The organism is Aeromonas sp. 604282 (assembly GCF_049170575.1).
Classification (GTDB): Bacteria; Pseudomonadota; Gammaproteobacteria; order Enterobacterales; family Aeromonadaceae; genus Aeromonas; species Aeromonas veronii_A.
Map to the genome: position 1 here is coordinate 1 of NZ_JAAKMV010000013.1, position 57,671 is coordinate 57,671.

A 57,671-nucleotide genomic window follows, 5' to 3' on the forward strand; every position below is an offset into this window, starting at 1 on the left:
GACTGTAAATCTGACGGCTCTGCCTTCGAAGGTTCGAATCCTTCTCCCTCCACCATCATTCAGAAAACCCGGCCTAGTGCCGGGTTTTCGCATTTTTGGCCCATCGCAATTCATTCTCCCTCTGCACTGCCAACCTTTATCACGGCTTGCCCGCGGCCGATCGAGCAATACAAAACGGGAGGCCTGCGCCTCCCGTTTAGATTCATATCAGCCCTGTTACGGGATGAAGCGTTACAGAGTAAAGCGATAGAAGATATCGACCGCCTGAGCCACCCCGCTCATCGCCTGCAGATAGAGCCGTGGCAATACCTCGTAGCGCAGCTTGAACTCGGCGATGGGGCTGAAGACCCCGACCCCGTACTGGAACTGCAGGCCCGGCAGCAGATATGCAGACAGAGTCACCTGGGTGTTGTCACCACTGCCCGCCGTATCGAGGGAGACATCGCTCATCCCCAGCGACTCGCCGATGCTCGACACCACGCCGTTGGCCTGACTCACCGCGCCGGCTACCAGCAGGCCGTTGAAACCGCCATCCTCACCGCCGGTCTGCAACCCTTTGCCGCGCAGCAGATAGGAGAGCTGTTCCGACTGCGCCATCTGCGGTTCGGAGTAGACAGTGATCTCCGGCTTGCTGGCAGGGCCAGTCACCCGCACCCCGACCGTCACCTGACCCTCGATGGTATCGGGATCCCGGTTGGCCTCGATGTTGAGGAACGGCCGATCCAGCGGACCGGAGAAGAGGATCCGCCCCTCCTTGATGATGAGGTTCTGACCATAGGCCTTGAAGCGGCCGTTGGTCAGCACCAGCTGGCCGTTGCCTGCCAGCGGCTTCTCGGGATCCTGACGGATATTGAGACCGCCGGAGACATCGGTCTTCAGCCCCATGGCATCGAGCTTCACATCGTTGCCAAGGCGGATCGCCACTTTCATCGCCAGCGGCAGACTTGCCTGCTTGGGAGCCGGGGGCAGATCGTCATAGACCACGGTCACATCATCAGAGACCGCCACCGCCGAATCCGGCAGGCTCTTGACCAGAATACGTGCCCAGGGAATATCCACCTGACCGGTAATCCGGGTCTCCTCACCCAGCGACACCGCGATATCGGGCGAGACTCTGACCCGGCCCATGCCCGGATATTGCGCCTCCAGATCCTTGCCCTGAATGGTGAGGCTGCCGCTGACCGGCATCTTGGCCCAGCTGAGCCAGCCGCCCAACGCCAGCGGTCCCTTACCCACCAGCATGGAGCCATCGAGCTCGGCGCGATTTCCCTCGATCTTGAGGCGGGTCACCAGCTTGGTCAGGGTCACCATGTCAGAGTGGGTCTGCACTTCACCGTCACGCAGGTTGAGCTGGCCAAACAACAGGGGCGCCGCCAGGGTGCCGTCGAAGCGGGCATCGGCGGAGATGATCCCTTGCAGGGAGCGCACCTCAGGGATCAGTGGCGCAAAGGTATTGAGCTTGAGATCGTCAAACTTGAGCTGACCACCGAGCAGACCGCGACCGGCGGGATCCCTGATCAGCAGATCGGTATCGATATTGCCGATCTGTTTGGAGGCAAAATCGAGGCGAATGGCCGCCTGCTGCCGCTCGAAATCCAGGGCCAGGGCCAGCTGCTGATAGTCGGTCTTGAGACCATCAGCCACAAAAGTGCCCGGCGTGGTGCGCACCACCGCATGCAGGGTCGGCTGATTGCCACGCCAGCTGGCGCGGCCATCGGCGGAGAGCATCGCCTGCCAGCGGAAGTTGTCCGGCAACCAGGGGCGCAGCCGCTTGAGATCAAACTCGCTCAGGGCAAACTCCAGAGTCCCCTGGGCAGCGGAAACCTGACTCCCCTTGACGCAGAGGCTGGCACCCTGGGAGCCGAGGCAGAGATCCCCCATCGCCAGCCGCTGACGCGGCAGATCGAGATCCAGTGCCCACGGGGAACTCAAGTCCCAACGGCGCAGCGGGGTTTTCAACTGCAACTCGGAGAGCGCCCCGCGCCAGTGATCCCCGCGCACGCCGCCACCCAGTTTGAGGTTGGCCGCAACAGGGTCACCCTTCATGGTCAGGGTCAACAGATGCTGACTGATATCGCCGCTGAGGTTCAGGGCCAGCTGGCTGAGCTTGGTTTCGCCCTGTTTCAGCTGCGCCACCAACAACGCGAGCTCACCGGCCGGTTTGGCACCGATCGCCGCATTGCCCTTGAGGCTAATGCCCTTCAGGTCGGTGCCGGCATAGTAGAGCCGGTCGGAGACGAGATCCGCATCAATTTTTGGCGTCTGCTGATTGCCACTGACCTTCACCTGTCCCTTGATATCCCCTTTCAGGCCGGGATAGATCCCCCCCAGCTGGGGAGCCTGCAGGTTGGCATCGAGCTTCCATTGGGCAGTGCTGATGCTGCCCTTGGCCTGCAACTGGTTGGGGCCACTTTGCAGCGAGAGCGCCGGGATCTGCCACTCCATCTTGTCGTTGCCGCTAAGCTCCCCCTTGAGGGCCAGCGGGTACTGGTTGAGCTTGCCATCCACCTTGAGCTTGGGCAGTTTCAGCTCCCAGTGGCCCGCTTCGTTCATCACGAAACGGCTCTCCAGCTCACCGGCCAGCGTCCCTTTCAGCTCAGGCAACAGCTCGGCCGGATTGATCCCCTTGAACAGAGTGGTCCCCTGCCACTCGATCCCCTTGTTCCATGCCAGCTTGCCATCGAGCTTGAGCTCCCCCTTGAGGGCATTGAGCTGCAAGGCGATCTTGCTGAGCCGCTCCAGATCCCCCTTCCCGTCCAGCGCAAGCTTGAAGGGGGGGACATCGGTCCCCTTGCCGGAGGTATTGAGGGCAAACTGGTAGCCGGAGAGCTTGCCCTTGGCAGTCAGGCTCCCTTTGTCCAGCCGATAGCTCGGCTCATCTTTGGCTGGCTTGTGAAGAGGCCAGCCGAGGCTCTTCCAGTCGAGGGCCAGATCAAAAGGGAGATCCGGGTCGAGGGCGGCCAGCGAGCCCTTGAGACTGGCGGCGACCGGCCCCTTGGCCGACAACGCCAACCCCAGCTTGCCGACCGAACCGTTCAGCGCCAGCGTGGCCTGCTCACCCTGCAGCTCGCCATCCAGCAGCCCTTTGCGAGCCTTGGCATCCAGGGTCACCGCCAGCGGATAGTCATCACTGAGCTGGATGTGTCCCTTGAGCGCCAGATCGGCCATGGTGTGGCGCAGCGAAAGCTCGCGCACTTCGATACGATCGTCGGCGGCAGTGGCCGACAGCAGCAGCTTGTCGAGCCCTTCGATCAGCTCGCCCTGCTTATATTTCACGCGAGTCGCGCTGACCCCTTCCAGCTGGATGGGGAAAGGAAGATGAATGGCGGGCAGGACAATGGGGGCTGCCTTTGCCGTGTTCGCAGCTGGCGTCCCTTTGCCCTGTTTGACGGTCTTGGCGCTGGCCTTGTCGGTACGAGCAACCGCAGTCACGGCTTGCTTCTCGTTAGCGGCCGGCTGCTTGGCAGATTTGGCTGCGCTGGCGGGTGCCGCGTCATCCAGCGTCACCGTCAGGTTATCAAGCACCGGGCCGCGTACAATCAGCCCCTTGCGGTTGAGGGTGGCGCCGATATCGAGGGACCCCAGGGTCACGGCAACACCGGGCACCGCCAGATCGAGATCGGCCACCTTGAGGCTATCGACCTGGATCTTGAGTGGCAGCGGGTGCCAGACAAAGGGTTCGGAAGGCTCTTCCGGCGCAGGTTCGGAGTCGGCTACCTTGACCACCGGATGGGTCACCGCCAGGGATTTTATCCAGAGCTTGCCCTGCAGCAACTTGCCCAGATCCCAGTCGAGCACGGCGCGATCCACCGTTACATCCACCAGCTCATCCTGCCAGCCGGCCCCTTCCAGGGTCCAGCCATAGCCAAGCTGACCGGCAACCAGCTCCCCCTTGAGGGAAGGCAGCGCCCCCTTGGCCTGTTGCCACAACCACTTGTTGCCCTGATGGGTAAAGCCCAGCAGGCTGACGCCGATGAGCAGCAGGAACACCAGCCCCATCAGCCAGAGAAAGATGCGTTTTAGCCAGATCACAATGCAGACCCCCGCGCAAGATACAGCCGCAGCGGCCAAAGAAAAAAGCGTTTAGACAACATCATAATTCAGGCCCCAATGCGAAATGCAGCCGCAAGGGCTTCTCCTCCTCCGATACCCCGACCGCCAGATCCAGCCTGACCTGACCGATGGGGGTGACCCAGCGCACACCGACGCCGGTACCTATTTTCCAGGGCTCGCTGTAATCGGTGGTGGAGGTACCGCCATCCACAAACATGGCCCCCAGCCACTTCTCGCTGAAGCGGTAGTTGTATTCCAGACTGGCCACGCTGGTGTAGCGGCCACCGGTCAGCTTGCCATCCGGCCCGGTGGGGGAGATGCTCTCGTAACCAAAGCCGCGCACTGTCTGATCGCCACCGGTAAAGAAGCGCAAAGACGGCGGCACCAGCGAGAAGCTGTCACCTATAATGGCCCCCTGCTCTGCCCGCATCAGGAATCTGTGGTTATCGCCGAGGGTACGCAGCCACTTGCTGCGCCCCCACACCCGCATAAAGCTGATGTCGGAACCCCATCTGGGATCGGAGAACTCCAGCGTCAGCTGCTGGCGATCCCCCCAATCGGGCACCAGGGTGCCGCGCACCCGCAGTCGGGACCAGGAGACCCCGGGGATCAGCAGCAAGCTGTTCCCCTCGTCGGCGCCCTGGGTATAGATCTCGTTCTCCAGGCGGATAAAGACGTCCCGATCCCAGCTCTCCGGCCGCCGCGTCCAGCGGTGCACACCGATGGTAGTGAGATCGGAGCGGGTATCGTTGTTGTCCTTGTACTGGTAGCCGGTCTGGATGGAGTAGTAGTCCCGCAGCGGGTTGCCCACCGGGATCTGATAGTCGAAGCTGAGCTCGGCCTCCGGCGCCGACACCTTGGCGGTGGCAAACAGGCGGTGGCCGTAGCGGTTGACCCAGGGCTTCTCCCAGGTGGCACTCATCCGCGGCCCTACGTCGGTGGCATAACCGATACCGGTCTCGATTTCGTGATCGACCCGGTTATCCAGCGTCACCGCGATGGGCACCCGATAGTTGCTCGCCTCGCTCAATACCGGCTTGATATCGACCTGACGGAACAGCTTGGTGGAGGAGACATCCTGCGACATCTCGGCCAGACGGATGGCAAGATAGGGATCGCCGCTCTTGATGTTGATAAGCGGGCGAATAAGGTGAAGCGCTTCGGGGGTGGCATCGTAGCGGATCTCGCCAAAACGGTAGCGATGGCCCGATTCGAACAGAATAAAGATCTCCGCCGTCCCCTTGTCCGGGAACACCTTGACCTGACTCTTGCTCAGCTTGGCATCAAAGTAACCGCGGGCCAGCCCGAGGCTGCCCAGATCGGCCTTGATGGATTCATATTTGGCGTGGTTGAGGGGCTCGCCCTCTTTGAGGGGCAACTTGTCCAGCAGGGCGCTGTAGAGCTCGTCACTGCCCGCATCCCCCTCCAGCAGAATATCGAGGCGGGAGACGATGACCGGCTCCCCCTTGTCCACCTCAATCACCACTTTGGACGGGGTTTTCTTGTCGCGACTCAGGGTGATTTTCGGCTGGTAGTAGCCATAAACCTGCAGCGCCTTTTGCACGCTCTCGGTAATTTTGGCTCGGGCGGGACGATACTGGCGCTCCTGATAGACCGGCAGGGCATTGAGGTAGGCTTCAGCGTTGTCCTTGTTCTCCCCTTTCAACCCCTTGACCTGATAGGTGAGCTTGGCGGCAAACGCGGGTGAGGCCAGCAGCGACAACAACAGCCCAAGCAGTAACAAGCCACGGCGAAATGGAGGTCCGGACAGTGAACGCCCTGCCAGCAGGGATGAAATGCATCCTGTCAAAGGTCAATATTCCTGAATCTGTGGTGAAGGAAACCAGCGCCCTTTCGGGTCAACCCCGAATGCGGCGCAGCACGCCATACAGTGCATGGCCGTGACACAACAATGCGCGCCAGAAAAATGGCGAACCTTATCCTAACATAGGCGTTGGCCAGCGACAGCGCAGCGCCATTGGCAAATTCGCCATATCTTTTAAGAGGTTGACCACAAATCACACATTTTGGTGACAATAACGACGCCCGCTTTCCCGATGGAAGCGAATTGACCTGCCCTGAATAAGGCTCACCCCACCATCAGGCACCATTTGTCACCTCTCCTCCTCTCTTTGCAACCAGAAACCCACCACGACAGAGTTTGTCGGCATCACCCCACCCTCACCGTTTAACAGGCCCGGCACACCCTAAAGCCCGCCACAGAGAGTGATTAAGAATTGCTCGTTCAGCGCAATCGAATTATCCCGCTGCCTTTGCAGACGTCCCTCCCTCACACTTGAACCATCAACTGAAGGAGACACATCATGCATGCACGTAGCGAACAGATGGCTGACTATATTGCCGATCGTCTCGAGTTCATCACCTTTCTCGCCTGCTGCAGCGCCCTGCTGGCCCTGCTGACCGGCATGAGTGGCCAACAGGCGCTGGCTTTTACCGCCCTGAACCTGCCGTTTGGCCTCGGTATTCTGTTGGGGATGGCGATGCTGGCCCCCCTGCCCGTCCACTGGCGGCTGCCGGGGATCACCTTGCTGCTGGCAGGTTGCGCCCTGATGACCCTGCAACTGGGGGGGGAGTGGCTCAATCCGCTGGCTATATGGAGCCTCTACGCCCTGCTCGGGCTGGAGATCATCTGGCAAGCGCGTCCCCGCGCAGTGCTGGCAACCCGCGCTCGCCAATAGGAGCGACGATCGCCGGTAAATGGCGGGCTGTGAGGGCTGACGCAGGTGGCAAATTGGGGTACTCTTGCGCCCCCATTTGTCAATACGATGTGCCGCCATCCTGGCGTAAACAATCGTCACCATCACTTCCAGGAGCGCCCCGATGAAAAAAGCCTGTGCCCAGCACATTCTGGTTAAGACCGAAAAACAGTGTCTGGAGATCAAGGAGAAGATCGAGAAGGGAGCCGACTTCGGCCAGATGGCCAAGCGCTTCTCTACCTGTCCCTCAGGCAAGCGTTTTGGCGATTTGGGAGAATTTTCCAAGGGAGATATGGTGAAAGCATTTGACGATGCCGTATTCAAGGGTGAACTGCTCAAGGTGCTGGGACCTGTGCGCACCAAGTTCGGCTTCCATCTGATCAAAGTGCTCTATCGCAACTTAACATTATCTCGGTGAAGCTCCCGTCAGGCGGGCTTCACCGACCTCTGTATCCCCCTCGCAAAACTGACCAAAACCACGCCAAACTCTCATCAATTTACTAACGTTATCAGGCAATTAAGTTTATCCTTCTCGGCATTGTCCACATTCGACGATGGATCCCGTGCTATGCCCCGCTCTTGCTTGTGGCCCCTGCTGGCCTGGTTACTCCCGCTCGCTGGCGCCCTCGGCAGCCGCTTTCATCTCTGGCCCTGGTGGATCGGTTTTGCGATCTGTCTCATCGGAGCCCTTGTCTCCCTGATCTTGCTGGTACGCCTGCCCTGGAGCCGCAACCGCTACGCCAGCATCCTTGGCGCCTTGCCGCTACTGCTGCCCCTGACATTTGTGGCACAGGCGCTGCGGATGCCGCTGATCAATGATGTGAGCACAGATCCCTACAATCCCCCCCCACTGCGCTGGGCGGCGGAGCTCAGAACGGCGCAGGATCTGCCAATTAATAGCGCTCCGCTGAAAGCAGTTGAGGCAAAACCCGGTCCTCTCTTTACCAGGGCCTCTCCTGCCGAAGTGGTGATTGAAGCCTGCGAACTGATGCAGGAGCTGGGCTGGCAGGTACGACCCAGCCCCGATGGTCTGGATGCGGTGGTCACCACCGGCTGGTTCGGCTTTCAGGATGATGTGGCGCTGCGGGTCTTTGCTGGCCCCAGAGAGACCCGCATCGATATGCGATCAGCCTCCCGTCAGGGGCAAAGCGATCTGGGCGCCAACCGGGCGCGGCTCGAGGATTTCCTGATCCGCCTGAACGAGCGCCTTGGTCAGGCCTACAAACCCAATTTGAAACCGTAAGTGTGAAACAACAAGAAGGTAACTGATGCGCGTTGAGGTCAAACCCGACCGGGAATATGCCTGGTTTATCCGCCCCTTTTTCTGGCTGCAGAAGCGCAACTATGGTCAGGTACTTATTCCGGGCAAGTGCTGGGGCCGCTCGCCGCGCCTCTTTGCCGCCGTCGCCACCCTCTATGGCGTCATCAACCGCAAGCGCTCTCCCATCGATCCCGTGCTGCGCTCGCTGGTGACGGTGCGGGTCTCCCAGCTCAACTGGTGCCGCTTCTGTGTCGACATCAACGCCATGACCCTGGTAAAGCGAGCGGGCTCCAGCGAGAAGGTGGAGGCGCTGGCCAACTGGCGCGAAAGCCCCTTGTTTGACGAGCGGGAGAAAGCTGTGCTCGACTACACCGAGGCGATGACGGGCCTCGATGGAGTCAGCGATGAACAGGCTGCCCGCCTCAAACCCTGGTTCGATGACGATGCCATGGTGGAACTGACCGGCCTTATCGCCTTCCAGAACATGTCGGCCAAGTTCAACGCCGCCCTCGATATCGCGCCGCAGGGCTTCTGCCAGCTGCCGGTGCAACCGGAACGCCCCGCCAAGCCCGACAGCAAGGACGCCTGATGAACCGGACCCGCCTGCTGCTTGTGCTGGTGATGGGGGGCCTTATCGGCGCCTTTTTTGCCCTCGATCTCGGTCGTTACCTCACTCTGGACGCCTTGCAGGCCCAGCAGGCGGCAGTGGCGCAATGGGTCGACAGCCACTTTGTCTCGGCCAGCCTGCTGTTCGTGCTTATCTATGTGCTGAGCACCGCCCTCTCCCTGCCCGGCGCCAGCCTGCTCACCCTGGGTGGCAGCGCAGTGTTCGGCATCGCCTGGGGGCTGCTGCTGGTCTCTTTTGCCAGCACCATAGGCGCGACCTTGGCTTTTCTCAGCGCCCGTTTTCTGCTGCGCGACTGGGTCACCACCCGCTTTGGCGACAAGCTGGCCACCTTTCAGTCCGGCATGGCGAAGGAGGGGGCCTTCTATCTGCTTAGCCTGCGCCTCATCCCCATCTTCCCCTTCTTTCTGGTCAATCTGCTGATGGGGCTCACCCCCATCAGAGTCAGCACCTACTACTGGGTCAGCCAGCTTGGCATGCTGCCCGGCACCTTCGTCTATGTACTGGCGGGCAGCGAGCTTGGCCAGTTAACCAGCACCGGCAATATCCTCTCCCCCGGCCTGATGGTCGCGTTGACCCTGCTCGGCCTGATGCCCTGGCTGGTCAAGAAATTGACCACTCACCTCGCCCAGCGGCGCCTGCTCGCCCCTTACCGTAAACCCGCTCGCTATGACTACAACCTGCTGGTGATCGGTGCAGGTGCAGGTGGGTTGGTCACCAGCTATATCGCGGCAGCGGTGAAGGCCAAGGTGGCGCTCATCGAGAAACACAAGATGGGGGGCGATTGCCTCAACAGCGGTTGCGTCCCCTCCAAGGCATTAATCCGAAGCGCCCGCTTTGCCGCAGAGCAGCGTAAAGCCGACGAGCTAGGCTTTAGCCCAAGCCACTCCCGCGCCGATTTTGCCACCGTGATGGAGCGGGTGGCTGAGGTTATCAAGGAGGTCGAGCCACACGACTCCATCGAACGCTATCAGGGGCTTGGAGTGGAGTGCATCGAAGGGGAGGCGCGGCTTGTCTCCCCTTGGGAGGTGGAGGTTAACGGCCAGCGCCTCGCCAGCCGCCATATCGTCATCGCCACCGGCGCCCGACCGTTGGTGCCCAAGCTGCCGGGGCTGGATAAGGTGCCTTACCTCACCTCGGATAGCCTCTGGCAGCTGCGCACCCCGCCGCGCCGCCTGCTGGTGCTGGGCGGTGGCCCTATCGGCTGCGAGCTGGCCCAGAGCTTCGCCCTGCTCGGCATTCCCGTGACCTTGGTGGAACTCTCGGAGCAACTGCTGCCCCGCGAAGATCGAGCGGTCGCCGATGCGCTGGCCGGGCAGATGAGCCGCGATGGCGTGCAGCTACTCACCGGCTGGCGCGCCGAACGAGCCGACTATCTGCCCGCAGCCAAGGGGGATCTTCCCATCCGGCTGCAACTGCGCCGGGGCGATGAGACACAGGTGGTGGAAGGGGATCAACTGCTGCTGGCACTGGGTCGGGTCGCCAACGCCAGCGGCTTCGGGCTCGAAGCGTTGGGGGTCGAGCTGGCCCCCCGCGGCACCATAGCGGTCGATGGTTTTCTTGCCACCAACTTCCCCAGCATACTGGCAGTGGGAGACGTAGCGGGCCCTTACCAGTTCACCCACTTTGCCGCCCATCAGGCCTGGTATGCGGCAGTAAATGCCCTGTTTGGCCAGTTCAAGCGCTTTCGGGCCGACTATCGGGTCATTCCGGCGGCCACCTACACCACGCCAGAGATTGCCCGAGTCGGCTTCAATCGCAAGGAGGCCGAGGCGCAGGGAATTCCCTTCGAGGCGACCCGCTTCGAGCTGGCCGAGCTGGACAGAGCCATCACCGATGGGGAGCGCCACGGTTTTGTCGAGGTGCTGACCGTGCCGGGCAAGGATACTATCCTTGGCGCCACCATAGTGGGCACTCACGCCGGTGAACGGATCGCCGAGTTCGTGCTCGCCATGCGTCACCGCCTCGGCCTTGGCAAGATCCTCGGCACCATTCACGCCTATCCCACCCTGATGGAGGGGAACAAATATGTGGCGGGTGAATGGAAACGGGCCCACCAGCCCACCCGGGTGCTGGCTCTGCTGGCCCGTTATCACCGATGGCGCCGTGGCGCCTGACAACCAGAGAAACGTTTATGCTCAAGCCATTCTCACAACTCAACTCACAGCTCAAACGGCGGCTAAACGCCCTGCTGTGCGCCCTGCCACTGCTGGCCAGCGGCCCGCTGTTAGCCAGCCCTGATGACAACTGGCAACGGACCCTTGAGGAGGCGAAGGGACAGACCGTCTACTTCAACGCCTGGGGCGGCAGCCCGGAGATCAACGCCTATCTGGTGTGGGCCGGACAGGAGCTGGCGCGCGACTATCAGGTCAAGCTGGTACAGGTAAAGGTGGATGACATCGCCCAGAGCGTCAGCCAGCTGCTGGCCAACAAGCTGGCAGGCAAGCAAACTGGCGGCCCCATCGACCTGCTCTGGGTCAACGGCGAGAACTTCAAGGCGCTCAAGGAGCAGGGGCTGCTCGGCGCTCCCTTTACCGCCGAGCTACCCAACATGGCGCTGGTAGACAGCACCCTGCCGGTGAGTGAGGACTTCACCCTGCCGGTGGAAGGGCTGGAAGCCCCCTGGGGCATCGGCCAGCTCAATCTGATGGTCGACACCGAAGAGGTCGCCAGAGCGCCCACCTCGGCAGCAGCCCTGCTGGCGTGGGCCGAGGCCCATCCCGGTCGCTTCACCTATCCCAAGCCACCCCAGTTCCATGGCTCCAGTTTTCTCAAGCAGATCCTGCTGGAATTGACGCCAGACCCGGCCCCCCTCTATCGGGAAGCGACCGAGAGCGAGTTTACCCAACTCACCGCCCCGCTCTGGGCCTGGCTCGATGAGCTGCATCCGGCACTCTGGCGCAAGGGCAAACTGTTCCCCAGCAGCGCCGCCGAAACCCGCCAGCTGCTCGATGATGGCGAGCTGGCCATGGCCATCAGCTTCAATCCGCAGGAGGCACAAAGTGCGGTGCAAAACGGCGCCCTGCCCCCCGGCGTCGTCGCAGTCGCCATGGAGAGAGGTGCACTCACCAACAGCCACTTCCTCGCTATTCCCTTCAATGCCAGCGCCCGTGCGGGAGCTAAAGTGGTGGCCAACTTTTTGCTGAGCCCGGCGGCGCAGGCACGTAAAGCCAATCCGGCATTCTGGGGTGATCCCAGCGTGCTGCGGGCCGATGCGCTGCCTGATCCCGCCAAAGGGCAACCGGCACTTCGCTTCAAATCGGTGGCCGAGCCTCACCCCAGCTGGCAGCTCAAACTGGAAGCGGTCTGGGCCGAGCGTTACGGCCACTGATGAACGTCGCTGGTCACCCGCTTTCCCGCTCCCGGCCGTGGCGCCGGTTGACACGCCCCCCCCGTATGAGTGCGGGGATGGCGGTCATTTATCTGGCGCTCTTCGTCATCCCATTGCTGGCGGGGCTGTGGCAACTGCTGGCGGAAGGGATGACCGCCTCTCATCTTGCCTTGCTGCTGGCCCAACCCGGTCTTTGGCACTCAGCAGCACTGAGCCTGTGGATTGGCGCTGCCTCCACCCTCGGCAGCCTGCTGATGACCGCCCTGCTGCTGGCCCACAGCGACAGCCGAGCTTTCGAGCTGCTCCGTCGCCTGCTCTCGCCCATGCTGGCCATGCCCCACGTCGCCTTTGCCATCGGCTTTGCCTTTCTGCTCGCCCCCTCCGGTTGGCTACTGCGGCTCGTCTCGCCAGCTCTGACCGGGTTTGATCTTCCCCCCGATTGGCAGACCATTCGGGATCCTTGGGGGCTCGGGCTGATTGCACTGCTCGTTTTCAAGGAAACCCCCTTTCTGCTGCTGATGGCGATGGCCGCGCAGCAACCCATCCTGCTGGCACGCCAGCAGTGGCTGGGGGCGAGCCTCGGTTTCAGCGCCCCCCAGATCTGGTGGCGCCTGCTGCTGCCAGCGCTGTGGCCTACCCTGCGCCTGCCCATCTATGCGGTGGCGGCCTACGGAGTGGCGGTGGTGGATCTCGCCCAGCTGCTCGGGCCCGATGCCCCCGCCCCGCTGGCGGTGCGGTTGTGGCTCTGGTATCAGGACCCGAATCTGCTCTGGCGCGGAGCCACCGCCAGCGGCGCCCTGCTTTTGCTCGCCATCACGGCGTTGCTCATCGCTCTGCTCAGATTACTGGAGTGGCTTCATAAAGAGATGGGCAAAGGCTGCTGGCTCGATGGCAAACGGGCGGCGCCCCACTTCTTTGCCAACCGGCTCGCAGCGGGCTTTGCCTTCACCCTGATCACCCTCAATCTGGCGGTGCTAGCGGCGCTGCTGCTCTGGTCACTGGCGCGCCGCTGGCCCTTTCCCGCCCTCTGGCCCAGCCAGTGGAGCAGTCACTACTGGCTGGATCTGCTGCCAACCCTGCTGCCGCTGCTGACAACCAGCACACTGCTGGCGCTGGTGAGCGGCTTGCTGGCACTGGGAATGGCGGTGTGCAGTCTGGAGGCACAAGCCGGCCGCCGCCCCTGGCCTCTCTGGCTTATCTACCTGCCGTTGTTGCTGCCGCAAGCGAGCCTGCTGTTTGGTATCCGGCTCGGGCTGGACTGGCTTGCACATGACTCGATAAGCAGCGGCATTGGCTGGGGCTGGGTGCTCTGGAGTCAGCTGCTGTTTGTCTTTCCCTATGTCTATTTGTGTCTGCACGGCCCCTATCACCAGTTCGATCCGCGGATCACCCAGAGCGCCCTGCTGCTGGGGGCAACGCCATGGCGAGCCTGGTGGCAAGTGAAAGCGCCGCTGCTGGCGCGCCCGCTGCTGTTTGCCTTCGGCGTCGGGGCGGCGGTGAGTTTGGCCCAATACCTGCCGACCCTGCTGTTTGGCGCAGGCAGAGTGGTCACCATCACCACCGAAGCGGTGGCCATCGGCAGCGGCCTCAACCGGCGGCTGGCGGGGCTCTACGGCCTGCTGCAACTGCTGTTGCCACTCGTTATCTATTTGCTGGCGCTCTGGCTGCCAGCGCGGATCAATCCGGCGCTCAAAAGGGCACACTGACGATGAATTCTGACCATGGCAACGGCACCATGCTAAGCACCACGCCTCTTCGCCTCTATCTGGAGGAAAACCTGCTGTTTTCACTGCCCGCCCTGCAGGTGGCGCCGGGCGAGGTGCTGACCCTGATGGGGCCCAGCGGCTGTGGCAAGAGCTCGCTGCTGGCGGCGCTGGCGGGGGTACTGCCCGGCGCGCAGACAGATAGCGGCCCGATCCGGCTGGAGGGGGAGATAAGACTCGGCGAGCGGCTACTCAACGCCCTACCGCCGCAAGCGCGGCGCATCGGCATGCTGTTTCAGGATGATCTGCTGTTTGACCATCTGACGGTGGCGGAGAACTTGATGTTCGGCATGCCAGCGACCATCAAGGGAAAACGCACACGGCGGGAAAAGGCACTGGCCGCACTGGCACAGGTCGCGCTGGCGGACCAGGCTGACAAGCTGCCGCAGCTGCTGTCAGGGGGGCAGCGGTCGCGGGTCAGTCTGCTGCGAGCGCTGTTGGCCGAACCCGATGCCCTGCTGCTGGACGAGCCCTTCTCCCGCCTCGACAAGCCGCTGCGGGCCGCCTTTCGCGAGCTGGTGTTCGCGCAGATCAAGGCGCTGGCCATCCCCGCCATCCTGGTGACCCACGATGCGGAAGACGCGCCGGGCACCATACTCCACCTCACCGAATCCTGTTTTTAACCGAGGAATTCAACTTGTTTGATCGCCATCTGATCCCCGTGATCCGCAGCCCCCTCACCCAACTTGCCAAACCGCTCTGCCGTGCCGGGATCAGTGCCAATCAGGTGAGCCTCACCGGCTTTGCCATCGGCATGCTGGCTCTGCCGCTGCTGGCCTTTGGCTGCTATCAGTGGGCGCTGGCGGCCATCCTGCTCAACCGGCTGCTGGACGGGCTCGATGGCGCCGTGGCGCGGGAAACCGGCATCACCGACTGCGGCGGCTTTCTCGACATCACGCTGGATTTCATCTTCTATGCCGCCGTGGTGCTGGGCTTTGCCCTCGCTGCCCCCGCCAATGCGCTGCCTGCCGCCACCCTGCTGTTTGCCTTTATGGGCACCGGCTCGAGCTTTCTGGCGTTTGCCATCATGGCGGGCAAACGGGGCATCGACAATCCGGTCTACCACCACAAATCCCTCTACTATCTGGGTGGCCTCACCGAGGGGAGCGAGACCATCGCCCTCTTTGTGCTGATGTGCCTGTGGCCAGCCGCCTTCGCCCCGCTCGCCTACGGCTTTGCCCTGCTCTGCGCCATCACCACCCTGACCCGGCTCTGGAGCGGTTACCACACCCTGCGTCCCCCCCTGCCATAAACAGCACAGCCCTCACAGAAGGGCTAATCCATCGCACGATGAATTGGCGGCAAACAAGGCACACGGAACACTTGCACGGGGATGACAATGTTTTACCATGACGGCACTTTTATCAGTCTCTTTGAGAACCCTATGCGTCGCCTTGCCTCTCTTCTCACTCTGTCATTATTCCCCCTGCTCGGTGGCTGCAGCAGCGCCCCAGCGCCAAAACCCGTGGTCGTCCCCCAACCCAAGAGCGCCTTCATCAACCAGACGCCGTCGCGAGGCCCCGTTTACAGCCAGGGGGTGAGCAAAGGGGACTTCGCCAATCGCACCAATGTGGACAGATTCGTCCAGAAGATGGTCGAGAAGCACGGTTTTGACAGCGCCCAGCTGCATCAGGTGCTGGCGCAGGCAGAGCGCTACGACTGGATCATCCGTCTGATGGATGCCCAGGCGCCGACCACCAGCAAACCGACTGGCCCGACCGGCGCCTGGAACCGCTACCGCGCCAAGTTCATCACCCCGGACAACGTACAGAGCGGCGTCAACTTCTGGCGCGAATACGCAAGCGAGCTGAACCGGGCGGAGCAGATCTACGGGGTACCGCAGGAGATCATCGTCGGTATTATCGGGGTCGAGACCCGCTGGGGCCGGGTGATGGGCAAGACCCGCATTCTGGATGCGCTGGCCACCCTGGCGTTTGATTACCCGCGCCGTGCCGAGTTCTTCACGAGCGAATTGGAAGCCTTCCTGGTGATGACCCGCGACGAGGGGATGGATCCCACCGAACCCAAGGGCTCCTATGCGGGCGCCATGGGCTACGGCCAGTTTATGCCCTCCAGCTTCCAGCGCTATGCGGTGGACTTTGACGGCAACGGCCACACCAACCTGTGGGATCCGGTGGATGCTATCGGCAGCGTCGCCAACTACTTCAAGGCCCACGGCTGGGAGAAAGGTCAACCGGTCGCGGTGCGCGGTCAGGGCCAACTGCCCGGCTATGAGCATGGCTTCCAGACCCGCTACCCCATCGCCACCCTGCGCCGCGCAGGGCTGACGCCAACCAGCAGCCTGGGCAACCACAGCGAAGCGAGCCTGCTACGCCTCGATGTCGGCACCGGCTACCAATACTGGTACGGCCTGCCCAACTTCTACACAATCACCCGTTACAACCACAGCACCCACTACGCCATGGCGGTGTGGCAGCTGGGGCTGGCGGTGAAGGCAGCGCGCTGAAAGACCGCGAGCAGCAGATAAAAAAAGGAGACTTAACGGCTCCTTTTTATACCAATTACTTTATTTATTCACGGTAGATTGACCCGAAATCAGACCCCGGCCTTGGCCAGTGCCGCGGAGACGATCTGCTGGGCCTCTTGCTGGATGAGGTCGAGGTGCGCGTCGCCCTTGAAGCTCTCCATATAGATCTTGTAGATGGACTCGGTGCCGGAGGGGCGCGCCGCGAACCAGCCGTTCTCGGTCACCACCTTGAGACCGCCGATGGCAGCATCGTTGCCCGGCGCCTTGGTCAGCTTGGCGATGATGGGCTCACCGGCCAGGGTGGAGGCTTCTACCAGAGCAGGATCCAGCTTGGAGAGCACCGCTTTCTGGGCGCTGTTGGCCGGGGCGTCAATACGGCGATAGCTGGAGCGGCCGAACTTGGTTTCCAGTGCATCGTAGTGGGCTTGCGGATCCTTGCCGGTGACCGCCAGAATTTCCGCCGCCAGCAGCGCCAGAATGAAGCCATCCTTATCGGTGGTCCAGACGGTGCCATCTTTGCGCAGGAAGGAGGCGCCCGCGCTCTCCTCGCCACCAAAGCCGAACTCCCCGCTGTAGAGGCCATCCACGAACCACTTGAAGCCGACCGGCACCTCTTTCAGGGTACGGCCAATCTCGCCGGCAACCCGGTCGATCATGGAGGAAGAGACCAGCGTCTTGCCGACGGCTGCATCGGCAGACCAGCCGGTGCGATGGGTAAACAGATACTGGATTGCCACCGCCAGATAGTGGTTCGGGTTCATCAGGCCGGACTTGGTAACGATGCCGTGACGGTCGTAGTCAGGGTCGTTGCCAAGGGCGATGTCGAACTTGTCCTTGAGAGCGATCAGGCTGGCCATGGCGAACGGGCTGGAGCAGTCCATCCGGATCTTGCCATCTTTATCCAGGGTCATGAAGGAGAAGGTCGGGTCGACCTTGTAGTTCACCACCTCGATGTTCAGGCCATAGGTCTTGGCGATGACGTCCCAGTAGGCGACGCCGGAACCGCCCAGCGGATCGACACCGATCTTGATGCCTGCATTCTTGATGGCGTCCATGTCCAGCACGTTCTTCAGATCATCCACATAGGGGGTGACATAGTCGTGCTCGACCACGAACGGGCTCTTGAGCGCCTCGGCGAACGGCATCCGTTTCACGCCGGCCAGACCCGCTTCCAGAATGGCGTTGGCACGGTCTTCCACCCACTTGGTGATCTCCCCTTCGGCGGGGCCACCATGGGGCGGGTTGTACTTAAAGCCACCATCTTCCGGCGGGTTGTGGGACGGCGTGATCACCACGCCGTCAGCACGGGCAGCCGGTTTGCCTGCATTGTGGTGCAGGATGGCGTGAGAGATGACCGGGGTCGGGGTAAAACCGAGGCCAGCCTGAATGCGGGTTTCAACGCCGTTGGCCGCCAGCACTTCGACGGCGCTGGCAAAGGCGGATTCGGACAGGGCGTGGGTATCCATGCCGACAAACAGCGGGCCAGTGATGCCGGCCTGCTGGCGATACTCCACCAGGGCCTGAGTCACCGCCAGAATATGGGATTCGGTAAAGGCGCTGTGCAGGGCGCTGCCACGGTGGCCGGAGGTACCGAAGGCAACTCGCTGCTCGGGGCGGCTCATGTCCGGCTTGTTAAGGTAGTAGGCGCTGACCAGACGGGGAATGTTGGTCAGGTCGCTTAAACGGGCCGGCTGACCGGCGTGGGAATGCTGAGCCATGGCGTTTTCCTTGCGTAATGGCGGCCTTGCCGGGCAAGGCCTGAGTCTTGAAAAACCGTTAGATTGCGCCGCACACCTGCGCGATCACCTCGTCACCGTAACCCATGCTGCTCATCAGCTGGGCCACCATGTTCTGCTTGCGACTGGTGTTGGTGTTGGTGATCACCCAGAACGGGGTCTCCGGTACCGGCTTGGGCTTGGTGGTGCTGCCACTGGCGCGCAGAGCCTCGGGATCCCGTGCGAAATAGACGCGCTTGCGCCCCTTGATTTCGGTGGCCTGGGTAAACCCGACCGGATCGTCCCGGTAGAGGGTACTGAGCACCTGCATGAAGCGGTTGATGGACTTCTCTTCCTTTTGCAGCTCACCGGAATCGAGCAGGGCTTGCAGCCCTTGTTGGGTGGCTACCGCACAGGGCTGCGCGACGGCAACGGGCTCGGTAACCGGCACACGTTGGTGAGCAGGCTGTTCCAGCAGACGGCGCAGGATATCGGAGGCACTCTCACCGATGTGCCGGGTCTGGCTGGCGATATAGAAGTAGAGATCGTCATCAAGCTCGATGGTTTTCATAGGGATGCGCTGGACTCGTCGAAATTCGGATGCGGCGATTATACATAGGCAAACCCGACAGCCCAAGCAAGGGGCTGGCAGATGTACATGAATCTCATCGAGAATACGGCATAATAGTGGGCCAAGTGTGTGATCAGCCGCACTGATAGCCGATCCGGACGGGATTTTTTAGAAAAAAAACCACATTTATTTCCCATCCGCTGGACGAAATCCTTTTCTTTCCAGTGCGTTAAATAAAACAGCGATACGCACTCACGACCGACAAGGTGTCATTTTGCAACAAAACAGCATATTGAACTTCAAGGAGCAGGGTCAGGGCCCGGCAGTCATTCTGATCCACGGCCTGTTTGGCAGCCTCGACAACCTCGGCCTGCTGGCCCGCGCCCTCGGCGAGCACTATCGGGTCATCAGCGTCGATCTGCGCAACCACGGTGCCTCCTTTCATAGCAGCGAGATGAGCTATCCGGCCCAGGCAGCCGATACCCTGACCCTTATGGATCGGCTGAATATTGCCGAAGCGACCCTGATTGGCCACTCGATGGGTGGCAAGGTGGCGATGCAGGTCGCCAAACTGGCGCCCACGCGGGTGAGCAAACTGGTGGTAGCTGACATGGCGCCGGTCGCCTATCCCCACTCCCGCCACCAGAATGTGTTCGCCGGACTCAACGCCACCCTGCGCACGCCGCCGCAAAGCCGCAGTGAAGCGGAGGCCATTCTGGCGCAGCATATCGAGATCGCCGGGGTGCGCCAGTTCCTGCTCAAATCCTTCGCCAGAGTCGAGCATGGCTGGGGTTGGCGCTTCAATGTGCCCGCCCTTGAGCAAAACTACGCCAACATCATGGGCTGGCCAGAGGATGAACGCCGCTTCGAGGGGCCGGTGCTCTTTATCAAAGGGGGGGATTCTGACTATATGCAGCCCCAATACAGCGAGACGGCACTGGCCCAATTCCCGGCGGCAAAGGTGCGTGTCATCGCGGGTACCGGCCACTGGCTGCATGCGGAAAAACCGGCTCTGTTCAACAAATTGGTTGTGGATTTCCTGTCGACAGGCGGTTAACAGTTTCAAATCCTTTGTGATATAGTGCGCCCGTCATAAGGAGTGTGCGCAATCCATGCTAAGTGAACATATCGACCTGATCGAAAGTTTGGGCCTCAAGTTATTCTTTGTGGCCATTTTCATATTGATTGGCCTGGCCATTCAGGACGTGCTCAAGCGCGGCAACGTGCCCCGTTTCGGTCGTTTTATCGTCTGGTTGGTACTGTTTCTGGGTTGTGCGGGTTTTGTCGCCAAGGGGCTGATCGAACTGGGCTGGGAAGGCTCAGGACTCGGCTAACTTATTTTCATCTGTGATGTATGGCCAAACAGCAAACTGATCGAACAACACTGGATCTGTTCGCAAATGAGAAGCGCCCCGGCAGGCCAAAGACCAATCCACTCCCCCGCGAGACCCAGCTCAAGATCAACAAGCGTAACCAGCTTAAGCGCGATCGGGAAAATGGGCTGAAGCGGGTAGAGTTAAAGGTGGAGGCCGAGTTGCTGGAGCGCCTGAACCAACTTGCGTTACAACAGAACATCAGCCGAGCCGAGCTGATCCAATCTATCCTGAAACAACAGATTGAGTCCGCCTTTGCGGTGGACATTGCAGTCTGAGCGTTGAGCATTAACACCAAATACGGGTAACTAAACACTATGGCAAGTGTAGGTCTGTTTTTTGGCAGCGATACCGGTAACACCGAAGCTGTCGCCAAGATGATCCAGAAAGAGCTGGGCAAAAACCTGATTGAAGTCCGTGACATCGCCAAGAGCAGCAAGGCCGACATCGAGAGCTTTGATCTGCTGATGTTCGGCATCCCGACTTGGTACTACGGCGAAGCCCAGGCCGACTGGGACGACTTCTTCCCCGATCTGGGCGAAATCGACTTCACCAACAAGCTGGTCGCCATCTTCGGTTGCGGTGATCAGGAAGACTATTCCGAGTACTTCCTCGATGCCATGGGCACCCTGCGCGACATCGTCGAAGCAAAAGGCGCCATCATCATCGGTCACTGGCCGACTGCCGGCTACGAGTTCGAAGCCTCCAAGGCACTGGTTGATGACAAGCACTTTGTCGGTCTGGGTATCGATGAAGATCGCCAGCCGGAGCTGACCGCCGAGCGCGTCAAGGGCTGGTGCAAGCAGCTGCACGAAGAGATGTGCCTGGGCGAGCTGGAGTAATCCGCTTCCCCTCATATCTCTGACAACAAGGGCCCTGACGGGCCCTTGTTGTATCTGCAAGTGGCGATGCCTGCCTTCATTCTCCCCTGTTATTCACCTCTGTGCTCCGGTTTGGCTCGCACATAGAGGGTGCGCTTGACCTGCGCCACCAGCTCGCCGCTCTTGTCCTGTACCGTCACCTCGAATTCGGGGAAGTGTTTGTTGCCACCTTCGGTCGCCGCCACGATTTCGGCCAACTTGCCCTCGGTCAGGTTGAACTCGGCCACCAGCTTGCCCTTGCCCGGCTTGATGTAGTTGATGCTGCCCGCCTTGTCCCAGACGTAGTAGCGATTCTTGAAGTAGCCCATCAGCATCAGTGGATAGATGGGGTCCGTCATGGCAAACATGCTGCCGCCAAACTGGGTGCGGTTGGCGTTCTTGTTCCACCAGCGGGATTTGAGGGTCACCCGGCAGTAGCGAAAGTCATCGCTCAGGGTCTCTATCTTGATACCGGCACCCCAGAAAGGGGGCCAGGCGTTGAGTGCGCGGCGCACCCAGGCCGCATTGTCAAAAAGCCAATCCATGGATCTCATCCGACCAGAATATGAAAGTTACATCTTATCAACATCTGCCATGCCAGCAAGTCGGACGACACGATTGATTATTTCAATCCAACCGGCCCTTTATGGCTAAACCCCTTGAATTGCTGGGTTTATTTTTAGGGAGGCTACGACCTATAATGACAGGCCAAGCGAGTTCAAGGTTGCCATTCCTGCGGCAGTCCATCAGAATAACCCCACCTTCGAGAATGCGAATAAGTAGAATATGGCAGACAACAACCAAGCGTTAAAAAAGGCCGGGCTCAAGATCACCTTGCCCCGGGTCAAAATCCTGGAAATCCTGCAACAGCCGGATTGCCAGCACACCAGCGCCGAAGATCTCTATAAACGACTGATCGACCTGGGTGAAGAGATTGGTCTCGCTACCGTCTATCGCGTTCTCAACCAGTTTGATGATGCCGGTATCGTTACCCGTCACCACTTCGAAGGTGGCAAGTCGGTATTCGAGCTGGCCACTCAGGAGCACCACGACCACCTGGTTTGCCTTGACTGCGGCAAGGTGATCGAGTTCTCCGACGAAGTGATCGAACAGCGTCAGCGCGAGATCGCCAAGAAATTCAATATCCGTCTCACCAACCACAGCCTCTACCTCTACGGTCACTGTGCTACCGGTGAGTGCAAGCACGACGAATAAGTCGCCCGCGACTTGCAGATAACGGACAATAAAAAAGCCAGCATCAGCTGGCTTTTTTATTGTCCGGCGCAGGCCGTGGCATCGCACAGGGCAGGGTCTCCCCTGCCCCATCGGCTTAGCCTTCTACTTTGCCCCAGGAGTCGCGCAGAGCAACGGTGCGGTTGAACACCAGATGCTCCGGGCTGGAGAGCTTGTTGTCGGCACAGAAGTAACCTTCACGCTCGAACTGGTAAGCTTGCTCCGGCTTGGCGTTCTTGAGCGAAGCTTCGACACGGGCACCCTCGATGATCACCAGGGATTCCGGGTTCAGCGCAGCTTCAAAGTCATCCTCGGCGCCCGGGTTCGGCACCTTGAACAGACGATCGTAGAGGCGCACTTCCGCTGGCAGGGAGTGAGTGGCGCTGACCCAGTGGATCACCCCTTTTACCTTGCGGCCATCGGCCGGATCCTTGCCCAGAGTCTCGGGGTCGTAGGAGCAGTAGATGCAGGTGACTTTGCCATCGGCATCTTTCTCGATGCGCTCGGCCTTGATCACATAGGCATTGCGCAGACGCACTTCCTTGCCCAGCACCAGACGCTTGAACTGCTTGTTCGCCTCTTCTTTGAAGTCCGCTTCATCGATGAAGATTTCGCGGGTAAAGTTCAGCTCGCGGGTACCCATCTCGGCATTGCTCGGGTGGGCCGGGGCAGTCAGCACTTCGTCGCCAGCCAGGTTCTCGATGACCACTTTCACCGGATGCAGCACGGCCATGGCGCGCGGTGCATGCTCGTTGAGGTCTTCGCGGATGCAGGCTTCCAGCATGCTCATCTCGACGATATTGTCCTGCTTGGTGACGCCGATGCGCTTGCAGAACTCGCGGATGGAAGCCGGGGTGTAACCACGACGACGCAGACCGGAGACGGTCAGCATGCGCGGGTCATCCCAACCATCAACGTGCTTCTCGGTCACCAGCAGGTTCAGCTTGCGCTTGGACATGACGGTGTATTCGAGGTTCAGACGAGAGAACTCGTACTGACGGGGGTGGCAGTCGATGGTGATGTTGTCCAGCACCCAGTCGTACAGACGACGGTTGTCCTGGAACTCCAGGGTGCAGATGGAGTGGGTGATCCCTTCCAGCGCGTCCGAGATGCAGTGGGTGAAGTCATACATCGGGTAGATGCACCACTTGTCGCCGGTCTGGTGGTGGTGGGCAAACTTGATACGGTAGATAACCGGATCACGCATCACCATGAAGGGGGATGCCATGTCGATCTTGGCGCGCAGGCAGGCGGTACCTTCGGCGAACTCGCCGTTCTTCATCTTGGCAAACAGCGCCAGGTTCTCTTCCACGCTGCGATCGCGGAACGGGCTGTTCTTGCCAGCTTCAGTCAGGGTGCCACGGTACTCGCGCATCTGCTCGGGCGTCAGCTCGTCCACATAGGCCAGACCCTTTTCAATCAGCTCGATGGCGTAGCCGTGCAGCTTGTCGAAATAGTCGGAGGAGTAGCAGATCTCGCCGTTCCACTGGAAGCCGAGCCACTGTACGTCCTGCTTGATGGACTCTACGTACTCGATATCTTCCTTCACCGGGTTGGTGTCATCGAAACGCAGGTTGCACTGGCCCTGATAGTCGCGGGCGATGCCGAAGTTCAGGCAGATGGATTTGGCGTGGCCGATATGGAGATAACCGTTCGGCTCGGGCGGAAAACGGGTATGCACGCTGCTGTGCTTACCGCTGGCCAGATCTTCATCAATGATCTGACGAATAAAGTTAGTTGGGCTGTTCGCCTGACTCATGGCTCACCTCAAAAAAGCGTCACTGGCGGAAGTTGTGCCGGCTGGCACCCTCATCCCCCCGCCGTCAAGCCGGGTATGATCCCTTATTACGGGCGCTGTCTCAACCTGAATTTGGCACTTCCGGGCCATTTCCCGGCCATTGCGCCGCTAAAAACGGCGTGGCTTGGCACATTGCACCCCAAATGCATAAAAAAGCCCCGCACTAGGCGGGGCTGAAAGTGATGAAAAACACAAAACAGACAATTACACACAACAAAGGCTCACACGCACAGTCAACCTTTCCCAAACCCGATGCGCCATCGCACTTGGGAAAGGCGGGTCTTGCGACCCACCTCATGTTAACGGTTGACTACTATCAGTTCAGTTCGGTGACGCGGCTGGTGCGCTTGCCATCGAAGCTGGTGGTACGCAGGTAAACCTTGCCATTCACGCTCGGCTTGGCCGCGGCGTCATAGGCACTCCAGTTGGTACCGTCCAGACTGTACTGGATGGGCAGACCCGGCAGATCCACGTTCGCTTCCAGCACACCGTTCACTACCTTGGCACCCGGTACGGAGAGGCGGTATTCAACACCAGCCTGATCCAGCTTCGGCAGCACGCGCTGACCCAGTACGTTGGCAAACTGGTTCCACTCTTTGTTAAGGGTGGCCTTGTTGACGAACTTGGTCTCGCCGGAGAACTCGCGACCCTTCACATAGTTCAGCTCAAAGCCACCTTTATGCCAGGCACGCTCGGCCACGGAGAAGATACGCGGGTAGACCATGTACTCGTACTGAGCATCAGTACGCACAGTTTCACTCCACTGCTGACCGGAGATCCCCTTGAACTTGACCGGATCCTGGTCACCCTTGGCCACGAAGGCGTTGCCGTCGCGGTCAACCGAAGTCTCGGCGTTCTGCGGCAGGTTTTCCGGGGCGAAGGCGAACACCTTGCGAGTGTCGTTGAAACGGGTAGCCCAGTAGTAGCCACGCTCGGCCGGGTGGACCTCGTTCGGGAAGTCGAAGTAGAGGTAATCCGGGTTGGACAGCACCACTTGGTAACCCTTGTGCGCCCACTTCATCGCTTCGTTGAAGCCACCCCAGTAGAGGGTTTCCCAGAAGTTGACACGGGTGTTGTCGGTGGCGAAGTCCTTGGCACCGCTGGCGTACTTCAGACCATCTTCCCATGCCTGCAGGGTAGAGAAACCGCGGTCTTTGACCATCTGGCCCACTTCTTTGGCGAAGTAAACCGGCAGCTCACCCACTTCCTTGATCTTGCCTTCGTCGATCATCTTCTGGCACATCGGAGACTTGCCAAACGGCTTGTCCTGCTTGCTGGAGTCGACGTTGCCTTTCCAGGCGACCAGCTCTTCTTTCTTGGTGACGGCCGGATCCTGATAGCCACCGCCCTGCATGATGTTCTTCGCCTCATCACCACCGTAGTGCCATGCGGTCAGCGGCTGACCGGCGGCCTGGTGCATCTGGGCAACTTCATCCATTACCTTGGCCACGAAGGTGGCAGCACCCGGCTGGCAAGGGTTGATGAAGGACATCTTGTCGTAGAACTGGACGGAGGTGACGTTGGAGGTGTCAGCCGGATCAGTCAGACGGAACTGGTTGGCTTCCGCTTCTTTGCCTTCCGCCATCAGACGCTTGTAGCGCGCTTCCATGGAGATCACGGCAGCACGGGCGTGGGCCGGCATGTTGATCTCGGGGATCACGGTCACACCGCGGGCCTTGGCATAACGCACCAGATCCACGTAGTCAGACTTGCTGTAGAAACCGGAACCCTGGTTGTCGCTGGTCGGGCCGGAACCCAGTTGCGGCATCAGGCACTTGGTTTCGGACTCGTCGTGGCAACGCTGGCTACCGACCTGGGTCAGCTCCGGCAGACCCGGGATCTCCAGACGCCAGCCTTCATCGTTGGTCAGGCCAAGGTGCAGCACGTTGAGCTTCATGGCAGACATCTGGTCAACCAGCTTCTTCATGGTATCCAGACTGCGGAAGTGGCGGGCCACGTCGGTCTGCATGCCACGGTATTCAAAGCGCGGCGCATCCTCGACGGTCATCTGGCTCACCAGCTTGTCATCAACACCCAGCAGGGAGATCAGGGATTGTGCACCCCAGAATGCCCCGTCGATGTCGCGACCCTGGATTACGGTGCCCTTCTGACCGATGGTCATGTCATAGCCTTCAGCCTGCTTGAGCTTGCTGCCGAGCTTGATGGTCACCGGGTAGCCGGTGTCGGAGAGGGTAACACCCAGCTTGGTCAGTTGAGCCTTCAGGGCCTCGGCGCGATCGCTCGGCAAGTCCAGGGCATTGAGTTTGATGGTAGAGAAGTCAACCTGCGGACCAGCTTTGACGACCTGCTTCATCGGGGTCGGCAGGATCTGGTTGTCAATCTTGCCAGCCGGCAGCAGGGTGCTGGTCTGGTTGGCCGCGAAACGGGTCTCGCTGTTCATCAGGATATTCTTGTCATCCTTGGTACGCTTCCAGCCATCAGCCGGCATCGGCTTCTCGTAGGTGCTGGCGTCGTCGATATTGCTCATACTGGCCAGTACTTTCGGCTCGGCACCTTCGCTGGCGACATACCAGTTCGGCATAATGTCAGATTCGAACAATACCCAGTATTCCACCACCAGCGGCACTTCGACCGTGGCATCCTTGGCAAAGCCCTGGAACTTCTCGGTTGGCGTCAAACGATAGAGGTCGCCGGTCAGGTGAGTGATGGTGAACTGGTCGTTATCCACACGCTGAATACGGCGAATGGAAGATACATAGATGCTCCAGTCTTTGGAGGTGACGTCAGCACCGGTATTGGTCAGGTGCAGCTTGGCCACACCGCAGCTCGCCCACTCGGAACCGAGCGCCTGGCAATCGAGGCCAGCACCGGCACCATCGTTGGTGACCACTTCATACTTGACCACCAGGTTGTTGGCGAGGGAATCGACCACGGCTTGCTTGGCTGCATCGGCCGCCTGGGCCTGGCTGACAAAAACGGTAGACATGGCAATGGCTAACAGAGAATGTTTCAAGTTCATAACTGCTGCTCTCATTTGAAGTAAAGGTTGGATTTTCTTGGCTTTTTTATATGGAGCCCCTAAGCGGGGCTCTCAGTTATGTCAACAATGGACTTAGACTTGAAGTGAGCGAGTCGCTCGATTAACGCAGGGCTTTCATCTCACCGGCGATGATTTCGGCCAATGGGCCCAGAATCACCTGCAGGTTCTGCTCACCGAGTTTGACCACACCGGCCGCACCCAGGGCTTTCAGCTTGCGCTCATCGACGATGCTGCGGTCTTTCAGAGTCAGACGCAGACGGGTGATGCAGGCATCGATGGAGACCAGGTTCTCTTGACCACCCAGCACTTCCAGGTACTGCTTGGCCAGCTCGGTACGGTTGGTAGATTGAGCAGCAGCCGGAGCTGTATCTTCATCTTCCTCACGACCCGGGGTTTTCAGGTTCAGCTTGGCAATCACGGCGCGGAATACCACGTAGTAGAGACCGAAGAAGACCAGACCCTGAGCAATCAGCATGTACCAGTTAGTCGCCAGCGGGTTACGGCTGGAGAGCACCATATCCACCAGACCGGCACTGAAACCGAAACCGGCCATCCAGTGCATGGAGGCAGCGATGAACACGGAGATACCGGTCAGCACTGCGTGGATGACATACAGAACCGGCGCCACGAACATGAAGGAGAACTCGAGCGGCTCGGTCACCCCGGTGAAGAAGGAGGCGAAGGCAGCTGCGATCATGATGGAGGCAACTTTCTCTTTGTTCTCTTTCTTGGCGGAGTGGTAGATGGCCAGCGCAGCACCCGGCAGACCGAACATCATGATGGGGAAGAAGCCAGCCTGGTACATACCGACCACGCCTTTCACCTGATCCAGGCTCTTGCCAGCGGCCAGAGCGGCATCAATGGTAGCCTGACCACCCAGGAAGTTCGGGATGTCGTTGATACCGGCCACGTTGAACCAGAACACGGAGTTCAGGGCGTGGTGCAGACCGATCGGGATCAGCAGACGGTTGAAGAAGGCGTAGATACCGGCACCGGTAGAGCCCAGGCTGACGATGGATTCACCGAAACCAACCAGACCACCGTAGATTGCCGGCCACACGGCCATCAGGATGAAAGATACGATGATCATCACCACGGAGGTCACAATCGGTACCAGACGACGACCGGAGAAGAAGGAGAGCGCCTTGTGCAGCTCGACGCTACTGAAGCGGTTGTACAGTTCAGCGGCGATGACACCACACAGGATACCCACGAACTGGTTGTTGATCTTGCCGAATGCGGCAGGAACCTGTTCCAGCGGGATGCTCTTGATCTGGGCCACGGCACCCGGGCTCAGCAGAGTGGTCACGACCAGGAAGCCAACCAGACCTGCCAGGGCAGCAGAACCGTCTTTATCCTTGGACATACCGTAGGCGACACCGACTGCGAACAGTACGGACATGTTGTCGATAATGGCGGCACCCGCCTTGATCAGGAAGGCAGCCAGCGCACTGTCACCACCCCAACCATTCGGGTCAATCCAGTAGCCAACCCCCATCAGGATCGCTGCGGCAGGCAATACCGCTACCGGCACCATCAAGGCACGGCCGATCTTTTGCAAATAACCGAGAATGTTCACGGTTCCTCTCCTTAGTTAATGTTTTTCTAGAAATTAAGTGCTTATCACGTTTGACGCATAAGCCATCAAGGCTTGATTGGCAGTCTAGGACTTTTATTTCGCTGCGCAAATTAATAAACCGATAATCGTGATCTTTATCACCCAAACAAGATAAAGGTGGTTGATAGATGTGGCTTAGTCCGCAATCTTTATTTACGCTATAAAACAACTAGAATCCGTATTAGCCCATTGCCACCAGCAAACCGGTCGCAACCCGAAACAGAGGTATCCATCATGCGCCTGATCCCGTTGAAATCTGCCAGCCAAGTAGGCCTCTGGTCTGCCCGTTACATCGTTGACCGTATCAATGCGTTCAAACCGACTGCAGATCGTCCCTTCGTGCTGGGCCTGCCCACCGGCGGCACGCCGCTCAATACCTACAAGCGCCTGATCGAGTTGCACAAAGCCGGTGAAGTGAGCTTCCAGAACGTGGTCACCTTCAACATGGACGAGTACGTCGGCCTGCCGGAAGATCACCCGGAGAGCTACCACAGCTTCATGCACAACAACTTCTTCAGTCACATCGACATTCGTCCCGAAAACATCAACATCCTCAACGGCAATGCCGAGGATCTGGTGGCCGAGTGCAAGCGCTACGAAGACAAGATCAAGTCCTACGGCAAGATCCACCTGTTCATGGGTGGCGTGGGTAACGATGGTCACATCGCGTTCAACGAGCCGGCCTCTTCCCTCTCTTCCCGCACCCGGGTCAAGACCCTGACCGAAGATACCCGCATCGCCAACTCCCGCTTCTTCGGTGGCGACATGGAGCAGGTACCCAAGCTGGCGCTGACCGTGGGTGTCGGCACCCTGATGGATGCGGAAGAGATCATGATCCTGGTGACCGGCCACGGCAAGGCACTGGCCCTGCAGGCCGCCGTGGAAGGCAGCGTCAACCACATGTGGACCATCTCCACCCTGCAACTGCATCCGAAGGGAATGATGGTGTGCGACGAGCCCTCCACCATGGAGCTCAAGGTCAAGACCGTTCGCTACTTCCAGCAGCTGGAAGCCGCCAACATCGGCCGTCTGTAAGGAGTTGCCATGTACGCATTGACCAACTGCACCCTCTACACCGGCAGCTGCGTGCTGACCGGCTACGGGGTGCTTGTCGAAGGCGACAAGATTGTCGCCATCTCTCACCTGGCCGAGCTGCCTGCAGGCATCGAGCTGATTGACCTCAAGGGCGCCAACCTAACCGCCGGTTTCATCGATGTGCAGCTCAACGGCTGTGGCGGGGTGATGTTCAACACCGAGATCACGGCCGAAACTCTGGCGACCATGCAGGCGGCTAACCTCAAGTCCGGTACCACCAGCTTCCTGCCGACCCTGATCACCAGCCCGGATGCGGACATGAAGCAGGCAGTTGCGGTCACCCGCGACTACATGACGGCACACCCCAACGAGGTGCTGGGCGTTCATCTGGAAGGGCCTTACACCAACCTCAAGCGCAAGGGGATCCACCCTGCCGCGCAAATTCGCCAGCCAGCGGATGAGATGATCGACTTCTTCTGCGCCAACGCGGATGCCATCACCAAAATCACCCTGGCTCCGGAGCGCAACGAGCCGGCCCATATCCGCCGTCTGGTGGAAGCGGGCATTCTGGTCTCGGCCGGTCACACTGCCGCCAGTTACGATCAGGCCATGGCCGGGTTTGATAACGGTATTCGCTTTGCGACCCACCTCTACAACGCCATGACCCCGACCCTCAACGGTCGCGAGCCGGGTGTTGTGGGCGCCATCTATGATCGCAAAGATGTCTACGCGGGCATCATCGTCGATGGGCACCATGTGCACTGGGCCAACGTGCGTCTGGCTCACAAGGCGCTGGGGGAGCGACTGGTGCTGGTCACCGATGCCACCGCGGCAGCCGGTGCACCGGAAGGCTTTGAGAAATTTGATTTTTGTGGCACCACCGTCTTTTTACGCGATGGTCAGTGTGTCGACGAGAATGGTACACTCGGCGGTTCCTCCCTCACCATGATTGAAGGGGTGGAAAATCTGGTCAAGCAGGTCGGATTACCGCTCGATGAAGCACTGAGAATGGCCAGCCTCTACCCCGCTCGCGCCATTGGATGGGACTCACGTCTCGGTAGTATCCAGGTCGGTAAAGTAGCCAACCTCACTGTCTTCGATCAGGACTTCACGGTCCGTGGGACCGTGGTTAACGGACACTACACACAACAGTGACATCATGACTGGCGGACAAATAGCAAACGTAGATCTTATCAAGCAGGTCAACAGTGCAGCCGTATATCGGCTCATCGACCTGCAAGGCCCCATCTCCCGGGTCAAGATTGCCGAGTTGAGTCAGCTGGCCCCGGCCAGCGTGACCAAGATAACCCGGCAACTGATCGAGCATGGCCTGATCAAGGAGACCTCGCCACAAGCCTCAACCGGCGGACGGCGAGCCATCTCCCTGACCACCATCAAACATCGCTTTCAGTTTGTCTCTGCCAAGCTGGGCCGCGGCTACCTGCAACTGAGTCTCTATGACCTCGATGGCAAGGAGCTCGACCAGCACGTCATTCAGGTGACCGAGATCGACCAGCAACCAGTGGTCGACATGCTGCTGCGGGAGATTGGCGCCTTCATCGATGCCAATAGCGAACGCAGCCGCAACCTCATCAGCATCGCGCTGACCATGCCGGGTCTGGTCAACCCGGAATCCGGTATGGTCATCTACACCCCCAAGTACCAGATCCGCAATCTGGGGCTGGCCAAGCTGCTTGAGAACCACTTCAATCTCCCCTGCTACGTGGGTAACGACACCCGTTCCCTCGCACTGGCCGAACACTTCTTTGGTGAGTCCCGCGACTGCATGGACTCCATTCTGGTGAGCGTTCACCAGGGGACGGGATCGGGGATCATCACCAAGGGGCAGGTGTTCCTCGGCCAGAACCGCAACGTCGGCGAGATCGGCCATATCCAGGTCGAGCCCCTCGGCAAGCGCTGTCACTGCGGCAACTTCGGCTGCCTCGAGACCATCGCCTCCAACGAGGCCATTGTCGACAAGGTGAAGGAGCTTATCAGCCGTGGCCACCAGAGCGCGCTGCAAGAGAAGCACATCACCATTCAGGAGGTGTGCAAAGCGGCACTGGCTGGCGATGAACTGGCCCGCAGCGTCATCGAGAACGTGGGTGAGCATCTGGGACGAGCGGTGGCGATTACGGTCAACCTGTTCAACCCGCAGAAGGTGCTGATCGCCGGCGAAATCACCGCCGCCGAAGAGATCCTCTTCCCGGCCATTCGCCGCTGTGTCGAGCATCAATCCCTGCCGAGCTTCCACCGTGGCCTGCCCATCGTGAAAGCCCGCTTCCAGAACCAGCCGACCTATGGCGGCTTTGCGCTGGTCAAGCGGGCCCTGCTGGAGGGAGATCTGCTGCAGATCATCATGGAGCAGAAGTAAGGCTCTGATCTTGCGAGATAACAAAACGGCAGCCAGTGGCTGCCGTTTTCTATTGTGTGCTTGCTGGCGGTTTAGCCCGCCCGACATGGCTTGAACAGATCCAGCTTGTTGTCGTAAACACGGGTCTGCACATCCATGATCCCCAGCATGGAGTGAAAGAGATTGTCATGGGAGAAGCGCTGGCTGCTCGCCTCAGCCGCCAGGCAACCCATATCCAGCTGGCGATCGGCCTGTAACTGGGGCGAGAACCAGGTCAGCAGCGGCACCCGGGTCTGATCATCCGGCGCAAACTTGTAGGGCGTGCCATGCAGATAGAGCCCCATAGCCCCGAGGGATTCGCCATGATCTGAGAGATAGACCAGTCCCACATTGTACTGGCTCTCCAGCGACTTGAGCTTGTCTATCAGCAGTCCCACCACCTTGTCGGTGTAGCGGATGGTGTTGTCATAGGTGTTGACCAGCTCTTCGTTACTGCAGTTTTCGATGTCGCTACGCGGACAGTCCGGCATAAAGACGCGCTCGCTGGCAGGGTAACGACGGAAATAGGTCGGGCCATGGCTGCCCATCAGGTGAAAGGCCACCAGCTTGTTGCCCTTCATACCGGCAATCTGCTGATCCAGCCCCTCCAGCAGTACCTCGTCATAGCAGGATTCCCCCTGGCAAAGCGCCGGGTAGGATTTGGGGAGGATCTCGATGGTCGGCACATTACGGCACACTCCTTTGCAACCTCCATCGTTCTCTTTCCACAATACCGAGACTCCTGCATGTTGCAGCACATCGAGCAGGCCATCACGGGAGTTGGCAAGCTGTTCATCGTAACCACGCCGCGTGAGGTTGGAGAACATGCAAGGTACCGAGACCGCGGTCGCCGTGCCACAGGAACGCACATCCTTAAAAGACACCACCCCCTGCTCTTTGGCCGTGAAGCTGTTGGTCGCCTTGCCATACCCGTTAAGGGAGTAGTTCTGGCTGCGCGCCGTCTCCCCGACCACCAGGAACATCAGGGTCGGCTTGCTTCCCCGTGCTACCACCCTGGCATCGGTCCCCAGGTGCTGGTAGGGGATCGGCGTGGCAAACAGCACATCCCGTCCATATTTGTAGAGGCCGTGCACATAGTTGGCGGGCACAATCTCTTTGGCCAGCGACTTGTTGTTGCGCCCGACCGAGGCGTAATCCTGATAGTAAAGTGCCGCGACGCCCCCGATAAACAGCAGAGAGATAGCTAGTGCACCAGCCCGCAACGCCACCCCCTGATACCAGCGGGCCGGATAGCGGATCCGCAGTGACCAGAGCACCAGAACAGGCAGCAGCCCGGTCAGCAGAAACCAGAGCGCAACCGAGCCATTCAAATAGGCACCCGCCTCACCACTGTTAGTCTCTACTATGTTTTGCATCATACCGGCGTCAAAGATGACGCCATATTTGAGCATGGCGTAACTGACGATGGAGCCGCTCAGGATCAATACGGTAAAAAAGGGTTTGAGCACAAACCGGAACGTGAAGGGAATAAACACGGCATTGAGTGCCGCAATCAGCACCAGCGGGATTGAGATGGCGAATCCGGCTTTGACGTGACTCAGCTCACTGAGCACCGAATAGAAGTGCAAAAGGATAGGCCAGTTAAGAACCAGCGCGAAAAAGAGCACAAGCAGCAGATTGGTCTGCAGCACACCGAGCGTTACACGCATACATCACTCCTAAATACCGGCCTGCAGAGCCGGTCAAGCAAACGAAAACAACGGAGCCAGCGTAGGAAGTAAAACTTAAGAGCGAATTAAGAGAGTTCTGATGCTCGTGCGCTTTATCACAGCGCGGATGGTTCCCGGTCTCCTTCATGGATTTTTAGTTGTCTATCCATCGGATTTTGCTAGCTTGTTGAGTAGGCATTCCAGAAATGCAGGTTAACCGATGGCACTGATCCAAGCCTCAATCGAACAGTTGCGGGTAGGCCACTATATCCATCTCCCCACCGGATGGACTAATCACCCGTTCATGTTCAATGCCTTCAAAATCAAAGATCAGCAGCAGCTGGACATCATCCGCCACCTAGATCTGAACCTGATGATGGTGGATCCGGACAAGAGCGATCTGCCTATCGAGCCGCTACTGCGTGGCGATATTCCTGATGCCGGACCCGATCTCGATGAGCTGGAATCCCTGATTGATGCAGGTCCACCCCCTTTTGACGAAAAAGCCTTTCGTCGCTCCATGCGCGCCGCCGACAAAGCCTTTGGCCAGTCCATGAGTGAGCTGCGCGATGCACTCGGGGCGCTCAACCTCAAACCGGACGAGGGGTTAGCCAACACCGCCCAGATCGTCCGCAACGCCGCCTTCACCCTCAGTCAGCACGAAGGCCCGCTCGGTCTCCACCTTATTCGTAGCCCCCACACCGATGTTCTGCTACAGCACAGCCTCAACGTAGCTTTCATTGCCATGCTGATGGCGCGCGAACTGGGGATGAACCCCATCGAATTGGAGGAGACCGGACTTGCAGGACTTATCCACGACATCGGAGAGCTGAAAATTCCGAGCCAGATCACCCAAAAGCGCGGGGAACTCAACAAGGCCGAGCAGAACTTTCTCAAGATGCATCCCCAGTACGGGCTGGAAATGCTGACCCAGCTCAACGCCTTTGAACCGAAAATCCGTCAGGTCGCCCATCTGCACCACGAGCGACTCGATGGCAGCGGTTATCCACTCGGGATCAAGGGCGGGGAGATCCCGCCATTAGCCCGGCTGATCGGACTGGTCGACTTCTACGATGAGCTGCTTCATCCGCGCAACAGCGGCACGCCGGCGGCGCCGAGTCAGGCCATCAGCCAGCTCTACAAGTTATCCCAGAAGAAGTTCGACCAGAATCTGGTCAAGTTACTGGTGAAGGTGCTGGGAGTATACCCGCCTGGCTCCTTGGTGAAACTCTCAGACGAGAGTATTGCGCTGGTGCTCTCTACCGAACCCACCATGCCCCTCAAGCCGAAGATCCTGCCCTATATCAAGGCCCAGCGGCCGGAAGCCGTCGCCATGATCGATCTGCGGGAAGATGAACGCACCATCACTGCTTTTATCAAACAGGAAGAGCTGGATGAGGGACAACGGCAGTTCTTTAACCTGACCCGCCGCTTCTGCTACTACTTTGCATTCTGAGTTATCCCCAGAAGCTGGGGATAACTCATTGGACAAACCGGAATAATTGCTCAAACCCCCATCAGAAGGTTGCCAACTGACCATGTATAAAAAACGCCCAGCCAAGGGGCCGGGCGGAGCATGCCACCTCCGTGTGGCGTATCCAGCGGATACATTCATGCTCCATCCATCAATATCAACCCGCTGCCGCTTACACAAATATCAATTTAACATGCTGATTTAATATGGTTTTATCTACTTTCTCTGGCAAACTGGCGGCCCGTTGCGCCCAGTTGGGCCAACAGAACAAGATCCTGATCACACTTATTCACGGGCTGAACATTTTTTCAGCTGGCTTATGAGGAGCGTTTTTTATGCAGTTGGTCCTCTCCTTGCTGCAACAGATGAGCGTCAGCCTGGTGATCGCCTATCTCTTCTCGAAAAGCCCGCTGCTGCGCCCGCTTGCCAACTATTCCGTGAGACTACCTCACAAGATACTGATATACATCATCTTTTCCAGCTTTTGCATCCTCGGTACCTATGTGGGCCTCGATATCGACGATGCCATCGCCAACACCCGGGCGGTCGGCGCCGTCTTGGGGGGATTATTGGGGGGGCCGCTGGTGGGCTTTCTGGTGGGGCTGACCGGCGGCCTGCACCGCTATACGCTGGGAGGATTTACCGATCTCGCCTGCGCCATCTCCACCACCTGCGAGGGGTTGCTCGGGGGCATAGTGCACTGGCGACTGATGCGCTCGGGACGAACGGATACCCTGTTTGAACCACGCATCGCCTTCTTTACCACTCTCTATGCCGAGATCATGCAGATGGTGATCATTCTGCTGGTGGCGACCCCGTTCGACAAATCCCTGCTGCTGGTGCGCACCATCGCCACCCCGATGATTCTGGCCAACTCCTGCGGCGCGGCGCTCTTTATCAGCATGATCCGCGACCAGCAGCGGATGTATGAGAAGTTCTCCCGGGTCTTCTCCGCCAAGGCGCTCAATATCGCCAACCGCACAGTGGGGATCATGAGTCAGGGCTTTACCCCGGAGGCGAGCAACAAGATTGCCCGCATCATTCAGGAGGAGACCGGCGTTGGGGCGGTCGCTATCACGGACACCGAGCAGATCCTCGCCTTTATCGGCACCGGCGAAGATCATCATCTGCCGGGCACTCCTATCGCATCAGCCATCACCATGCAGGCCATCGCCCAAAACAAGGTGCTGTTTGCCGATGGCAACAGCCAACCCTATCGCTGCAGCCTCTCCCCCGCATGCCAGCTGGGTTCGGTGCTGGTGATCCCGCTGCAGGGGGACAAAGGAGTGATCGGCACCATCAAGCTCTACGAACCGAAGAAGCGGCTGTTTCTCAAGATCAACCACACCCTGGGGGAAGGGATTGCCAACCTGCTGTCACAGCAGTTGCTGGCCGGTCGGCTGGAGCAGCATCAGCGGCTGCTGGTGCAGTCCGAGTTGAAACTTATCCAGGCCCAGATCAACCCCCACTTTCTGTTCAACACCCTCAACACCATCAGTGCCATCACCCGGCGCGATCCGGACAAGGCGCGAGACCTTCTGCTGCACCTGTCGCTGTTCTTTCGCAAGAACCTCAAGCGCCAAAGCGGCCTTGCGACCCTGCAGGAAGAACAGGAGCACTGCCAATCCTATCTGGAGATCGAGCTTGCCCGCTTTGGCGATCGGCTGACTGTGATAAACGAGATCCCGCCCCATCTGGCCACACTGCGACTGCCCAGCTTCACCCTGCAACCGTTGATCGAGAATGCCATCAAGCACGGCATCTCGACCCTGCTGGAGCAAGGGCGCATTCGCCTCTGGACTGATGAGCATCCCACCAGCGTCACCATCCATGTGGAAGATGATGCAGGCACCTGGCAAGCGCACCCCGCTGGCGACGGCCTGGGCATGACCATTGTCGATCGGCGACTGAAAAGCGCCTTTGGCGAGCGCTATGGCGTGACTATTGCCTGCGAGCCTGAGCAGTGGACCCGGGTCTCGTTCACCATCCCCAAGGAGCAACCATGATCCGCACCCTGATTGTCGATGACGAACACTACGCCCGCGAAGAGCTGAGGCAACAGCTGGCCTGCGATCCTGCCATCGAGATCGTGGGGGAAGCGGCCAACGCCATCGAGGCGCTGCCGCTTATTCAGCGCCTCAAGCCTGATGTGGTGTTCCTCGATATTCAGATGCCCAAGCTGAGCGGCATGGAGCTGGTCGCCATGGTCGACCCCCTGCCCCGGATCGTCTTTGTCACCGCCTTTGACGAATATGCCATTCAGGCTTTTGAAGAGAACGCCTTCGACTACCTGCTCAAGCCGGTGGAGCCAGCCCGGCTCGCCAAGACCCTCGCTCGCCTCAAGCAGGATATCTCCCCGCAGCCCATCGAGCGGCTGGCCCCGACTATCGAACATATTCCGGGCTATCTGCACAATCGGGTCAGGCTGCTGCCCATCGCGCAAGTGGAGTATGCCTTCTCCGATCTGGGCGGGGTCCATGTGGCCTGTCAGGGCGAGCTGTTCCACACCCAGCTCACCCTCAAATCGCTGGAAGAAAAGAGCCCGCTGCTGCGCTGCCACCGCCAGTATCTGGTCTCCCCCAACGCCATCTTCGAGATCCGGCTGCTTGATAACCAGCTGGCAGAGATTGTCACCCCGAGCGGCGCCCGGGTGCCGGTCAGTCGTCGCTATCTCAAGGAGCTCAAAGATCAGCTGGGGCTGGACTGAGCCGCGGAGTGTGCGCCTGATCACAGCCGCCGACCGCTCGGCGCGCCAAAGCGCCGCTCGGGGAGTTTCACCTGCCAGACAGGCGTAACCGTTTTAGACTCGCTCTGCACACTAAAAAATAACAATGCAGGAGCGTAGCAATGATCTGGTTCTTCCTCTGTGTCGGCTTACTTGTGGCCGGCTACTTCATATACGGCAAATTCATCGAACGGATATTCAGCCCGAAACCCGAGCTGAAAACCCCCGCCATCACCATGGCTGACGGGGTGGACTATGTCCCGATGTCGGACAAGAAAGTCTATCTGGTTCAACTGCTCAACATCGCAGGTGTCGGCCCCATCTTCGGCCCCATCCTGGGTGCCCTCTACGGCCCGGTCGCCATGCTCTGGATCGTCTTTGGCTGCATCTTCGCCGGTGCGGTACATGACTACTTCTCCGGCATGCTGTCGGTACGCGCCAAGGGTGCCTCGGTGCCAACCGTGGTCGGTGAGCATCTGGGCACCGCCGCCAAGCACTTCATGAACCTGTTTGCCGTGGTGCTGCTGATGCTGGTGGGCGTGGTATTCGTGCTGAGCCCGGCAGGGCTGCTCGCCAACCTCACCTCCACCGATCTGGTCTACTGGATCGTGGCAATCTTTGCCTACTACATCCTCGCGACCATAGTCCCCATCGACAAGATCATCGGCCGCTTCTACCCCATCTTCGGCGCCCTGCTGGTCTTCATGTCGGTCGGCCTCATCGTTGGCCTGATCGCCTCCGGCAAAGGCTTCTACAACACCGGGATGGACTTCTCCAACCTGCACCCGACCGAACTGCCACTGTGGCCGCTGCTCTTCATCACCATCGCCTGTGGCGCGGTATCCGGCTTCCACGCCACCCAGTCACCGCTGATGGCGCGCTGCATGCAGAACGAAAAATCCGGCCGCTTCATTTTCTACGGTGCAATGATCGGTGAAGGGATCATCGCCCTTATCTGGTGCACCCTGGGTCTCTCCTTCTACGACAGCACCGAAGCGCTCAACGCTACCATGGCCAACGGCGGTCCGGCAGCCGTGGTGCACGAAGTCTCCACCAGCCTGCTCGGCACCGTGGGCGGCATTCTGGCCATCCTCGGCGTGGTGATCCTGCCCATCACCTCTGGTGACACCGCGTTTCGCAGTGCTCGCCTGATCGTGGCGGACTTCCTGAAGATGACCCAGAAACCGCTGGCCAAGCGTCTGCTGATCGCCATCCCCATGTTTATCCTTGGCTTCATCATCTCCAAGGCTGAGTTCGGGGTGATCTGGCGCTACTTCGGCTGGGCCAACCAGACCACCGCCGTCATCATGTTGTGGGCTGCGGCTGCCTACCTCATCAAAGAGGGCAAGCTGCACTGGATCTGCACCATTCCCGCCATGTTCATGACTGCTGTCGTGATCACCTATCTGGCCAACGCCCCCATCGGGTTCGGGCTGGAGATGGGGACCTCCACCATCATCGGCCTGACTGCAACGGCGGCCATTACCGTGGCCTTCCTGATGAAGTTCCGCCAGCCCTTAGTCAGCAGTACCAGCGAAGGGTAAAAACAGCAAAAAATGCAGCGAAAGCAGCACAAAAAGGCGCCTGATGGCGCCTTTTTTAATGACAAAAAGACTAATAAGACAACTATTGGACGGCTTCAGCTTCAATACAGCGAATAGCTTTAAGATTCCGGGCGAACTGACGATAAATGTGTGATTCTTAATTGCTTTAGTGCTTGTTGGAACCAATGATTAAGCTGTGCGTCATGCCAGTGGAGGTTATAAATGGCCCTTGATTATTTTGCACTTGGTCTGCTCGTCTTTGTCGGGCTGGTCATTTTTTATGGCGTCATCGTTATCCACGATATTCCTTACGAGATTGCCAAACATCGGAATCACCCTCATCAGGATGCCATTCACGTGGCAGGTTGGGTCAGCCTGTTTACCCTGCATGTGCTGTGGCCCTTCCTCTGGATCTGGGCAACCATCTATCGCCCCGATCGCGGCTGGGGCTTTAGCCAGCGGCTGCAAAAAGATGAAGAGGAGCTGGCGGCCCTCAAGCAGGAGTTGGCGGACCTGAAGAGCCGTATCAACACTATCGAACAGAGCGAGCAACAGGGATAAACCATGGACCTGCTACTGATCCTGACCTACACGGCGCTGTGTGTCGCCATATTCAAAATCTTCCGCATCCCGCTCAACAAGTGGACCGTCCCCACCGCAGCACTGGGTGGCGTGTTGCTCATCGGCACCCTGATCATGCTGATGAACTACAACCACCCCTACTCAGAGATGGCGCGCAACTACTACGTCTCCACCCCCATAGTGCCGCTGGTCAAGGGCCGAGTGGTCGAGGTGCCGGTACAAGCCAACCAGCCGGTGAAAAAAGGCGACGTGCTGTTTCGCCTTGATGATGAGCCGTTCCGTCTGAAAGTGGATAGCCTCACCGCACGGGTCGAATCCAACCGCGAGCACCTCAAGTCCATCGAGGCAAGACTGCGCTCAGCCAGACTGGATCGAGATCGTGCCAGCGACCTGATGCGCCGTGGCGTGGGCAAGCAGCGTGACCTCGACGTCACCCAGGCCAACGTGGACGACATCGTGGCCCAGATTGACCAGCAGAAAGCCACCCTGAACGATCTGCAGGCCCAGCTGATGGAAGCCAAGTACCAGCAGTCCCAAACCGTGGTCTATGCCCCGAGTGATGGCCATGTGGTGCAGCTGGCCCTTCGCCCCGGCATGATCGCCACCCCCTTCATGTATCGTCCGGTGATGACCTTCATCCACAAGGATGACACCGCCTACGTCGGCTGGTTCTGGCAGAACAGCATGCAGCGACTGGCGGTGGGTGATGAGGCCGAAGTGGTGATCGATGGCGTACCCGGCAAAATCTTCAAAGGCAAGGTGACCGCCGTGGTTCCGGCCATTGCCGCCGGTAACGTGCAGGCCAACGCCGGTCTGCTGGATCAAACCACGGCGGTGCGCCCGGGTCGTCTGCCGGTGGTTATCTCCATCACCGACCCCGAGTGGGCCAAGTATCAGGTAATAGCAGGCTCCAGCGGGCAGGCTGCCATCTATACCCACTACTTCCACCATGTATCTGTGATGCGCAAAGTACTGCTGCGCATGGCAAGCTGGATGAACTACATCTTCCCGTTCCATTGATCAGCACCCAAGCACCCTGCGGGTCGGCATCATGCCGGCCCGCTGTTTTTGTGGCGGCAAGCACCCTATAATGGCGCTACCCTGCGCCGTACCATGCCAAAACGCCACGCCCTCATGTTTGTTCTCAGACCCTATCAGACCGACGCCGTCAACGCCGTGATCAGCCACTTTCGCAAACACCCGGATCCCGCCGTGGTGGTACTGCCCACCGGGGCCGGCAAGAGTCTGGTGATCGCCGAGCTGGCCCGCAAGGCGCGTGGTCGGGTGCTGGTGCTGGCCCACGTCAAGGAGCTGGTGGAGCAGAACCATGCCAAGTACGAGGCGTGGGGGCTCAAGGCCGATATCTTCGCTGCCGGTCTGGATCGCAAGGAGGCGAGCGCCCAGGTGGTGTTCGGCTCGGTGCAGTCGGTTGCCCGCAATCTGGATGCCTTTGACGGAGCGTTTTCGCTGCTGATCATCGATGAGTGCCATCGGGTCTCGCTCGATGATGACAGCCAGTACCATCAGGTGATCGACCACCTCAAGGCCGCCAATCCGGCCCTCAAGATCCTCGGTCTCACCGCCACTCCCTATCGGCTCGGGCTGGGCTGGATCTACCGGCGCCACTATCACGGCATGGTCAAGAGCCACGGCGAGCGGCTGTTTGGCGACTGCGTGTTCGAGCTGCCCTTGCGTTTTATGGTCAAAAACGGCTACCTGACCCCACCGCGCATGGTGGATGCTCCCATAGTCCACTACGACTTCAGCAAGCTGGTGGCGCGGGAGAACGGCCTCTTCAGCGAGGCAGATCTCAACGGCGAGCTCAAGCGGCAGGAGCGGGTCACCCCCCATATCCTAAGTCAGGTGCTGGAGTATGCCGCCGACCGGCAGGGGGTGATGATCTTCGCCGCCACCGTCGAACACGCCCGTGAAATTCACGGCCTGCTTGGCGCCCGAGGCCAGCAGGCAGCCCTTATCACCGGCGAAACGCCGGGGCCGGAGCGCGATGCCCTCATCAACGCCTTCAAGGCGCGCGAGCTCAAGTTTCTGGTCAACGTGGCGGTGCTCACCACCGGCTTCGACGCCCCCCATGTCGATCTTATCGTGATGCTCAGACCTACCGAGTCGGTCTCCCTCTATCAGCAGATCGTCGGGCGGGGCCTGCGCCTCTCGCCGGGCAAGACCGATTGTCTGGTGCTCGACTATGCGGGCAACAATTTCAACCTGTTCGCCCCCGAGGTGGGGGAGCCCCGCCCCCACGCCGGTACCGAGCCGGTACAGGTGCCCTGCCCCGCCTGCGGTTTTGCCAACACCTTCTGGGGCAAGACCGACGAGGATGGCAAGGTGATCGAGCACTACGGCCGCCGCTGTCAGGGGCTGTTTGAAGATGAAGAGGGCAACCGCGAAGAGTGCGACTACCGCTTTCGCGCCAAGATCTGCCCCGGCTGTGGCGCGGAGAACGACATCGCCGCCCGCCGCTGCCAGAGCTGCGATCAGCTGCTGGTGGACCCTGACGACAAGCTCAAAGAGGCGCTCAATCTCAAGGATTGCATGGTGATCCGCTGTGCGGGGCTAACCCTCACCGCAGGGCGCGGCAAACAGGGGGAGCGGCTGGAGGTGACCTACCACGATGAGGATGGTCTCACCCTCAGTGAATACTTCGGATTTCACTCCCCGGGCGCACGGCGCTTGTTTCAACAGCACTTTGTGCGTCATCATTGGCCCGCCCCGGGGCTGGAGCCCGAATTTGCCACCCTGGCGAGCGTGCTGGCCGCGCAAAGCCAGTTCCGTCATCCGGATTTTGTCATCGCCCGCAAATCGGGTCGCTTCTGGCAGATAAAAGAGAAAATTTTTGATTATGAGGGTCGCTATCGTACCGCCAACTCGATGGCATGATGGCGACCGGCATACATGGCATGAATTGCGTTACCCCCCGTCGATCCCGCATCGACGGGTTGAATTGTCAGGGTCGGCACCACTGCCGTGCCCTTCGTCACGTTAGAGGATGTTATGCAGCGGCTGTTGATTGGTTTTTGTGCTCTCTTTTCTTCTCTGGCGGCTCATGCCGCCCCGCTGACGCCCCCTCAGGGTGGCCAGTACGCCATCATGGTGCAGGGCAATAACGGCGTCGAGTTTGCCCGCCACGCCGATCAGATGATCGCCCCCGCCTCCACCATGAAGGTGCTCACCGCGCTGGCGGCCCGCCTCGAGCTGGGTGCCGACTTCCGCTTCGCCACCGACATTCAGGCCCAGCCGGGCGCCAAACAGGGTGACACCATCAACGGCGATATCTGGATCAACTTCGTCGGCGACCCCACCCTCTCCCGCATGGATCTGCTGGCCCTGTTCAAACAGCTCGGCGTCACCAGCATCAAGGGCAATGTCTACGTCAACACCGGCGCCTACAACGGCTACGAGCGCGGCAACGGCTGGTCGTGGGGGGATCAGACCCTCTGCTTCGCAGCGCCCGTCTCCTCGGTCATCATCGACAAGAACTGCGCCTACGGCACCATCACTGCCACCCAGATTGGCAAACCGGCGGTCGGCAACGTGGCCACCGGCGTCCCCATCGGCATCGGTGCCGACAACGTGGAGGTGATGAGCTATGGCGACATGGCGCGCCAGTTCTGCGCACTGGAAGTGGACATGGCCAAGGGCAACTTCTACGAGCTCAAGGGCTGCATCACCCCGAACAAGGAGCCGCAGGGGCTGCGTTTCGCCATTCACGACGTGGAAGCCTGGGGCTGGGACAACATCCGCTGGGCGATGAACCGTGCCGGTATCAAGCATGATGGCCTGCTGCGGGTCACCCACAAGGCCCCTGAAGGGGCTGAGACCCTCGGCACCCACTACTCGGTCTCCCTGCCAGTGATGCTCGCCAAGATGCTGAAGAAATCGGACAACCTCTATGCCGATACCTTCCTCAAAACCGTGGGCCGTCACTACTACAACAAGCCGGGCAGCTATCGCAGCGGCACCATGGCGGTGCGCGCCATCCTGACCAAGAACGGCATCGATCTGGGCAATGCCACCCTGGCCGATGGCTCCGGTCTCTCCGCTCACAATCTCATCAGCGCCCGTCAGATGATGTCGGTGCTGAACTTCATCCAGAAAAATGATGCCGAGCTTGGCCTGATCAAGCTGCTGCCAAGCTCTCAGGTGGATGGCACCCTGGCGTGGCGCCGCAGCGTCACCGCCCCCATGATGAAGAACAAGGTCCACGCCAAGACGGGAACCATCACCGGCACCTCCAATCTGGTGGGTTTTATCGACACGGCAGGTGGCCAGCGCAAGGCGTTCGTGATGTTCCAGCGCGGCCTGTCCCAAGATCCGGCCACCCATGAGCGCTACCGTGCCAGCAAGGCGCCGTGGCCCTGGACTGTATTCGAGAAGGGGGTGCTGGAGAGCATCTATCAGCAGCAGCCGATCCAGATCGCCGATGAGAGCTGAGCCAATAGGCCCACTCGAATCACGGTATCGATAATTTCGGCTTCAAGTCGCCACGAGGCAGGGCTATGCTGTTGCCTGCCTCATATCAACGGCCATACAAAAACGGCTTAAAAAACGGAGAGAAAATATGTTTGCAGTGATTTTTGGTCGCCCGGGTTGCCCCTACTGTGTCCGTGCCGTACAGATCGCCGAGCAGCTGACCGAACAGCGCGATGACTTCAAATTCCGCTACGTGGATATCCATGCCGAAGGCATCACCAAAGAAGATCTGGCCAAGAGCGCCGGCAAGCCGGTCAATACCGTGCCGCAGATCTTCCTGGATGAGCAGCACATCGGTGGCTGCACCGATTTCGAAGCCTACGCCAAAGCGAATCTGGGTCTCTACCAGTAATGCCAGCGGGTCATCCCGAGCGGGTTGACCGCCAGTGCGTATAAAAAATCCGGCGCTATCAGGCGCCGGATTTTTTTATGGGCAACACGCACACATCATTCCCGATCAGGGAGTCACAGACTGGGGTCAGGGAGTCACAGACTGGGCGGCAAAGCGCGCAATGATGGGGTTGTGATCCGAACTGTCGGTCGCCGGTGAACTCACCTCAACCAGGTCCAGATTGCGGTAGTAGAGGTGATCCAGCGGGCGGCCGAAGGCGGTGCGGCGCAAGTCAGGCACCGGCACGGCCTCTTGCAGGCCCAGCTCGTCCACCAATTTGCTTAACCAGAACTGACGTTTGTCGCTCCAGGTGTTGAAATCACCGGCCAGAATAACCGGCCCCTGATGGCGGCGCACCAAGGCAGTCAAATCGTTGAGCTGCTCGCGGAATGTGGCCATCCCCAGCTCGAAATTGACCGCATGGATATTGATGACCATCACGCCGTCAGGATCGCCCTGCAGCGGATAGAGGCTCACCAGCCCGGATTTGGGGATGCGCAGCAAAGGCTCGGGAGAGCGCACGCCACAGACGAACGCCTGCGGAGTCTTGGCCACCGTCATCACCCCGAACGACACGCCGCCCTGGGTGAAGGCTTGCAGCTGTTGCCAATGGAAATCACCGGCGCGCAGCCAGTCGAGCATATCGGGACGAGTGGCCGACTCTTGCAGCAGCACCAGATCCTGCCCCTTGGCGTAACTGTCCATCCCTTCGCGCCAGTTCTTGCGCTGGCCCTTGTAGAGATTCCACACCGTCACCCCGAATTCACGGGGCAGCGCCGTGGTCGCCAACGCTACCAGCGGCGGACGCTGGCAGTCGAGTCCCGGCACAATCCCTTGAGCTGTGACCAGATGGTTCTGATCCGGCACCTCAAAACAGCCTACCAACCCCAAGGTCAGCAGGGAGGTGCCAAGAATGCGATAACTATTTTTCATTGGCTAACAACCGCCCGCCTTTGCTTTTTGTTGCGACCATCACAAACGTCATCCACGCCGACTAAGCTGATAGTCCCTGTTCCACCCAACCAGAAGGACGCTGTCTCATGGCGAAAGAACTTCGGTACAACGTGACGTTTTATGATCAACAAGGAAATTGTCATCAAGTGGAGCTGTCCACCGTCTATCAGATAAGACGGGATCCTCAATGCGATCTCTGCCTGTTCGACACCCTGCAATATGTGGGCTCGGAAGAGATGCTGGAACGCATGATACGGCAAAAAACCGGGCTTGAGCAGGAAATATCCATCATCAATGCCCGGCTGATTTAATCAGGCACTCACCGGAACCGGGCGGGATTTGCCCTGTTCGTCGATGGCGACATAGGTGAAGATCCCCTCGGTCACACAGTAACGCTGGGCATCGTTCTCCCGCAGTACCGGCTTGACCCACACCTCCAGCTTGAGCTTCATGGAGCTGCGGCCGATCTTCATGCAGCGGCCGTAGCAGCAGACCACATCACCCACCTTGACCGGACTGTGGAAGGTCATGCCTTCGACGGATACGGTACAAATACGTCCTTTTGCCAGCTCCTTGGCCATAATGCCCCCACCTATATCCATCTGGGACATGATCCAGCCACCAAAGATGTCGCCATTGGGGTTGGTATCGGCTGGCATTGCCAGGGTTCTCAGCAACAACTCCCCATCGGGGTGACGTTTTGTATCTACCATCATTACCGCCTCTCTCTCATGGATGGCGGCATGATAGGGGGCGATCACCCCCTTGGCAAACCTCAATTGCCCGAGGCGGCGAGCTCGGCAAACCAGTGAGCCGGATCGGGCCAGCGATAGTTGAATCCCATCTGCTGGCAAATCAGCTGACCGTCGATGGGCTGAAATTCACCGGCAGGCTCGATAAAGACCGGAACTGGCAGCCCCTGCTGACGCGCCGCAAAGGGGTAGAACTGCTCGCGGCGCGGATGCACCGGCGCGCTCAGGTTGAAAACATCCCCATCCTTGCCCCGCTCCAGCAGCAAGATGCAGGCTGCCACCACATCATCCAGATGAACCAGATTGACCGACTGGGCGCCGCCATCCAGGGTCTTACCTGCGAGGAAACGGCCGGGATGGCGATCCGGGCCATAAAGGCCGGAGGGGCGCACTATCATCACCGCCTCGAAACCGGCCGCCAGCACCGCCTGCTCCGCCGCCAGCATCCGCTCGCCACGGGCATGGCGGGGTTGGGGTTCTTCCCCCTCCTGCTGCCCTGCGCCCCACACCGAAGTGGCGCTGACAAACAGTACCCGCCGGGTGCCACTCGCCTTGGCCAATGCGCAGGCCTTGGCCACCGCCTGCGGGTAGTCATCGGTCTTGCTCGGCGGTACGCAGATAACCAGCGATTCGCAGGGGATGGGCCACGGCGCTTTTTGATCAGCGATGGGCATCTCGGCAGAGCCCATATTGGCAGAGATGGTCAGCGGATAGGCGTTGATCCCCTCCCCCTGCAAACGGGCCGCCTTCTCGGGGCTGCTGACCGTCACCGCCACCTGCTTGCCTGCCGCCAGCAGGGCCCGCGCCAGCGGCAGCCCGAGCCACCCCGCTCCCAGAATGCCGATCGTCCCGGCGATATGTTGCTCTGTCATCGTCCCTTCTCCTGCTTGACGCTATGTGCCCCGCAGCTTACCTGCCGTTACATAAAAAGAAAAACACAATAGGTACGAAATACTGACGGAATATATGGCACCTCTGAGAATGAAACTGCAATGTAAAAACACATAACGTAAAATAAAATAGAACCGACAAAACATACATTTACAGGCCAATCATTCCATCAAAGCCGCTTAACAATAAAAACTGCTAAGTTATCTAAGTGCAACCGTGATATTTTTATAATGACTTAAGCTTTTTCCTAACCACCTTCAATTCATTATTTGCAATTTCCAACCAAGACGGTGAAGATATTGCCGAATTTTGATAGATATAGTTTAAGTATTTTAAAACCTGCTCCGGCCCATTTAAAGCACTAATCTTGTATAGTTTTACGGCATAACTAACCCTATCTAACTCCATATTATTTATGGACAAGCTAGATTGCATATGCATTACAATATTTCTCTCATCTACAATATCGGCAACAGCATTTCTTAAAGTGCTATGAGTTTTAAGAGGCTGGACATTGAAGATCTGTGGAGCGAGTTGGAAAATTTTCGGCCTAATAGGTATTGATGGATCAGATGCAATTTTGTCAGCTGCAATAATTCTATCCGGCTTGCCAGGTCGCTCTAGTTTCAGTTGTGAAACCTTGCCATTTTCTGTTCCGTATAAAATAAATGACTTGTTAACCCATGATTCTATAGCTCCGATTGAAAATGTGATAGCTGCCATTGCTTGCTGACACATTGCGAAAAATAATTTCATATTTTCTCCCGAAGAGTCCACTTCAGGCAATTTGTCAAAATTTGACTTTTGTACTTTAATACCTTTCTTTAATATTTCTGCTTTTACAGCCGCATCAAGAGAATTGAAAAACATAAGAGCTTCGAACTCTGGAGGTGGAACTCGCATATTGTAGCCATTAAAGCAACCTTGAGAGGATAGAACCGTAATCTTACTTCCCCCTTCAGCCAACTGCCCATTGGGTAATATCACGTCATGTGCCAATGATATATTCTTATCTTCTAATAAATGTTCCATTTTTACCTTGCGTGATAATGTTAAGCTTTCCGGTTTTAAGTTAAAGAATTAATGTAATGGTCTGTTTTTTCCGCATATATCCTGCCCAGCTTCCTCTAACATATCAACACATCATTTTTGATTTCACCAACACAACGCCTGTAGTTGCTATCAGATAGTGAGGAGTGACATCCAATAGTCTCCCGAGACAATAAGCGGGCCAGTGGCCCGCTTCGTTTTATGCAGATTTAACCCAATCCTCACACCGGCGGATGGAAATGGCTAGCCTCGCGGGTGGCCATTTCCTCGTAGGTGGCCCACTTCTGCCACGCCACTTGTTGCGCCACCTGCATCAGCCGCTCGGCCTCCTCCGGATGGCTCTGGGCCAGCACCCGATAACGGGTCTCCTCCTGCCGATATTCAGCGAGGGGGATGGAGGGGCGCAGGCTGTCGAGGCTGAAAGGGTTCTGCCCCGATCTACGCAATACCGGGTTGTAGCGCATCAACGGCCAGTGACCGGAGGCCACGGCCCGTTTTTGCTGGGTCAAGCCAAACTCCATATCGATACCGTGGGCGATGCAGTGGCTGTAGGCGATGATAAGCGACGGGCCCGGATAGGCCTCCGCCTCACGCAAGGCCTGCAGCGCCTGCTGCGGGTTGGCACCAAAGGCGATACGGGCAACATAGACATTGCCGTAGGAGATGGCCTGCAACGCCACATCCTTCTTGGCCAGCGTCTTGCCCCCCGCCGCGAACTTGGCGACGGCGCCGAGCGGGGTCGATTTCGACATCTGGCCGCCGGTGTTGGAGTAGACCTCGGTATCCATCACCAGCACGTTTACATCGCGGCCGGAGGCGAGCACATGATCGAGCCCCGATGAGCCGATGTCATAGGCCCAGCCATCGCCGCCGATAATCCAGACCGAGCGGCGCACCAGCTGATCAATAAGCGACAGCAGCTCGCGGGCCTTGCCGGATTTCACCTCCTCCAGCCGCTCGCGCACTTGCGCGACCCGGGTGCGCTGGGCACGGATCTCCGACTCCAGCCGCTGCGGGGCGCTAATCAGGGTATCGACCAGCTCTGCGCCCAGCTCCCCCTTCATCGCCTGCAAGGCCGCCACCGCCTGACCGTGATGCTGATCGGCGGTGAGACGAAAACCAAAGCCAAACTCGGCGTTGTCCTCAAACAATGAGTTCGACCAGGCTGGCCCCTTCCCTTCGCAATTCTTGGCCCACGGCGTGGTCGGCAGGTTGCCACCATAGATGGAGGAGCAACCGGTAGCGTTGGCTACCAGCATGCGATCGCCAAACAGCTGGGTCAGCAGCTTGAGATAGGGGGTCTCGCCACAGCCGGCGCAGGCACCGGAGAACTCGAACAGGGGTTCGAGGAACTGGGCACCGCGCACGGTGGAGAAATCCACCCGCTCGCGGGCAGGCCAGGGCAGGCTCTCGAACCAGCGCAGCGCCTGTTTCTGGCCAGCCAGATGCGGTGCCTTGTTCATCATGGTGATGGCGCGCTCGCCTTCAAAGTTTTCATCGGCCCCGGCCCGCACCGGACAGGCCTGCACGCACTGGCCGCAGCCGGTGCAATCTTCCGGATAGAGCTGCAGGGTGTAGCGGCTGTCGGGGAAGCCCTTGGCGGTGACGGGCACCGATTGGGCCGCCTCGGGGGCGGTCGCCAGCCAGTCCTGATGGTAGAACTTGGCCCGCAGCGCCGCGTGGGGACAGACAAAGACGCAGTTGCCGCACTGGATGCAGATATCGGAGTGCCAGATGGGGATCTCGCGGGCGATATCCCGCTTCTCGAAGCGGCTGGTGGCAGTGGGGTAAGTGCCATCCACCGGCAGCATGGAGACGGGGATCAAATCGCCGCGCCCTGCCAGCATCTCGCCGGTGACCCGCTGGACAAACTCGCTGCCACCCGGTGCCAATGGCAGCGGATAGTCGCTGATCTGCTCCTCACCGGCCGGGATGACCACCTGATGGAGATGAGCCAAGGTGTCATCCACCGCCGCGAAGTTGCGCTCGACCACCTCGGGCCCCTTGCGGGCATAGCTCTTCTCGATGCTCTCCTTGATCAGCGCAATCGCCTCATCCCGCGGCAAGATGCCAGCCAGCGCGAAGAAACAGGTCTGCATAATGGTGTTGATGCGATTGCCCATGCCGTTGCGCTCGGCCACCCGATCCCCATCGATGCAGTAGAGGCGGATATCGAGGGCGCGGATGCGGGCACGCAGCCGCTCGGGCAGCTCGGCCCAGACCTGCTCAGGCTCATAGGGAGCATTGAGCAGCAGGGTCGCCCCTTCGGCGGCATGTTCCAGCAGGTCTACCGACTCGACAAACCCCCACTGGTGGCAGCCGATAAAGCTCGCCTGCTCGATAAGCCAGGGGGCGTCGATGGGCTCGGGGCCAAAGCGCAGGTGGGAGACGGTGCGCGAGCCCGACTTCTTGGAGTCGTAGACGAAGTAGCCTTGGGCGTGGAAGCCCTCCAGCTCGCCAATGATCTTGATGCTGTTCTTGTTGGCACCCACCGTACCGTCGGCACCGAGGCCGAAGAAGAGCGCCCGCACCCGGCTGGCGGGCTCCAGATCGCCGATGGGGTGCCAAGCCAGACTGAGGCCCGACACGTCATCGACAATCCCCACGGTAAAGCGCGGGCGCGGCGCATCGGATGCCAGCTCCTCGAATACCGACGCGCACATGGCGGGGGTGAACTCCTTGGAAGAGAGGCCATAGCGACCACCACTGAGCCAGGGCAGCCGCTTGATAAGGCCGCGCTGCAAACCGTCGATAAGGGCGCTCTGCACATCCAGCAGCAGCGGCTCGCCACCCGCCCCCGGCTCCTTGGTGCGATCCAGCACCGCCATGCGCCGCACGCTGGCGGGCAGCGCATCAAGCAGCGCCTGTACCGGGAAGGGGCGATAGAGGCGCACAACCAAGACCCCGGTCTTGCGATCCTGTTGGTTGAGCCAATCCACTGTGGTGCGGACGGTAGCCGCCCCCGAGCCCATCAGTACGATCACATCGGTGGCATCCGGTGCACCGTGGTATTCCACCAGCCGGTAGTGACGACCGGTCAGCTCGCCGAGGTTGTCCATGCACTGCTGCACCCGCGCCGGTACCGCTTCGTAGAAGGGGTTGACGCTCTCGCGGGATTGGAAATAGGTATCCGGGTTCTGGGCGGTGCCACGCATCACCGGATGATCCGGGTTCAGCGCCCGGGCACGGTGGGCGCGTACCCAGTCGTTGTCGATAAGGGCGCGAATTTCATCCCGATGCAGGGCGGTGATCTTGTTCACCTCGTGGGAGGTGCGAAAGCCGTCGAAGAAGTGGATAAAGGGCACCCGGCACTGCAGGGTGACGCTGTGAGCGACCAAGGCCAGGTCCTGCGCCTCCTGCACCGAGCCGGAGGCAAGCATGGCAAAGCCGGTGCTGCGCGCCGCCATCACATCCTGATGGTCACCAAAAATCGACAACCCCTGCGCCGCCAGCGAGCGGGCCGCCACATGGAACACCGCCGAGGTCAATTCACCGGCGATCTTGTACATGTTGGGCAGCATCAGCATCAGCCCCTGACTGGCGGTGAAGGTGGTGGCGAGCGCCCCCGCCTGCAGGGCACCGTGTACCGTACCGGCAGCCCCCCCTTCACTCTGCATCTCCACTACGGTGGGGATGTTGCCCCACAGGTTGGTCTGCCCCTCCGCCGCCCAGGCATCGGCCAGTTCGGCCATGGTCGAGCTCGGGGTAATGGGGTAGATGGCACACACTTCGCTCAGCTGGTACGCCACCCGGGCCGCGGCTTCGTTGCCGTCGACCATGATCAGTTCATGTTTCATTGGGACTCCTCCGGTTGGCGCAGCTCGATGGCGTGACAAGGGCACTGGTCGTGACAGGCACCGCAGCCGGTGCAACGCTCGGCATCCACCTGATAGCCCTTACCCGGCCCCAGCTTGGCGATGGCCTGCTCGGGGCAGCTGCCATAGCAGCCGTCGCACTCGAAGCAGTTGCCGCAGGAGTAGCAGCGCGCCGCCTCGTAGCGGGCGGCCACCTCATCCAGCCCGCCGATGATCTCGCCAAAGTCATCTCGCGCCCACGCCGGTTTGACCGGCTGACTGCTGGCCGGGGCGTGGGTCTGGAACCAGAGTTGCAACTGCTCCGGCCCCACCAGCGGGTAGGAGAGCGGTTTGTGGTAGTGGCGACCGCGCAGCCAGGCATCCATATGGCGCGCCGCCTTCTTGCCGTGGCCGGTGGCGATGGTGACGGTGCGCTCGGAGGGCACCATGTCGCCACCGGCAAAGAGACCCGGCACATCCGTCATCAGGTTGCCAGCCACCTGCACTACCCCCTCCTTGTTGACCCGCACGCCGGGAATGCTCTCCAGCACCGAGAGATCGACCTCCTGACCCAGCGCCAGAATAAGGGAGTCCGCTTCAAGGGTTTCAAACTTGCCGGTGGGCACCGGCTTGCCTTCGGCATCCAGCGCCATCACCTCCACTTCGATATTGGTACTGTCGAGCTGGCGGATGGTGCGCAGCCAGTTGATCTTGATCCCCTCCTCCTCGGCCTCATCGGCTTCGAAGGCGTGAGCGGGCATATGATCCCGGTCGCGGCGGTAGATGATCATCGCCTCTTCCACCCCGAGGCGGCGGGCAGTGCGAGCCGCGTCCATGGCGGTATTGCCCCCCCCATAAATCGCTACCCGTCGTCCCAGTTTGGGTGGCGGCAAGCCCTGCTCTTCGGCCAGACTGGCCTGCTCTAGGAAGCTCACCGCATCGAGGATCTTGCCCGCTTCCCGGGCCGGAATATCGACCCGCTTGGCCAGATGGGCGCCGATGGCCATAAAGACGGCATCAAAGCCCCCCTCGTCGCGCTCGCGCAGCACATCCTCCACCTTGTGGTTGAGGGTCAGCGTCACCCCGGCTGCCACGATGCGGGCCACCTCCCGATCCAGCACATCGCGGGGCAAGCGGTAAGCGGGAATACCAAAGCGCAGCATGCCGCCCGCCAGCGGCCCCGCTTCGCGGATCTCCACCTGATGGCCGAGCCGGTTGAGGTGCCAGGCGCAGGAGAGACCTGAGGGACCAGCGCCTATGACCAGCACCTTCTTGCCGCTGGCAGAGGCAGGTGGCGCAGGCTGCCAACCACGGGCCAGCGCCTCGTCGCCAAGGAAACGCTCGATGGCGTGGATGGAGACGGATTCATCCACCTGACCGCGGTTGCAGGCGCTCTCGCAGGGGTGATAGCAGACCCGGCCATGAATGGCGGGCAAGGGGTTCTCTTCGATCAGGGTCTGCCAGGCCGCCTCAAAACGGCCGGCCTGCGCCAAAGAGAGCCAGGCCTGGATATTTTCTCCGGCCGGGCAGGCGTGATTGCAGGGTGGCAAGGCCGGCCGCCAGACGGGTAGCCGGGTACGCACCGGGCCTGTTCCCGTTTTCAGGGAGAGATCCGGCAATGGGGTCATGTCCAGTTGTTTGCTCATACATTGCTTTCTTCTTTTTGTGTGACAGGCCCCACCCGATGGCGCTTGATACCGTGTAGCCGAAGCGGACGGTGGCCGGATGGGGAAGAAGCAAAAGCGTTAGAAACTGGGAACTGAGTCGATAATGGCCGCTTTTTTGTACTGATTAGCGAATCAGGATCAAAAAATGTTGCATTTAATGGGTGGTTTTAAACAGAACGTGACCGGGATAACATCTTTCCCGCTTGACTCCACTCCTTATCTCGCCAAGGTTGCGGCCAAGCGGGCAAAAACCGGATAGCCCGGTTGCCCCTCTGCGATTTTTTGCAAAAAAAACTGCATCTATCGAACCCGCATCTCTGCGCCCCGTAAAGAGATTGCCCCTCGCAGTTGGAACCGTTATGTTCCCCTTTTTCCAGGCGACTACGCCGCTTCACAAGGATACGAAGATGCCAAGGCTAGACAGCATTCACCTCTACCCCATCAAATCGACCGCCGGCATGCCTCAGGCACGCGCCCAAGTCACCCAGGAGGGGCTCGCAGGGGATCGCCGCTACATGGTGGTCAAGCCTGATGGCACCTTCATCACCGCCCGTACCCACCCCCAGCTGCAGCAGGTGGTTGCAACTCCAGTTGCAGGCGGCCTGCAACTGAACTATCCGGGGTTCGAGCCCCTCGCCTTGCAAGAGTCCGACTTCAGCCGAGCCCCGCAAGTGACAGGGGTCTGGGGCGACAGCTTCACAGCTCTGCATACCACCCCCATCGCCGACAGCTGGCTGAGCCGGGTGGCTGGTGAACCGGTAGCGCTGCTTTGGCTCGGCACAAAGTCCGACCGCTTTCGCGAGAAGACCGGCACCCGGGTCAGCTTTGCCGACGGTTATCCGCTGCTTCTGATAAGTCAGGCCTCGCTGGATGATCTCAATCTGCGCTCCGATGCGCTGCACCAGATGAGCCAGTTTCGCACCAATCTGGTGGCGAGCGGCACCCGCCCCTTCGAGGAGGACAGCTGGGTGCGCATCCGCATCGGCGAGGTGGAGTTTCAGGTCGCCAAGCCCTGCAGCCGCTGCATCATGACCACAGTGGAAGCGGGCACCGATCGCTTCAATGCCCTCAAAGAACCGCTGGCGACCCTTACCCGTTACCGGCGCGGCGAGGATGGCGAGGTCTACTTCGGCCAGAACCTGATCGCCCTGAACGAGGGGTGGATTGAAGCGGGTAGCGAGATCGAGGTACTGGAGCGCAAGCGCCCAGCCCCCTACCCTGACGGCGCACCGAAAAAGCGCGAGCTGATCTGCGTGGCCCGCGAACCGCTGGCCCGGGATCTGGAGACCTTCTGGTTCGAAGCCGCCGATGGCGAGCCGCTGCCCGACTACCTGCCGGGCCAGCATCTGCCCATCAGCCTCGATATCAAAAACGAGCGGGTTCAGCGCCGCTATACCCTGAGCTCCACACCGGATCGGCCGGAGCGCTACAGCATCAGCGTCAAGAAGGTGGGGGGCGGTCGCATCTCCCACTGGCTGCACCAGCAGATGCAGGTAGGCAACCCCCTGCTGGCCGCCACGCCAGCTGGCGAGTTTCACCTTGGTGCCGAGCGCTCGCTTCTGCTGCTCTCGGCAGGCTCCGGTGTCACCCCCATGTTGTCCATCGCCCGCACCTTGCTGCTGCGGGATGAACTCGACGACGTGCACTTTATGCATCTGTGCCGCAGCGAGGCGGATATTCCGGCAGCCAGTGAGCTGCACGCCATGGCGCAGCAGGGGATGACCCTCACCATTATCCTGAGCCAGCCGGACAGTCACTGGCAGGGGCAAAAAGGGCGGCTCGGCGATGAGCATCTCGCGCTGGTCAAAGGGTTGGCGGGGCGGGAAGTCTTTATCTGCGGCCCCCACGGCTTTATGGCCGATGCGGCAGCGAAAGTAGCGGCCCTGGGCGTGCCTGCCACACGCATCCGGCAGGAGAGTTTTGGCGGCGCCATTCTCTCGGTTGCCCGCGCTCATCAGCCAGTGCAACTGCGCATCGGCGAGCGGGAGTTTGCCGGCAACAATCAGGGCACAATCCTCGATCAGGCCAGCAAGCAGGGGGTGGATCTCCCCTGGAGCTGCCGCGCCGGCATCTGCGGCAGTTGCAAACAGACGCTGATCTCGGGCGAGGTGGATCACCCCGATGCCCCCGCCATCAGCGCCGCCGAGCGGGCCGAGGGAAAAATCCTCACCTGCTGCGCAGTGCCGCTGACCGACCTCGTCATCGAATAAGGTGATCGAGCTACGAAAAGGCTGGCCAGACCCCGTCCCTGGCTGGCCTTTTCGCCCATGTCGACAAGCTGATCGTCCTTTCTCGCGTACTCACCGCAATCATATCGGCTACCGCTCTATACTCACAGTAATAACAATAAAACCCCCAGCGATGTAGCGGCGCTGTCCGTCTGCCCAAGGGATCATACTGGTGAGAATAAGGACGCTCAAACCATGGAACAGAATAAACCCGCCTTTCAGCTCAATCTCTTGCTCTCCGTCATTACACTGATCCTGCTGTCATTGGTTTTCTTTGCTTACAGCTGGTCGGAAAAAAAGGTGGAGCAGAGTTATCAACAGCGCTATCAATCCTATCTGCTAGCCGATGAACTGCGCCAATCCTCCGATGATCTGACACGACTCGGCCGCACCTACGTTATCACCAAAGACCCCGCCTACGAGCAGCAATACATGCGGATCCTGGCCATTCGCAACGGCGAGCAACCGAGGCCGGATGGCTACAACCGTATCTACTGGGATTTTGTCGCGGCCAACGGTCAGAATCCCCGCCCCGACAGCTCAATACGGCGTAGTCTTATCGACCTGATGAAAGAGACCGGTTTTACTGAAGGGGAGCTGGCCAAGCTCAACGAGGCCAAGAACAACTCGGATGCCCTGGTCAACACCGAGGTAGCCGCCTTCAAGCTGGTGCAACAGACGGACGGCGATCTGGCCGCCAACCAGCAAAAAGCCATCACCATGATGCATGACAAGGCCTATCACCAGAACAAGGGACGCATCATGTCCCCCATCGACGACTTCTACGTCATGATGGAAAACCGCACCCAGCAGGCGGTGGACGATGCTGCCAGCCAGTCCGCCATGCTGCGCTACCTGTTCATCGCGCTGGGTCTGGTGTTGATGTTCTTCCTCTGGCGCACCTACAAGGCGCTGCTCGACCTGGTCGGCACCTCGGTCGACCAGCTCAGAAGCGATCTCAACCACCTGGCCGAGGGGGACTTCTCCCAGACCATCAAGGTGCCGGCCGGTGCCAAGGAGAGCCTGATCGGCCAGCTCGCCACCATGCAGACCACCCTCAAGGGGATCATCACCCAGGTATCGCGCTCAAGTGAAGAGCTATCAGAGTCGGCTGACAGCATCGCCCAGATAGCCGAGCAGACAGCCCAGTTTGCTACCTCCCAGCAGAGCAGCACCCAGACCATGGCCGCCGCCATCGAAGAGTTGGTGGTGAGCATCAGCCATCTCTCTGACAACGCCAGCCATGCAGACGAACTCAGCAAGGTCTCTGCCGACACTCTGGAAGAGGGATCGGGGGTCATCAAGGAAACCCTCGGCAGCATCGAGAATATCTCGACTACAGTCGGCGAAGCGGCCAGCACCATTGCTGAACTAAACAGTCATACCCAGCAGATTTCCGAAATCATCGGAGTGATCCGTGGCATTGCCGATCAGACCAATTTGCTGGCCCTCAATGCGGCCATCGAGGCGGCGCGGGCCGGTGAACAGGGGCGCGGCTTTGCAGTGGTCGCCGACGAAGTACGTAACCTAGCCAGCCGCTCGGCCGCCTCGACCCAGCAGATCACCGGGATGATCAGCAAGATCCAGAGCGGGGCGGATGCCTCTATCCGCAGCATGGAGAACACGG

Annotated in this window: 45 protein-coding genes (1 of these 45 running past the window's edge); 30 read left to right on the forward strand and 15 right to left on the reverse strand. The window is 59.7% G+C overall.

The annotated features are described in order from the left end of the window. Positions 1–231 precede the first annotated feature (231 nt). Positions 232–4,032, reverse strand: coding sequence for a translocation/assembly module TamB domain-containing protein (locus tag G5367_RS15065; RefSeq protein WP_421244638.1), 3,801 nt, complete (start codon positions 4,030–4,032; stop codon positions 232–234). 61 nt (positions 4,033–4,093) lie between these two features. Continuing rightward, positions 4,094–5,863, reverse strand: a complete 1,770-nt coding sequence (locus tag G5367_RS15070) for an autotransporter assembly complex protein TamA (RefSeq protein WP_421244637.1) — start codon at positions 5,861–5,863, stop codon at positions 4,094–4,096. Positions 5,864–6,377: 514 nt separating this feature from the next. Between G5367_RS15070 and G5367_RS15075 the strand changes: the two genes are divergently transcribed. The 10 genes from G5367_RS15075 to mltB all read left to right on the forward strand — a co-directional run bounded on the left by G5367_RS15075 (position 6,378) and on the right by mltB (position 16,217). After that, complete coding sequence (locus G5367_RS15075; protein WP_005344448.1) at positions 6,378–6,752, forward strand: hypothetical protein; 375 nt, start codon at positions 6,378–6,380, stop codon at positions 6,750–6,752. Between the two features lie 142 nt (positions 6,753–6,894). Next, complete coding sequence (locus tag G5367_RS15080) at positions 6,895–7,188, forward strand: peptidylprolyl isomerase (protein WP_421294585.1); 294 nt, start codon at positions 6,895–6,897, stop codon at positions 7,186–7,188. A gap of 150 nt (positions 7,189–7,338) precedes the next feature. Further along, complete coding sequence (locus tag G5367_RS15085) at positions 7,339–8,013, forward strand: DUF1499 domain-containing protein (RefSeq protein ID WP_421294587.1); 675 nt, start codon at positions 7,339–7,341, stop codon at positions 8,011–8,013. Between the two features lie 25 nt (positions 8,014–8,038). Next, complete coding sequence (locus G5367_RS15090) at positions 8,039–8,620, forward strand: carboxymuconolactone decarboxylase family protein (protein ID WP_068976908.1); 582 nt, start codon at positions 8,039–8,041, stop codon at positions 8,618–8,620. After that, entirely contained in the window at positions 8,620–10,773 is a 2,154-nt protein-coding gene (locus G5367_RS15095; protein WP_421294589.1) for an FAD-dependent oxidoreductase, read from the forward strand. The genes G5367_RS15090 and G5367_RS15095 overlap by 1 nt, the downstream gene beginning before the upstream one ends. A 17-nt stretch (positions 10,774–10,790) precedes the next feature. Then, positions 10,791–11,987 carry an ABC transporter substrate-binding protein gene (locus G5367_RS15100; protein ID WP_421294591.1) on the forward strand — a complete coding sequence of 399 codons (1,197 nt, stop codon included), beginning with the start codon at positions 10,791–10,793 and terminating at the stop codon, positions 11,985–11,987. Positions 11,988–12,064: 77 nt separating this feature from the next. Further along, positions 12,065–13,693 carry an ABC transporter permease gene (locus tag G5367_RS15105; protein ID WP_421294593.1) on the forward strand — a complete coding sequence of 543 codons (1,629 nt, stop codon included), beginning with the start codon at positions 12,065–12,067 and terminating at the stop codon, positions 13,691–13,693. Positions 13,694–13,722: 29 nt separating this feature from the next. Continuing rightward, positions 13,723–14,373 carry an ATP-binding cassette domain-containing protein gene (locus tag G5367_RS15110; protein ID WP_181222298.1) on the forward strand — a complete coding sequence of 217 codons (651 nt, stop codon included), beginning with the start codon at positions 13,723–13,725 and terminating at the stop codon, positions 14,371–14,373. Between the two features lie 14 nt (positions 14,374–14,387). Then, positions 14,388–15,002: a CDP-alcohol phosphatidyltransferase family protein gene (locus G5367_RS15115; RefSeq protein ID WP_421294595.1), complete on the forward strand. Its 615-nt coding sequence runs from the start codon at positions 14,388–14,390 to the stop codon at positions 15,000–15,002. Between the two features lie 132 nt (positions 15,003–15,134). Further along, complete coding sequence (mltB, locus tag G5367_RS15120) at positions 15,135–16,217, forward strand: lytic murein transglycosylase B (protein ID WP_421294597.1); 1,083 nt, start codon at positions 15,135–15,137, stop codon at positions 16,215–16,217. Between the two features lie 89 nt (positions 16,218–16,306). Here the strand turns inward: mltB and pgm are convergent, their stop codons facing one another. Both pgm and seqA read right to left on the reverse strand, forming a co-directional pair. Continuing rightward, entirely contained in the window at positions 16,307–17,956 is a 1,650-nt protein-coding gene (gene pgm, locus G5367_RS15125) for a phosphoglucomutase (alpha-D-glucose-1,6-bisphosphate-dependent) (RefSeq protein WP_420924816.1), read from the reverse strand. A gap of 58 nt (positions 17,957–18,014) precedes the next feature. Next, positions 18,015–18,524: a replication initiation negative regulator SeqA gene (gene seqA, locus G5367_RS15130; RefSeq protein WP_421244632.1), complete on the reverse strand. Its 510-nt coding sequence runs from the start codon at positions 18,522–18,524 to the stop codon at positions 18,015–18,017. A gap of 274 nt (positions 18,525–18,798) precedes the next feature. Here seqA and G5367_RS15135 point away from each other — a divergent pair, with 274 nt between their 5' ends. Genes G5367_RS15135 through fldA form a run of 4 tightly spaced genes read left to right on the forward strand, consistent with a single transcriptional unit; the run spans position 18,799 to position 20,739 of the window. Beyond that, complete coding sequence (locus tag G5367_RS15135; protein ID WP_421244631.1) at positions 18,799–19,581, forward strand: alpha/beta fold hydrolase; 783 nt, start codon at positions 18,799–18,801, stop codon at positions 19,579–19,581. A 55-nt stretch (positions 19,582–19,636) separates the two neighbouring features. Further along, positions 19,637–19,858, forward strand: coding sequence for a DUF2788 domain-containing protein (locus tag G5367_RS15140; protein ID WP_005334296.1), 222 nt, complete (start codon positions 19,637–19,639; stop codon positions 19,856–19,858). A 20-nt stretch (positions 19,859–19,878) separates the two neighbouring features. Further along, positions 19,879–20,175, forward strand: coding sequence for a LexA regulated protein (gene ybfE, locus G5367_RS15145; RefSeq protein ID WP_005334297.1), 297 nt, complete (start codon positions 19,879–19,881; stop codon positions 20,173–20,175). 39 nt (positions 20,176–20,214) lie between these two features. Then, complete coding sequence (fldA, locus tag G5367_RS15150) at positions 20,215–20,739, forward strand: flavodoxin FldA (RefSeq protein ID WP_005334298.1); 525 nt, start codon at positions 20,215–20,217, stop codon at positions 20,737–20,739. Positions 20,740–20,828: 89 nt separating this feature from the next. Here fldA and G5367_RS15155 read toward each other — a convergent pair whose 3' ends face one another. After that, the gene (locus G5367_RS15155) at positions 20,829–21,302 is read right to left on the reverse strand and encodes a DUF4442 domain-containing protein (RefSeq protein WP_005334300.1); all 474 of its coding nucleotides are present in this window, start codon (positions 21,300–21,302) and stop codon (positions 20,829–20,831) included. A 241-nt stretch (positions 21,303–21,543) separates the two neighbouring features. On the opposite strand from G5367_RS15155, the gene fur reads away from it, so the two are divergent. Beyond that, a complete protein-coding gene (gene fur / locus G5367_RS15160) occupies positions 21,544–21,972 on the forward strand; it encodes a ferric iron uptake transcriptional regulator (protein WP_005334301.1) in 429 nt (142 codons plus the stop codon). Positions 21,973–22,087: 115 nt separating this feature from the next. Here fur and glnS read toward each other — a convergent pair whose 3' ends face one another. The 3 genes from glnS to nagE form a co-directional block, all read right to left on the reverse strand. Further along, positions 22,088–23,749 carry a glutamine--tRNA ligase gene (glnS, locus tag G5367_RS15165; RefSeq protein ID WP_139494497.1) on the reverse strand — a complete coding sequence of 554 codons (1,662 nt, stop codon included), beginning with the start codon at positions 23,747–23,749 and terminating at the stop codon, positions 22,088–22,090. A gap of 355 nt (positions 23,750–24,104) precedes the next feature. Continuing rightward, positions 24,105–26,768: a beta-N-acetylhexosaminidase gene (locus tag G5367_RS15170; RefSeq protein WP_421244630.1), complete on the reverse strand. Its 2,664-nt coding sequence runs from the start codon at positions 26,766–26,768 to the stop codon at positions 24,105–24,107. A 121-nt stretch (positions 26,769–26,889) separates the two neighbouring features. After that, a complete protein-coding gene (nagE, locus tag G5367_RS15175) occupies positions 26,890–28,368 on the reverse strand; it encodes an N-acetylglucosamine-specific PTS transporter subunit IIBC (protein WP_005344423.1) in 1,479 nt (492 codons plus the stop codon). Positions 28,369–28,641: 273 nt separating this feature from the next. Here nagE and nagB point away from each other — a divergent pair, with 273 nt between their 5' ends. The 3 genes from nagB to nagC are packed head-to-tail and all read left to right on the forward strand — an operon-like array spanning position 28,642 to position 31,816. Beyond that, the gene (nagB, locus tag G5367_RS15180; RefSeq protein ID WP_005344421.1) at positions 28,642–29,442 is read left to right on the forward strand and encodes a glucosamine-6-phosphate deaminase; all 801 of its coding nucleotides are present in this window, start codon (positions 28,642–28,644) and stop codon (positions 29,440–29,442) included. 9 nt (positions 29,443–29,451) lie between these two features. After that, complete coding sequence (nagA, locus tag G5367_RS15185) at positions 29,452–30,597, forward strand: N-acetylglucosamine-6-phosphate deacetylase (RefSeq protein WP_421244629.1); 1,146 nt, start codon at positions 29,452–29,454, stop codon at positions 30,595–30,597. A gap of 4 nt (positions 30,598–30,601) precedes the next feature. Beyond that, positions 30,602–31,816: a DNA-binding transcriptional regulator NagC gene (gene nagC / locus G5367_RS15190; RefSeq protein ID WP_041234156.1), complete on the forward strand. Its 1,215-nt coding sequence runs from the start codon at positions 30,602–30,604 to the stop codon at positions 31,814–31,816. 71 nt (positions 31,817–31,887) lie between these two features. On the opposite strand, the gene G5367_RS15195 is transcribed toward nagC, so the two are convergent. After that, a complete protein-coding gene (locus tag G5367_RS15195; RefSeq protein WP_421244628.1) occupies positions 31,888–33,504 on the reverse strand; it encodes a phosphoethanolamine transferase in 1,617 nt (538 codons plus the stop codon). 220 nt (positions 33,505–33,724) lie between these two features. Between G5367_RS15195 and G5367_RS15200 the strand changes: the two genes are divergently transcribed. The 9 genes from G5367_RS15200 to G5367_RS15240 all read left to right on the forward strand — a co-directional run bounded on the left by G5367_RS15200 (position 33,725) and on the right by G5367_RS15240 (position 44,669). Next, the gene (locus tag G5367_RS15200; RefSeq protein ID WP_247822438.1) at positions 33,725–34,960 is read left to right on the forward strand and encodes an HD-GYP domain-containing protein; all 1,236 of its coding nucleotides are present in this window, start codon (positions 33,725–33,727) and stop codon (positions 34,958–34,960) included. Between the two features lie 353 nt (positions 34,961–35,313). Next, on the forward strand, positions 35,314–36,984 hold the full coding sequence (locus G5367_RS15205; protein WP_421244627.1) for a LytS/YhcK type 5TM receptor domain-containing protein: 1,671 nt from the start codon (positions 35,314–35,316) through the stop codon (positions 36,982–36,984). Beyond that, the gene (gene btsR, locus G5367_RS15210; protein ID WP_421244626.1) at positions 36,981–37,685 is read left to right on the forward strand and encodes a two-component system response regulator BtsR; all 705 of its coding nucleotides are present in this window, start codon (positions 36,981–36,983) and stop codon (positions 37,683–37,685) included. The genes G5367_RS15205 and btsR overlap by 4 nt, the downstream gene beginning before the upstream one ends. Positions 37,686–37,825: 140 nt before the next feature. After that, positions 37,826–39,247 carry a carbon starvation protein A gene (locus tag G5367_RS15215; protein ID WP_005350521.1) on the forward strand — a complete coding sequence of 474 codons (1,422 nt, stop codon included), beginning with the start codon at positions 37,826–37,828 and terminating at the stop codon, positions 39,245–39,247. A gap of 222 nt (positions 39,248–39,469) precedes the next feature. Beyond that, on the forward strand, positions 39,470–39,808 hold the full coding sequence (locus G5367_RS15220; RefSeq protein WP_005337862.1) for a DUF3302 domain-containing protein: 339 nt from the start codon (positions 39,470–39,472) through the stop codon (positions 39,806–39,808). Between the two features lie 3 nt (positions 39,809–39,811). Next, positions 39,812–40,849 (forward strand): HlyD family secretion protein, encoded by a 1,038-nt coding sequence (locus tag G5367_RS15225; RefSeq protein ID WP_064336863.1) that lies wholly within the window; start codon positions 39,812–39,814, stop codon positions 40,847–40,849. 114 nt (positions 40,850–40,963) lie between these two features. Continuing rightward, a complete protein-coding gene (locus G5367_RS15230; RefSeq protein WP_421244625.1) occupies positions 40,964–42,724 on the forward strand; it encodes a DEAD/DEAH box helicase in 1,761 nt (586 codons plus the stop codon). A gap of 114 nt (positions 42,725–42,838) precedes the next feature. Further along, positions 42,839–44,278, forward strand: a complete 1,440-nt coding sequence (gene dacB, locus G5367_RS15235; RefSeq protein ID WP_005350510.1) for a D-alanyl-D-alanine carboxypeptidase/D-alanyl-D-alanine endopeptidase — start codon at positions 42,839–42,841, stop codon at positions 44,276–44,278. Between the two features lie 94 nt (positions 44,279–44,372). Further along, positions 44,373–44,669: a GrxA family glutaredoxin gene (locus G5367_RS15240; RefSeq protein ID WP_224970215.1), complete on the forward strand. Its 297-nt coding sequence runs from the start codon at positions 44,373–44,375 to the stop codon at positions 44,667–44,669. Positions 44,670–44,795: 126 nt separating this feature from the next. On the opposite strand, the gene G5367_RS15245 is transcribed toward G5367_RS15240, so the two are convergent. Beyond that, on the reverse strand, positions 44,796–45,641 hold the full coding sequence (locus tag G5367_RS15245; RefSeq protein WP_216979116.1) for an endonuclease/exonuclease/phosphatase family protein: 846 nt from the start codon (positions 45,639–45,641) through the stop codon (positions 44,796–44,798). Positions 45,642–45,748: 107 nt separating this feature from the next. Here G5367_RS15245 and G5367_RS15250 point away from each other — a divergent pair, with 107 nt between their 5' ends. Next, positions 45,749–45,973, forward strand: coding sequence for a hypothetical protein (locus G5367_RS15250; protein ID WP_005344394.1), 225 nt, complete (start codon positions 45,749–45,751; stop codon positions 45,971–45,973). Here the strand turns inward: G5367_RS15250 and yciA are convergent, their stop codons facing one another. The 5 genes from yciA to G5367_RS15275 form a co-directional block, all read right to left on the reverse strand. Beyond that, complete coding sequence (yciA, locus tag G5367_RS15255) at positions 45,974–46,378, reverse strand: acyl-CoA thioester hydrolase YciA (protein ID WP_005337875.1); 405 nt, start codon at positions 46,376–46,378, stop codon at positions 45,974–45,976. 59 nt (positions 46,379–46,437) lie between these two features. Next, the gene (locus tag G5367_RS15260) at positions 46,438–47,286 is read right to left on the reverse strand and encodes an NAD-dependent epimerase/dehydratase family protein (protein ID WP_421244624.1); all 849 of its coding nucleotides are present in this window, start codon (positions 47,284–47,286) and stop codon (positions 46,438–46,440) included. Between the two features lie 244 nt (positions 47,287–47,530). Further along, positions 47,531–48,337, reverse strand: a complete 807-nt coding sequence (locus G5367_RS15265) for a hypothetical protein (RefSeq protein ID WP_421244623.1) — start codon at positions 48,335–48,337, stop codon at positions 47,531–47,533. Between the two features lie 239 nt (positions 48,338–48,576). Continuing rightward, positions 48,577–52,152: a pyruvate:ferredoxin (flavodoxin) oxidoreductase gene (gene nifJ, locus G5367_RS15270; protein ID WP_421244622.1), complete on the reverse strand. Its 3,576-nt coding sequence runs from the start codon at positions 52,150–52,152 to the stop codon at positions 48,577–48,579. Then, positions 52,149–53,795, reverse strand: a complete 1,647-nt coding sequence (locus tag G5367_RS15275) for an NAD(P)-binding protein (RefSeq protein WP_421244621.1) — start codon at positions 53,793–53,795, stop codon at positions 52,149–52,151. Before G5367_RS15275 ends, nifJ begins: the two co-directional genes overlap by 4 nt. 428 nt (positions 53,796–54,223) lie before the next feature. Between G5367_RS15275 and G5367_RS15280 the strand changes: the two genes are divergently transcribed. Together G5367_RS15280 and G5367_RS15285 are read left to right on the forward strand one after the other, a co-directional pair. Then, entirely contained in the window at positions 54,224–56,026 is a 1,803-nt protein-coding gene (locus tag G5367_RS15280; RefSeq protein WP_421244620.1) for an MOSC N-terminal beta barrel domain-containing protein, read from the forward strand. 213 nt (positions 56,027–56,239) lie between these two features. Continuing rightward, positions 56,240–57,671: the 5' portion of a methyl-accepting chemotaxis protein gene (locus G5367_RS15285; protein WP_421244619.1), read on the forward strand. It continues 281 nt past the right edge of the window; the window shows 1,432 of its 1,713 coding nt (coding positions 1–1,432); it begins with the start codon at positions 56,240–56,242; its stop codon lies off the right edge, out of view.

Coding starts and splice junctions, on each gene's coding strand:
- G5367_RS15075 (WP_005344448.1), top strand. CDS start 6,378: ATGCATGCACGTAGCGAACAGATGGCTGACTATATTGCCGATCGTCTC.
- G5367_RS15080 (WP_421294585.1), top strand. CDS start 6,895: ATGAAAAAAGCCTGTGCCCAGCACATTCTGGTTAAGACCGAAAAACAG.
- G5367_RS15085 (WP_421294587.1), top strand. CDS start 7,339: ATGCCCCGCTCTTGCTTGTGGCCCCTGCTGGCCTGGTTACTCCCGCTC.
- G5367_RS15090 (WP_068976908.1), top strand. CDS start 8,039: ATGCGCGTTGAGGTCAAACCCGACCGGGAATATGCCTGGTTTATCCGC.
- G5367_RS15095 (WP_421294589.1), top strand. CDS start 8,620: ATGAACCGGACCCGCCTGCTGCTTGTGCTGGTGATGGGGGGCCTTATC.
- G5367_RS15100 (WP_421294591.1), top strand. CDS start 10,791: ATGCTCAAGCCATTCTCACAACTCAACTCACAGCTCAAACGGCGGCTA.
- G5367_RS15105 (WP_421294593.1), top strand. CDS start 12,065: ATGGCGGTCATTTATCTGGCGCTCTTCGTCATCCCATTGCTGGCGGGG.
- G5367_RS15110 (WP_181222298.1), top strand. CDS start 13,723: ATGCTAAGCACCACGCCTCTTCGCCTCTATCTGGAGGAAAACCTGCTG.
- mltB (WP_421294597.1), top strand. CDS start 15,135: ATGCGTCGCCTTGCCTCTCTTCTCACTCTGTCATTATTCCCCCTGCTC.
- pgm (WP_420924816.1), bottom strand. CDS start 17,956: ATGGCTCAGCATTCCCACGCCGGTCAGCCGGCCCGTTTAAGCGACCTG.
- seqA (WP_421244632.1), bottom strand. CDS start 18,524: ATGAAAACCATCGAGCTTGATGACGATCTCTACTTCTATATCGCCAGC.
- G5367_RS15140 (WP_005334296.1), top strand. CDS start 19,637: ATGCTAAGTGAACATATCGACCTGATCGAAAGTTTGGGCCTCAAGTTA.
- ybfE (WP_005334297.1), top strand. CDS start 19,879: ATGGCCAAACAGCAAACTGATCGAACAACACTGGATCTGTTCGCAAAT.
- fldA (WP_005334298.1), top strand. CDS start 20,215: ATGGCAAGTGTAGGTCTGTTTTTTGGCAGCGATACCGGTAACACCGAA.
- G5367_RS15155 (WP_005334300.1), bottom strand. CDS start 21,302: ATGGATTGGCTTTTTGACAATGCGGCCTGGGTGCGCCGCGCACTCAAC.
- fur (WP_005334301.1), top strand. CDS start 21,544: ATGGCAGACAACAACCAAGCGTTAAAAAAGGCCGGGCTCAAGATCACC.
- glnS (WP_139494497.1), bottom strand. CDS start 23,749: ATGAGTCAGGCGAACAGCCCAACTAACTTTATTCGTCAGATCATTGAT.
- G5367_RS15170 (WP_421244630.1), bottom strand. CDS start 26,768: ATGAACTTGAAACATTCTCTGTTAGCCATTGCCATGTCTACCGTTTTT.
- nagB (WP_005344421.1), top strand. CDS start 28,642: ATGCGCCTGATCCCGTTGAAATCTGCCAGCCAAGTAGGCCTCTGGTCT.
- nagA (WP_421244629.1), top strand. CDS start 29,452: ATGTACGCATTGACCAACTGCACCCTCTACACCGGCAGCTGCGTGCTG.
- nagC (WP_041234156.1), top strand. CDS start 30,602: ATGACTGGCGGACAAATAGCAAACGTAGATCTTATCAAGCAGGTCAAC.
- G5367_RS15195 (WP_421244628.1), bottom strand. CDS start 33,504: ATGCGTGTAACGCTCGGTGTGCTGCAGACCAATCTGCTGCTTGTGCTC.
- G5367_RS15200 (WP_247822438.1), top strand. CDS start 33,725: ATGGCACTGATCCAAGCCTCAATCGAACAGTTGCGGGTAGGCCACTAT.
- G5367_RS15205 (WP_421244627.1), top strand. CDS start 35,314: ATGCAGTTGGTCCTCTCCTTGCTGCAACAGATGAGCGTCAGCCTGGTG.
- btsR (WP_421244626.1), top strand. CDS start 36,981: ATGATCCGCACCCTGATTGTCGATGACGAACACTACGCCCGCGAAGAG.
- G5367_RS15215 (WP_005350521.1), top strand. CDS start 37,826: ATGATCTGGTTCTTCCTCTGTGTCGGCTTACTTGTGGCCGGCTACTTC.
- G5367_RS15220 (WP_005337862.1), top strand. CDS start 39,470: ATGGCCCTTGATTATTTTGCACTTGGTCTGCTCGTCTTTGTCGGGCTG.
- G5367_RS15225 (WP_064336863.1), top strand. CDS start 39,812: ATGGACCTGCTACTGATCCTGACCTACACGGCGCTGTGTGTCGCCATA.
- G5367_RS15230 (WP_421244625.1), top strand. CDS start 40,964: ATGTTTGTTCTCAGACCCTATCAGACCGACGCCGTCAACGCCGTGATC.
- dacB (WP_005350510.1), top strand. CDS start 42,839: ATGCAGCGGCTGTTGATTGGTTTTTGTGCTCTCTTTTCTTCTCTGGCG.
- G5367_RS15245 (WP_216979116.1), bottom strand. CDS start 45,641: ATGAAAAATAGTTATCGCATTCTTGGCACCTCCCTGCTGACCTTGGGG.
- G5367_RS15250 (WP_005344394.1), top strand. CDS start 45,749: ATGGCGAAAGAACTTCGGTACAACGTGACGTTTTATGATCAACAAGGA.
- yciA (WP_005337875.1), bottom strand. CDS start 46,378: ATGATGGTAGATACAAAACGTCACCCCGATGGGGAGTTGTTGCTGAGA.
- G5367_RS15260 (WP_421244624.1), bottom strand. CDS start 47,286: ATGACAGAGCAACATATCGCCGGGACGATCGGCATTCTGGGAGCGGGG.
- G5367_RS15265 (WP_421244623.1), bottom strand. CDS start 48,337: ATGGAACATTTATTAGAAGATAAGAATATATCATTGGCACATGACGTG.
- nifJ (WP_421244622.1), bottom strand. CDS start 52,152: ATGAAACATGAACTGATCATGGTCGACGGCAACGAAGCCGCGGCCCGG.
- G5367_RS15275 (WP_421244621.1), bottom strand. CDS start 53,795: ATGAGCAAACAACTGGACATGACCCCATTGCCGGATCTCTCCCTGAAA.
- G5367_RS15280 (WP_421244620.1), top strand. CDS start 54,224: ATGCCAAGGCTAGACAGCATTCACCTCTACCCCATCAAATCGACCGCC.